The organism is Natronorubrum tibetense GA33 (genome assembly GCF_000383975.1).
GTDB classification, from domain to species: domain Archaea; phylum Halobacteriota; class Halobacteria; order Halobacteriales; family Natrialbaceae; genus Natronorubrum; species Natronorubrum tibetense.
In genome coordinates, this window is the sequence record NZ_KB913017.1 from 1,336,772 (window position 1) to 1,392,779 (window position 56,008).

Genomic DNA, 56,008 nt, shown 5'->3' on the forward strand with positions numbered 1-56,008 from the left:
GACCTCGAGACGCCGCCAGAGTTCCGCCTGCTCGATCTCGTCTCGGAGGTCGGCGAACTCGCGAAAGACGCCAACACGTCGACGGAGTACGGTACCGAACCCGAGGAACTGGCTCTCGCATCCGACGAGATCGGCGACGTGCTCTTTGCGACGCTCGCGCTCGCGGACTCGCTCGATATCGACGCCGAGGCGGCGCTCGAGGAAGCACTCGAGAAGTACGAACGGCGGATGGACGCCGACGAGACGCCCGGATCGGCCGAGTAATCAGCGGTGCGCCGTCGATACGAGCCATCGACTCGAAACGGGTCTTCGAGATCGATCACTGCTGCGTGTTCAGTCGGCTCGCGACCCAGAGCAGAACGAGGACCACCCCGAAACCGACGCCCGTGACGGCGAGCGCGAACGTCGGGTGCTCGAGTGGCAACCGTCCTGCGACCCCGACGAATCGTTCCAGCCCGACGAAGGCGACGACCAGGACGACGGCGAACGCCGTGATGAGGATGTCGTAGTCGAACCACGTTTTGAAACCGTCCAACGACGGCATACCGCCATATTGTGTCCGTACGGCTATAGCTTTTTGATCGAGTCACTGTTTCCCATTCCGGTGACAGTGTCGCTCGAGAACGACTGACTTCCGCGATCGATTTCGACGGTAGCGATCCCTGTGTTCTCCTGTTACGGTCGAGGAGAGGAGGAGCGCTCTGTCCCTGGCAACAAGGGTTCGCCACGCCCTCCCCAACCGATTCGTTCCCTCGCGCTGCTCGGTCACTCATCCCTCGCACAGTGTCGACGGCGTCCCCTCGCGTTGCTCGGGGTCGCCGTCAGCGCGCGCCACCGCAGACGATTCGATCGGACTGCAGCGACGCTCGATCGACGACCGATCCGGAACTACGGGACTACGTCGGCGTTGACCTCGAGCACGTCCGCCGCCGCCTCCCGGACCGATTCGACCGTATCCGGCCGCGCGTAGACCCCCAGTCGCCAAATTTCTCGCGCGCAGGCGTCCAGTCCGGCGACGAGCGACGAGCGCTCCTCGAGTCGCCGCAGGTCGCCGTCGACGACGATGCGAGCCCTGGATTCGGGCGAACTGGGTTCGGAAGGGCTGTCGACGACGACGGCCGCGGGGTCCACGTCCGCGACGGCGGCGATTTCGCGCTCGAGGTCGCGCGTGCGGTCGTATTCGAGGCCGACGAAACGATCAGGGACGTCGCCGCGGGGGAGCCAGACAGCCCGCTTGTAGAGTCGCCGTTCGCGCAGGCGGGTCGCGACATCGGCCGTCGGCGCGTGGCCCTCGAGCGTGGCGAGCAGTTCGGCGTCGGTCAGCCGAGCGAATCGGTCGGCGTCGACGGCACCGTCGGCGAGGATACGCTCGCTCGCCCGGTCGAGCATCGCACCCGCAATCCGCGAGACGTGGTGGCGGTAGACGGTCGCATTCATCAGGGTCCGGGCGATCAGCGCGCTCTCGGCGGTCGCGACGTCGCCAGCCTCTAAGGCGAGTTCGCCGTCGACGATCCGCAGCGAGTAGAGCAAGCGCGCGTGGTCGATCGTGCCGTAGGGGACGCCGGTGTGATGGGCGTCCCGGACGAGGTAGTCCAGTCGATCGACGTCGAGTGGACCGGAGACGAGTTCCCCGAGCGGGCCGCGACCGTCGACGGTCGCCGCGACGGCTTCGGGGTCGAGTCCCTGCGCCTCGAGCACGTCCCCGAGATCGCTGTCGGTCAGCAGCCACTCGATCTCGTCGTGGTGACGGCCGAGGTGGCGCTCGATGGCGGCTTCGGTCTGATGGCCGAAGGGACCGTGACCGACGTCGTGGACCAGCGCCGCGGCACGCAATCGGTCCGCGAGGGCCGGCTCGAGCTCAAGTTGCTCGACGGCGCGCGAGGCGAGGTGGTAGACGCCGAGACTGTGCTCGAAGCGCGTGTGGTTCGCGGAGGGGTAAACGAGCTGGACCGTACTCAGCTGGCGGACGGCCCGTAGGCGTTGCATTTCGGCGGTATCGAGCAGCGCCTCGGCCGTGGGGTCGAGTTCGATGTAATCGTGAACGCTGTCCTTGATCGTCGTCATCTGGGGATAGCTACTCTCGAGAGAACCGTCTTCAACGCCATGGTTCGGCGACCGGTGCTCGCCACTGGTGTGAGAATGCACACCGAAACAGCGGTTCCGATCAGCGCGTCCGCTGTTCGGGCCGAGCCGTCGACAGCACCTGCTCGTCCAGTTGCGCCTGCGTCTCCTCAATCGTCCCCGAATTGTCGATTTCGACGTGATCGTGTTCGATCGGGTCGAACGACTCGCGGAGCTGGAGGTGTTGGTCGAACTCGGCGTCGCTGATCGTCTCCGTCCGCTTCTCGAGGCGCTCTCTGACGACCTCGAGCGAACAGGTGACGTGGACGAAGCGGATATCGACGTCGGCCTCACGCGCGACGCTCATCGCCTGCTCGCGGCGAGTTTTCCGGCGAAACGTCGCGTCGAGGACGACGTTTGATCCGGACTCGAGGTCGGTGCGGGCGCGCTCGAGCAGTTCCGCGTAGGTCGCATCGCTCTCGGCGCGGGTGTAGGTCGGCTCCGGAAACAGCTCCTTGCGAACGGCGTCGCTGCGATGGCGGGTCGCTGGATACCGATCTGCGGTGTACGCGGAGGCCATCGACTTACCGACACCCGGCAAGCCACAGTAGACGAGCAGCGTCGGACGGGACACGATACCTGATAAAAAGGGGTGCTACTAAATCGAACCGATTTTGTCGGTGTAGCGCAATCGGAGCATTCCGATCGGTGGTCGAAACCGTCCGCGGACGGTTACTTCAGCAGCGATCGGGCCATTCGGTCTGGGAATCCGAGGATGAGCTCCCGAATGCTCTGTTTCTCCTGATCCGAACGAAGCCGGGCACGCAGTCGCTGGCTGAACAGTTCGACCAGGAAGATCAGCACGAAGATGACGAACAGCGTCGCCATCATGTTCTCGAAGACGAGCCGACTCTCCTGAGTCGCGACGACTGCTCCGAGCCCGCCCGCGCCGACGACGCCGACGGTGACGGCCGACCGGACGTTGATCTCGAAGATGTAGAGCGTCCACGCGATAAAGGACGTTTTGACCTGGCTCAACATCCCAAAGAAGACGATCTGGGGCTTGTTCGCCCCGGTCGTCTGCATCGCCTCGATCGGCCCCTCCTCGAGTTCCTCTAAGTCCTCGACGAACAGCCGGCCGAGGTTGCCGATCGTGTTCAACGCGATGGCCAGCGTCGCCGCGGCCGCGCCGAGACCGACCAGTGCGATGAAGATCAGCGCCCAGATGATCGCCGGAATCGCACGGATGAACGACATGATCCCTCGGAAGACGAAGTTGAGGGGGAACGGCGTGACGCGTTCGGAGGCGAGCACGCTGAACACCAACGCGAGCGGGAATCCGAGGATCGTCCCGACGAGTCCCATCGCTAACGTCGTACCGGCCTCCCCGAAGATGGCGAAGACGCCCATCTCCTGGAAGAAGAAGGCGTAGATGTCCGCGACGTCCGGCGGAAACTGGAGGAGTAACCCGCCGATCTCGGGGTCGTATATCAGTTCGTTGTTCCAAATGAACTCCCAGTATGTGCCGACGTCGAGGAACGGAATCCCGCCGAAGTTCGTCGTCGGGAAGTAATCGCCCATCCTGCCGGCGAAGTGACTCCACGTGAAGTTGGTCCGACTGTCGAAGAACTCCGTGGCCGCGAGCCCCTGCAACGTCACGAACGCGAGCGAGACGGCGAGGGCGATCCAGCCGACCGCTCGACGACGACGCGTCTGTCGGATATTCTCGAACTGTTCGTTTACCTTCTCGCTGGCGGACTCGAGCGGTGTCGCTCGCTCGGCGTCCGCCCGGTCGACGCCCCCATCGGCGACCGCGTCTGCGTCTTCGTCACGCTCCGTTCGGTCGTCGTTTCGTGGATCGTTCACAGTGATGCCTCCGTTCCCTCGTCTCCTGGACGCCGAGTCGATGCGTCCGCTTCGTCCATGACGAACATCCCCTCGGTATCGATGTCACCGTAAATTCTGTCGATGGCGTCGATCGTCAGCTCGTCCCGGTAGCCGTCGAAGACCTTCTCACCGTCGTGAAGTCCGATAAACCGCTGTCCGTACTTTCGCGCGATGTTGACCTGATGGAGACTGATAAACGACGTCAGATCGCGCGACGTCGCGACCCGTTCTAGGTATCCCATCACGTCCTGAGCGCTGCCGGGGTCGAGGCTCGCGACCGGTTCGTCGGCCAGCAGTACCTCCGGTTGCTGGACGAGGGCGCGGGCGATACCGACGCGCTGTTGTTGTCCGCCACTCATCCGCCGGGCCTTCTTTTCGGCCTCGTCCAAGAGTCCGACCGTATCCAGCGCCTCGAGGGCGCGTTGCTTTTCGGACGTCTCTTGCAACTGGAGTACGCTCTCGATGAGACCGGCCCGGTTGATGCCGCCCGAGAGGGCGTTCGAATAGGCAGTCATGTCGCCGACAATATTGTGCTGCTGAAAGATCATCGCCACCTCCGGTTGTGTGGTCACCATCGGCTCACCGTCGATCAGCACTCGGCCCTCGGTCGGTTTTGTGAGCGCGGACATACATCGCAAGAGCGTCGATTTCCCGGAGCCTGAGACGCCGAGGATGATGACGAACTCACCCGCCGGAACCTCGAACGAGATATCGTCGAGTGCGACGGTATCACCGTAGGTTTTTCTGAGATTGTCGACGACGATTTTGGGCATTGGTTATTCTGGGTTTTGAGTCGCGTTATTTGGGACTTACTCTATGTCTTCGAACGCGATGCCGAGGTCGTCGGCGAAGTCACGAACCGGATCGTATGCGTCGTGGTCGGCCTCGACGACGCCGCTGAACCAGAGCGTGTGGTCGTCGAAGTCCTGCCAGTCGGCTTCCTGATCCTCGTCTAAGTCGTAGTCGTCGGTGTCGAGGTCCCCCTCGTTGTAGTCTTCGAGCATGTCATCGGGCAGGTCGAGTCCGAGTTCGTCGGCCAGATCGAACGCGTCGTGCTCGAGTTCCTCGGCGTCGACGCCACGCATGAACTCCTCGATATCGTACCGAATGTCCTCCTCCCAATCGGTGTTGACGACGATCGGTGCGCGCGGAATCGCCGGCGAGACATCCAGTAACTGTAGTTCGGGATCGCGCGTCCCGGCGATATCGACCTCCGGAGAGATCTCGTAGAGATCCTCATACTCCCCTTCGATCTGGTCTAGAGGAACGTGCGGAATGGACGCGAACTCGCCGGCACCCGCAGCCATGACGGTGTCGTCCTCGATGAGTTCCGTAATGGCGTTGTCGTGTGCCACACCGCTGCGCCACGTGAAGCCCTCCGCGCCACCACCCTCGGGGGCGTTCCCGATGTCGAGGCCGTTTTCTTGGAGCATCCACAGCGGGGCCATACCGCCAGAGACCGAGCCGATGTCGGCCGACGCGATTTCCTCGCCCTCGAGGTCCGAAACCTCCTCGATGTCGCTTTCGGCCGTAGTAACGAGGGTTCCGAAGTACCGCTCGGCACCGAACGCTTCTCGCATCCCGACGACGTCAATTTCGTCGGGGCCGAGTTGTGGGACCGCGCCCGGTGACGTATCGGCGAGAATTCGGTCGCCCTCGCCGGCACGGTTGAGTTCCTCCATCGTCCCGGAGTAACTCGAGGTTGGAAGTCCAGCGATTTCGACATCGAACTCGTCTTCGATCAGTTCGAACAGCGGCTGATACTGCACTTCGATGTCGATCGTATCCTCTGCCGGGTTCATCACCCACGTGATAGAATCGTCGTCGCTGCCACCCGTACAACCAGCCAACGCGACCGCCCCCACCGCCCCGGTCGTGGTCAAAAATTTACGCCGTGTACTTGCTAACTTGCCGTGGTCGTTGGACATCTGCTAACGCATAATTAGACCATCATTAAATAATTTCTGGTAAGCGTGTGTGTTCTCGTTCTATACCCCGAGGAACGTACCGCTATATACCAATATAGAATATCGACACAGTATCGACAGTCCCGATATAACATAAATTTGATTTTTCAATATCTCAACCTTGTTTGAACGATCGTTACAGTACTGCGACCGGATCCGCGCTCGTTCTTCAACTATTGAAACAGTCTCCTCCGTCGGCCATCGAACATCTGACAGGGTCAGTAGCGACTCGAGCCAGCGTCGCCGATGTCGAGTGCTCGAGTTCGTTCCAGAAACAGGGTCTTGTCGTCTCCGTCCGTTTTCAGCGTGTCCGGATCGTACTCAAGCGTCGGTTCCTCGTGACCTCCGTTTGGAAAGTGTTTGGCCAGTTCGTACCGGCCCACATCGCTGTCGGCCGCGTCGACCAGCCGTTCGTCCGCACTCGAGAGGTCGAGATCGAACGCCTCGCGGACCACCGCGGCGAGTTCGGCTTCGGCGTGCGTGTAGCCGGGCAGACTCCGCTTGACCGGCGCGGGAACGTCGGCGATGTAGGCCTCCGTGGCGTCGTGGAGCAGTCCCCAGCGAATCGCGTCCGGACTGCCACCGCGGGCTTCCACCTCGTAGCTGACGTGGACCACGTGTCGAGCCACGCTGTAGAACTCCATCCCGTGGCCCGTAAAGCGGGTAAGATTCGAGAGTGCGTGGGCGATATCCGCGAGCGAAACGTCGTCGGGATCGGCGGCGAGCGGCGTGATCGTCCCTCCAGTCCGTGTGTTTATCACCCCATGGCCGCCGTTCGACTCGGCGAGCACGGCCTGTAGTTCGCCCGCGACGGCCTCGAACCGGGCCCGAAGTTCGGCGTCGACCTCCTCATCCGTTGCCCGGATCGTCCGTTCGAGCGTCGCAACCTCGCCCTCGAGGCGCTCGATTTGGGACTCGAGGGCCGCGTCCGCGTCGTCAAAAGATTCCATACGAGACGTTCAAATGAAGGTACCAAAAGTGGTGCGTGATGGAGCGGGCGACGCAGTACGCAGGGGTAACACACACCCGGCTTCGCGTCGTCGTCTCGACAACCGACGATCCGGCCACGCAATAACATGAACCGACGGTCCCTCATCGCAGCGGCGACGCCACTGGCGGTGCTGAGCGGCTGTCTCGACGATATCGGATCGACCGCCGGCGAAAATAGGGCGACCGACGACGAGGCGGAAGCCGACCGATCGGAGCCACCGTTCAACGTCACGACCGTCGACGGGCCCGGCAGCGACGCCGGAACGGTCAGCGTTCCCACCGACGGGCAGGTCCAACTGGTCAATTTCACGCGACTCAACTGTCCGACCAGCAAGGCGCTCCTCCCGCGCGTCGAGGAGGCCAGAGACCGCCTCGCAGAGGCAGTCGACATCGGCCCCGACGGAACGGTCCACGTGCTCTCCGTCATCGACGGGAGCATCGGCGCACAGCCCTCGGCGACGGAGCTGGCCGACTGGTGGGCCGAACAGGACGGCGACTGGACGATCGGCAACGACGAAACCGGCGCGCTCGACGACCACTACGAGATCACGCTCCGACCGACGACGATCGCCATCGACGGCACCGGCGAAATTCACTGGCGCGACGAGGGTGGAACGACAGTGAACACGATGGTCAGCGGCGTCGAGACGGCGCTGGAGGCCGCCGCGGAGCCCCGGACTCGAGACGACGACAACTGAGCTAGCCGTGTCCTCGAGTTTATATACCAACCCGCGGCCAGACCGTCCATGATCGACGACGCGATCCGCGTGCTCGCGGGCGACTGTACCGTCATCGCCGAGACCGGAGACCGCGAGGAGTACCGCGGCCGAGTGACGACCATCGTCAAACCCGACAACACCGTCCTCGTCCACGACAGCGACGGCTACCAGCCCGTGGCGTGGCTCACTCGGGCCGACAGCGTCTCGAGCGACCGCACCGGCGACTTCACGCTCGTGGCGAAGAAGGACACCCAGACGCTACGGATCGCCGCCCACGACCAGGACGGCTTCGCGCACTATCCATCCTCTGCGGCCGGAACGCCCGTCGGGCACTGTCCCGACTGCGGCGGCGCGCTCGTGCGCTCGAACGGCGTCCACTGCGTCGGCTGCGGGGATCGGTACGGAGTGCCTCGAGACGCAACGATTCGCGAGGAACAGTGTGACTGCGATTGTGGCCTCCCCAGAATGCGCGTCGAGCGCGGGCTGGCGTTCAACGTCTGTCTCGACCGCTCGTGCGAGTCCCTCGACGACGCCGTGCGGGAGGCCTTCGACCGCGAGTGGGACTGTCCGGAGTCGAACTGCGACGGCGACCTCCGAATCCTCCGCCGCGGTGGGCTTATCGCCGGCTGCGAGCACTACCCCGACTGCGACACCGGTTTCGCCGTCCCCGCGGGCGTCGTCGACGGCGAGTGCGGCTGTGGACTGCCGACGTTCGAAACCAAAAGCGGGACCCGGTGTCTCGACGCGACGTGTGAAGAGGTGTTAGAACGGTCGCTCGAGACCGAATCCACGGCCGGCGGCTGAGAACCGGTAGTCTCGAATCGCGACCATCCACCGCGCGACAGCCGTCCGATCAGCCGCCGCTGCGGTGGGTGGGACTGAAAGGGGTTGGCGTTGAGCGGACGCTTTGCGTCCGCGATGCTCGGAAGAGCTTGCTCTTCCGTTGCGGTCCGGGAAGCCGGACGACGCAAGCACCGAAGCGACCGGAGGGAGCGAGGCGCGCAGCAAGTCCTGCGACTGGACTGGGCCAAGGGCTTTCAAAATGACCGAACCAGCCGTCACTACTCGAGTACTGACGACGAAGAATAGGAACCGATCCGCAGCCCCTTAGTCACGGCCGGCCGAACCCCGCGTATGACACTCGAGGGGCGGTTCGACGAGGAGGCGGGCGTCGTCCGCGTGGGGAGCGACGCGCGACAGCGCTATCACGACGCGCGGGGCTACGGCTATCCGCTCGAGGGCAACGAGATCGCCCTCGCACCGATCGAGGCGGCCCATCTGCTCTATCGCGGGGACCTCGAGGCGGTCGTCGACGGCGCGAGCGGCGACCGCATGGACTTCCGCGCCTTCGCGGCCCGCGAACCCGGCGAGAAGTTCGGCGTCCGGTTTCTGGTCTACGCCGACCTGCGCTCGCGCGGGTTCTACCTCTCGCCGGCCGCGGAGCCGTGGGTTCCCGACCCACCCGAAGGGACGGTCGATTTCGCGGTCTTCCCCCGCGGGAAGGGGCCCCGAGACGGCGAGGTCGAGTACGCGCTGCGGGTGATCGGCGAGCGAACCGACGTGCCCGCGGGCGACCTCGAGGACGGCGTCCTCGCGGTCGTCGACGAGGAAAGCGAGATCACGTACTTCGACGTCTCGCCCCGCGATCCGTCGGGGTCGTCGACCCCCGACGCCGGGTTACCCGACGGCTGCGAGGCCGACCTGCTGGCCGATCGGGTCGTCGTCTGGGAGCCCCCGCTCTCCCTCTACGAGACCACCTTCTACGGCCAGCCACTCGAGGGCAGAGAGTACGACGAGCCGACGCTCCAGTTGTCGCTGCTCGAGGCGGCCTTCCTCGCCGAACGCGGGGCGATCGATCTCGACCCGGAGACGGTTCGCGACCGGGGCCACGAGGTCGAGGGCGAGCGGTTCGCCCGGCGGCTGGCGGTCTACACCGAACTGCGCGAGCGGGACGTCGTCCCGAAGACGGGCTACAAGTTCGGCGCGGACTTCCGGACCTACGCCGACGTGGAGTCAGTCGAGAACCTGGGCCACTCCGAGTTGCTGCTCCGGGTGCACCCCGACGACCACGTCTTCGAACCGCGAGACCTCGCACTCGACGTTCGCCTCGCCCACGGCGTCCGCAAGACGATGGTGTTTGCGCTGGTCGGCGCAGACGGCGGAATCGACTGGTGGTCGGTGGAGCGGCTGACGCCCTGATTCTGGCCTCGCGCGAGCGCAACGATAAAAACCCCGACGCGAGAGGGTAGCCGTATGCAACTCGAGGTGATCGGCGTCGGCGGCGCGGGCTGTCGGATCGCCGACTCGATCCGAGCCGCTGAGCCGGCTGGACACGCCTTTCTCACGGACGTCTTCGCGTTCGATACCGACGAGGCCGACCTGCAGCGGACGGTGCTCCCCGAGTCACACCGCTATCGCTACGGCACGGAATCGGCGTTCGACGACGGGCTCGAGGCCGCGACGGAGGCCGGCCAGGAACACGCCGCGGAACTGCTCGAGGTACTCGAGCGTGGCTCCCCCACCGAGGCCGACGCCTTTCTCGTCGCGGTCGGTCTCGGTGGCGTGACCGGCGGCGGAACGGTCCCCGCGCTCGTCGCGGCGCTCCAGCGGACCTACGACGAGTCGGTGTACGTCCTCGCGACGCTGCCGGCCGATCGGGAGTTCGACGCGGACGCCGGCGATCCGTCCGGCCTCGGCGGTCGCTCGAAGAGGGCGTCGACGACGGCCGGCGAGAATACGCCACCACGACCCGACGCGGCGACGAACGCGGTTCGAACGCTCGAGCGACTCGAGGGAGTAGCGAGCGCGATCGTTCCGTTCGACAACGAGACGTGGCTCCGGCCCGGCGAGGAACTCGCCGACGCGCGCGATCGGTCGAATCGAGCGCTGGCGACGCGAATCGCGGCCGTCTTCGCCGGCGGCGGCGAGTCGGATGGCCCCGTCGCCCAAACCGTCATCGACGCGAGCGACATCGAGCGGATCGTCGGCAACGAGTCGGCCATCGTGACGCTCGGCTACGCCGAAGAAACCGTCGAGACCACGAGTTCGAAGTTCGGGCTGGGGCTGTTGCCGACGGAGCGGGAGGTCGAAACGAGCGAGGCCGTCAGCGCTGTCGAAACGGTCGTCCGGAAGGGGATTCGTGGAAAGCTCACGCTCGAGTGCGAGCCCGATATCGCGGCGCGCGGCCTCCTGATCGTCGGCGGCCCGCCGGCGTGGCTCAACCGGCAGGCGATCGCCGAAGGGCGGTGGACGCTCGAGTCCGCTATCGGCGGTTCGGGGATTCTGGGCGGGGACGCGCCGCGACCCGACGGCGAGACCGTGTTCGCGGGTGTCGTGTTGGCCGACGTGGAGTCCGATCGACTCGAGCGGTTGCGGGACGTGGCCGCCCAGTCCGAGTGAGACAATCGTCACACGGAGGACCGTACCGGATTCGAGCGTATAGCCGTTTGATGGACTCGAGTGATCTGTACTCCTGGCAGCAGTGATTTCCACGTCCTCCTCAACCGATTTCTGCTCACGGGTGCGAAGCACCCGTTTGCATGGTTCGCGGGACCTCCGGTCCCGCGCTAACACTCGTTCCCTTCGGTCACTCGCTCATCCACAGGAAGACGCTCCGCGTCTTCCACGCAGTCGCTCGTGGCACTCGCGACGACCTCGCGCAACTTCGCGTCGCGACTCGCTGTTCGCTCGTCGAGACACAGCGCGCGCCACCACGGGTGGTCCGGATCGATCGGTGTGAGACGCGAAAGTGAGACGCGAGTTAGTCGAAATCCGACTCCGTAACCTCACCATCCGCAGTTGAGATTCTGGGTTCGGCACCGACCTCGAGCGACTCTCCGTCGTCCTCGAGTACGATCATCGTCGCGGAGCCGACCGAGGGGGCGTCGACAACGTCGTGACCGCGATTCTCGAGGTCCTCGCGGACGTCTTCGGGGTACTCGGCCTCCATCTCGAGCGTGTTCTCGGCCTCCCAGGGGACGGCCGTCGACGGAAACGCCGTGCTCACGAACCGGGGGTGGTCGATGGCGTCCTGGGCGTCGTGGCCGAACTCGTGGACGTGCAGGAACTGCTGGGTCTGGCCCTGCGGTTGGGTGTCCACACCGGTATTACCACCCAGAATGTACGGCTGGCCGTCTCGAACGGCCATGTAGGGGTTCGAGGTGTGTCGGACCTTGTACCCGGGTGTGAGTCGATTTGGATCGTCGTCCGCCACCGAGATCATCCGCATCCGGTTGTTGAGGTGGATGCCGGTGTCGCCGACGACGAGGAACTGCGCGCCCAGACTGGTCGTCACCGCGGCCGCGTTGCCGTCGCCGTCGACGACGTGGAAGGTGGTGGTGTGATCGGCGTCGCCGACGGACGAAACTGATTCCTCGTCCTCGAGTCCGGAGTCGAACGGCCACTCCATCGCACTGTCCATCTCGATTCGGTCGGCCTGCGCTTCGGCGTAGTCGTCGTCCAGCAACGTTTCGACCGGGATGTCGACCCGCTCGGGGTCGCCGACGTGGTGGTAGCGATCCGCGAAGGCGAGTTTGATCGCCTCGGCCTGCAGGTGGACAGTGTCGGCGTCGGCCGAGTCGAGGTCGTCGAAGTCGAACGCATTCAGCGTGTTCAGCGCCAGTAGCTGCGTGATTCCCTGACTGTTGGGCGGATTCTGGTAGACGTCGACATCGTCGTCGTACTCGATCGAGAGCGGGTCGACGATCTCGGCTTCGAACTCCTCGAAGTCCGACAGCGTGAGGTAGCCGTCGTGTTCGTCGCTAAATTCGACGATTGCCTCGGCGATCGGGCCGCGGTAGAAGTAGTCTCGAGCCGCCTGAATCGCGTCGCTGCGGTCCTCATCTGCGTGTTCGTCGTACGCATCGGCGAGCGCCTCGAACGTGTCCGCCAGCTCCTCCTGGTAGACCGTGTCGCCCTCCTCGAGGAGGTCGCCCGCGGGCTGGTAGATCTCGGCGGCGTCGGGTCGGTCGTCTATCTCGTCGGCCTCGTTCTCGAGCCAACTCCGCAGTTCCGGACTGGCGGGGTAGCCCTCTCGAGCGGTCTCGATAGCGGGTTCGAGCACGGTATCGAGATCCAGTTCGCCGTATTCCTCGAGCCACAGCATCCAGCCGTCCCAGGCACCGGGAACGACGGCCTGATGCACGCCGGCGGTCTCTGCACGTTCTTCGTAATCATCCGGTGAGGCCTCGGAGCCGACGGGACCCACGCCGTCCAGACTGGTGATCTCCTCGTCGTCGGCGTCGTAGTAGAGCGCCCAGGTGCCACCGCCCAGCGCGGAGGAGAACCAGGGCTCGACGACGCTCAACGCGGCGGCGACGGCGACGGCCGCGTCGGCGGCCGTGCCGCCCGCTTCGAGGACCTCGAGTCCGGCTTCGGTCGCGAGTTCGTGCTGCGAGACGACCGCGACGGATCCGTCCTGGGCCCCGCCGGACTCCTCGACCGAGAACCCGGTGCACCCGGCAACGCTTACGGCACCGATCCCGCCGGTACCCGCGAGAAACTCGCGGCGGCGGACGTTCGTGTCCATGCCGGGTAGGCGGGTGACGCGAAGTAAAGTGGCGCCGGACGTTTCGAGACGTAGTGAGAGATTATGGGTAGGGGTGTCGAAAAGGCGGAGGCGGGATTGGGATAGACGCTCGGTACAGTTGTCCGAGCGTCGCGCGTACGGCCGCAATCGAGCGCCAACCGTCCCGAACGACATCGTTCGCCGCAACGAATGGTTACGCGAACGCCTCGAGGAATCGCGAACCGAGTACGACCTCCGTGCCGGCCAGCCCGACTGAACAGAACAGCGTCACGTCGTCCGCGGCCGTCCGTCCGAGAGTCGGCTCTTCGAGCACCTCGGCGAGTTCGAGGAGCCGGCCGTCGTACTGGCCCGAAACGAGATGGGGTTGGTCGGCGGCGTCGAGCTGTGGCAACGAGTCGGTCGCGATGGCGTCGGCCCGGTCGACTACCTCGAGCGGCAGTTCGTGGGCGTCCGCGAACCGCGGCCCGATCGTCATGACATGGGTGCCGGACTCGAGCCAGTTACGAGGACTCGAGCGGGAGGGCCAGCCTCGAGGCGGACCTGTTCCATCGATGACTGAAACCGGGTTCGGTAAGTCGCCTTACTGAAATGACTTTCAGATTACAATTAAGCTGGGCGACACCCTCTATAACAGTATGTGGAGACACTACCCGCCGCACCCCGACCCCGTCACCGGCCGCTCGATCGCTGCCGGCTTCCTCGTGGCCGCCGGCTTCGTTGCCGTGCTGGTCGCGGTCGATTACCCGACAGCCGCCGTCACCAGCCTCGCGGTGGTGATGGCCGGGGGCCTGCTCGTTCGCCGACTCCGGCGCGCTCGGACCCTCGAGATTCCCGGCACTCGCGTCGGCCTGCAAGTCACCGTGTCGAGGTCCCGGGACGCTGCCCCGACCGTCGCCGAGTGCTCGATCGCGCTCGTCGACAGGGACGAATCGTCTGCAGAGGGGCGACCCGGTTGAGTCCCCGTTTCGATGATCCCCCGCTCGTGGTCATCCGGCCTACGTCGACTCGCCCGGAATCACCGCCCCCTCGTGCTCGAGCAACTCGCGTTTCAGGTCCAGCCCGCCACCGTACCCTGTGAGCGAGTCGACGCCGACGATCCGGTGACAGGGGACGATGATCGGAACTGGATTCCGGCCGCAGGCCTGTCCGACCGCGATCGGCGCGCTCTCGAGATCCCGCGCGATATCGCCGTACGTTCGCGTCTCGCCCGCCGGGATTTCCGCCATCGCCTGCATGACCTGCCCCGTGAAATCGTCCGGATACTCGATTCCGAGGTCGAAAGCAGTCCGCTCGCCGGCTTCGTACTCGCGGAGTTGTTCGCGGATCGTCTCCGGCTCCGCGTCGATCCTCGAGGCGGCTATCTCTCGGTCCCGACCGAAGATGCTGATCTGCATTCGTGGAGCTGTTCGTCGGCTGGGCGCTTTACTCTAGGTTTCGACCGAGCCGTCACGGCGAACGTCCGAAGTATGAGTATTTTTCCCCGCTGAACCGAAGGGAGTATCATGACCTCGTTCGAGTACGACGTCGCCATCGTCGGTGCGGGCACCGCCGGCTGTTACGCGGCATCGACGATTTCGAAGGCTGGATACGACGTCGTCATCGTGGAGCGAAAGGACGCCGAGGAGGCCGGACACATCGCCTGTGGCGATGCACTGAAGGGAGCCGACGAGTTCCCGGAGGCGATTCCGAAATCGGAGATTGCCGATGCGTTTACGAATACGGCCGTCGACCACGGCCGCTTCGAGATTCCACAGGAGGACGCCGTACTAGACATTCCGGTTCCGGGCGAGTTGGCGGTTATCGACCGCTGGGAGTTCGGCCGACAGCTCATCGACGCGGCCGAGCGCGCGGGCGTCGACTTCCACTACGACACCGTCGTACAGAGCGTAATTCAGGACGACGACGGCTGCGTAACGGGCTTCGAGGCGAAGCGGGCGGGTAAACGCCGAACCTACGAGGCGACCGTCACGCTGGACGGGGCCGGAGCGCTGTCGATTCTCCAGGACACGATCGACTTCGACGGAACGACGTTCGATACGAACGTGCGGTACTCGCAGTTCTCCTCGGCCTACCGCGAGATCATCGAGGTCGAGGAGCCGGTCGAGTGGGACGACGCGCTCGTGGTCAAACCGACGAAGCGCTCTGCGGGCTATCTCTGGTACTTCCCGCGGACGCCCACGGAGATCAACGTCGGCCTCGGCTTCCAGATGAACGAGGAGCCGATGCAGTTGGTCAGGGATCTCCGCGAGGACATCAGCCAGCGCCCGGAGCTACGGGGAGCAACGGTGAAAGACAAACTTGGCGCAGCACTGCCGACCCGTCGGCCGTACGACTCGGCGACGGCACCCGGCTACATGGCCATCGGGGACGCGGCCGCACACGTCAACCCGATCAGCGGCGGTGGGATCGGTGGCGCGGCCTACGCCGGCCAGTACGCGGGCGAGCAGGCGATACAGGCACTCGAGGACGATGACGTGACCGAGAAGACTCTCTGGCGATACAACGAGCGCGTGATGGACCACTACGGCGGCCGGTACGCCGCCCTCGACGTCTACAACGTCTTCGCGACGGCGTACGACCTCGACGACCTGCTGTCGTTGCTGGCGGCGCTGCCCGGCGAGCAGCTCTCGGACGCGCTGTACTCGGGCTCGTCGAACGTCGGCCTCGGGCTGAAGCTGAAGGTGCTGTACGAGACGGTCGGCCACTGGGGGACGTTGAAGAATCTCTACGAGACGAAGGGACTCGCTGATCAGCTGCTCTCCCACTACGAAACGTACCCGTCCTCACCCGACGGCTTCGACGCGTGGCAGGCCGAACGGGACTCGATCATGGACGACATCTACGCGGCGACGGGCGCGGAAACGAAGTACTAGCGCCGCCAAATACTCGTTTCGCAGCGCCATCGGTCGCTGTCGCCTCTCGTGACGGTCCAGCGCGGCGAAGCCGAAGGCTTTTGCGCGGTGGCGCGCGAAACAAACCAGTAATGACCGGAGACGACCCACTCGAGGAGTCCGAGTCAGGGGAACCGCTGACCGAAGGAGGTGAGGATGCCACAGAACCGCAGTCGGCGCTTCGAGCCGACGGCGGCGCTGCAGGCGCTGACGACGTCGCACTGGACCCCTGGGGCTCCTCTTCCGTCTCCGACTACCGGAACCTGTTCGAGGAGTTCGGCATCGAGGAGTTCGACGCGATCTTAGAGGATGTGCCAAACCCCCACTACCTGATGCGCCGGGGCGTCATCTTCGGCCACCGTGATTACCGTCCGGTCGCCGAGGCGCTGCAAAACGACGAGCCAGCGGCAGTTCTCTCAGGATTCATGCCGACAGGCGATCCCCACATCGGCCACAAACTCGTCTTCGACGAGATCATCTGGCACCAACAGCAGGGGGCCGATGCCTACGCCCTGATCGCCGACCTCGAGGCCAACTCGGCCCGCGGAATGTCGTGGGAAGAGATCGACGAGCACGCACGCGACTACCTGCTCTCCCTGCTGGCGCTCGGTTTCGACCCCGAGGAAGGAACGCTCTACCGCCAGTCGACGAACCGCGAAGTCCAGGACCTCGCGTTCGATCTGGGTGCGGAAGCCAACTTCTCGGAGTTTCAGGCGATCTACGGCTTCGACGGCGAGACCGACGTCTCCCACATGCAGTCGGTCGTCACCCAGATGGCCGACATCCTCTACCCGCAACTCGAGGAGCCCAAGCCGACCGTCATCCCCGTCGGTCCCGATCAGGATCCCCACGTCCGACTGGCCCGCGATCTGGCCGAGCGAATGCGCTTTTTCAAGGTGAGCGAGGCGTATGCGAGTTTCGAACTCGAGCCCGTAGAGCGAGCCCTCGTCGCCGAGTTCTACGAGCGACTGGATCCCGCGGAGTTCGACGACGACGACCTTCGCTGTGTCCACGTCGCCGAGGCGCTCGAGGAGACGCCGCTGTCGGATATCGATGCGGACGCCGACACGCTGAGTTCGGTGCTAACGAAGCTGAACGAGGCCGGCATGGAGCCGGTCCGGCCGCGCACCCGATTCTTCGACCGGCGGGCGACCGACGACGCCTTCGACGCGCTCATCGATGCCGTCGAGGGCGAAAAGCGGGTCTACGAGAGCCACGTCGACGCCTTCGAGATCGACCGCGCCGAGGCGGAAGAGCTCGCCCGGCAGGTCGAAGTCGACAACGGCGGCTACGGCTTCCAGCCGCCGTCGTCGATCTACCACCGGTTCATGACCGGCCTGACGGGTGGAAAGATGTCCTCCTCCGTGCCGGCGAGCCACATCTCGCTCCTCGACGACCCCGAAGACGGCTACGACAAGGTGAAATCGGCGACCACCGGCGGCCGCGGGACGGCCGAAGAACAGCGAGAGAAGGGTGGGAAGGCGGACGAGTGCCCGGTCTACGAGCTGTACGCCTATCTGCTGGCCGGCGACGACGACGAGTTCGCCAAGCGCGTCTACGACGAGTGCGTCGGCGGCGAGCGGCTCTGTGGCGACTGCAAGGAGCAGGCCGCCCAACTCATGAAGGAGTTTCTCGCGGACCACCAGGAGAAACGCGCGGAGGTCGAGGAACTGCTCGAGAACGCGGATATCGAACTCGAGTCGCCTCGGCGACGGTCGTAGCGACGGCGGGCGATCGCGTTCGTTTTTTGTCGCTGAATCCGAGGAGAACACATATCAGTAGTCACGATGTAGCCCGGGTCGATGAAGACCGGCCAAGCCGGTGGCCCGAGCCGAGACGTCGTGCGCTGTGCCGATATTCTCGGCTCGTTCGGCGTCACGCCCGCCGACGTGCGCGCCCAGCGCCGGGAGTACCACACGACGGTTCCGCCGGGCGAGGCGGGCGGCGACGCCTCGCTCGAGGCGATCATCGCGGACGTGCTCGCCGACGAACGCGATCGGACGGCGACGGTTCGACAGCTGATCTGTCACGGCAACCGCGGCGTTACGTGTTCGGCGCGTTACGCCCAGCGAGCGCTGGGACGCGAACTCGAGACCGTCTTCGAGTCGATCGGCTGGTCGCTCGAGTGGACGCGGACGGGGCCGGCCGAAACCGGACGCGATAGACTGGAACTCACCGCCACGGATCCGAAGGGACGCACTCGGGAGGCGACGGTCACCTACCCGCAGACGCCGCTGGCGGACGACAACCTGCCTGCCGTGTTGCACGCGGTCGACAAACGGCTACTCGCTGGAACCGGCGCGACGGTCGTCCCGCTGTCGGACGGCGTCGACCGCTGGCGGGCCGCACTCATCGAGACGGACGAACTCGAGAGCCTTCGAGACCGCTACGGCCGGCGGATTACGGCGTTCGATCGTCCCTTGCTGCCCGAGTACGACCTCGAAGCCTACGTCCCCGCAACCGACGATCTCGAGGCGGGTGCCAGCGACGGAGACGCCGGAATCGACGCTCCGGACGGCGCGTCAGAGTCGGACCCGTGGCCGTCGTGGGCCCTCGAGCGAGCGAGTCGACGGGCAACCCCGCTCGGACGCGGGAGCAACCACACTTCGAAGACGAGCGATACCGACACGTCGGTCGCGTCGCTTATCGAGGAAGCCGAACCTGAGAGCGGGGAAACCGCAGCGAACGAGGGAACCGCGACGAATTCGACATCGCCGACACCGGCTCAATCGACGGAAACCGACGGCTTCGAGATCCGAGGCGGCTCGCCGACGGTCTCGAGGGTGAGCGACGATAGCGACTCGAGCCCCGAGCCGTCACCGCGGGACGTGGCCGGCGCGATGCTCGAGGAGCAACGAGAGCGAACGGCCGAGCGACGCGACGGATATGAGCGATCCGATCCTGGTAGCGATACCGCCACATCCGACGACGGATTCGGCACGCTCTCGGGGACCTCGAAGACCGCCCGGGTCGGCAACGACTCCTTCGGGACCGACGACGAGTTCGAGACGGAACACGACCGCTACAGTGCGCTCGGAGTCGCGCTCGGTGCAGGTGGGGCAATCACGGTCGAAGGAATGCTCGAGGACGACGAGTTCCTCCCCGAACTGCCCGCGATAGAACCCGAGGAGACCCGCATCGAGTTCGCGGAGTCGTTCGATCCCGACGCGGTGACGACGGCCAAAGCGGCCGGCGAGCAGGAGGGGTTCGAGTGGGTCGACTCCGGTGCACTCGAGACGACGCGCGTCTCGAACGGGAAGTGACCCGTCGCTCTCAGGGCACGACTCCGTTCGACTCGTCGTTCGATTCCCCGGACGGGGACAACGCCGGAACCTCGATAGTGACGACCGATCCGGTCGGCTCGTTCGCCCCGAAGGTCACCGAGCCGCCCGCGATTTCGACACCCCACTTGGCCAACCAGAGGCCGAGGCCGCTCCCGTGGTCGAGCGGCGTCTCGGTCCCGCGTTCGACCGCCGATCGTTCGTAGGCGTCGATTCCGGGGCCGTTATCGGCGACACGGATCCGAACCCGGTCGTCGCCCGCCTCGACCCCGATTCGAACGAGCGGGTTCGGGCCGGTGTTGTGTTCGATGCCGTTTTCGACGAGGTTTGCCAACACGGGCTCGAGAACGTCGGCGACGTAGATGCCGTCCAGATTCGACTCGCATTCGATGCGAGCGTTCGGGTACTCGGCACGGACGGCCGTGCTTACGTCGCCGAGAAGCACCTCGAGTGAGATGGCCTCGACCGATTCTCGACTCTGTTCGAAGACGTCGATGATTTCACGGGCTTTGGTCGCCAGCGATTCGATACGTCTCGCACTCGACGTAATTTCGTCGGCGACGTCCTGATTCGCTCCGTCTGCGAGGAGTTCCGCGTAGCTGCTGATGACGTTCGTTTCCGTTCGGATGTTGTGCCTGAACACACGGTTCAGGACCTCGTGGCGCTGTTGCTGTCGCACGTGCTCGCTGATATCGTGAAACGTGATGACGTGGCCGATCGTTCGATCGTGGACGTCGGTGATACTCGTCGCTGTCACGTCGTACAGCCGCTCGTCGTCTCTGCTTCGAAAGGGGCGTTGAACCGAGACCGACCCGTCCGACGAGACGAATGAATCGTCGAGAACGGTCTCTCGAAGCGGGCTCCCCAGCACAGCACTGGGAACCGTTCCCAGAATCGCCGCACCGGTTTCGTTGATATCGACGACGTAGTTGTGTCCGTCGACGACGATGGCACCGTCCGGCATCCGCTCGAAGAGCAGTCGGCGTGCACGCGGGTTCGGCGACGGACTCGTCCCGAAGAGTTGAAACCGCGTGAGTGCGCCGAGGCAGGCGACCCCGGAGATCGAAAAGGCGACCGGTGTAGGGTCGAGACCCGGGATCGGAATGGCTCCCAGGAGAAAGAGGAGATTACTCGCCCACGGCGCCACGATGCCGACCAGAAGGGCGGCGCTTTGCCCTCTGAACGGCAGCGAGTCGTCCCGAATCAATCCCAGGAGTGGGACGGCTCCGAGCAGTCCGAGCAGGTACGTGTAGGCGGCGATGACCCAGAACCAGGGGCCGGGGGTCCGGCTCAACAACAGCATCCCGTCTTCGGAAACCAGTCTCGAGTCGGTATAGAGCAGGCTACTGTCGGCCAGTGCAAAGACCACGGTGAGGGCCGGAACGATCGATATGAGCGCGACGTAGCGTGGCTGGACGTACCGATCCCGGCCGGTGTACTCGAGCGAGAAGAGCAGCCAGCCGACCGGAATCGCGACGACGCCGATCCACCTGAGGTTCGCCCAGAAGACCTTCGAGCCGAGCGTCGATGCCTCCAGATCGAAAACGAGGAGGGCCGACCAGATGCACTGTCCGACGAGCATCACGACGAGTGGAACGGCGCCCGGTTCGGGTCGTTCCCTCCAGGCGAGGAGTGCCGCCGTTGCACCGACTGCCACGGTTACAAGTAATATCCCCGACAGAAGTGTAAGAGCGAACACCGATACCGGAAGGAAGGCTCCGTTAGCTATTAAACGTGCGGAAAAATCGAGCCATCGAAAGATGTCTTCGGTTTGTTAGTTGACTCAGGTCATCGGTACGACGAACGCAAGGACGACGAAGACGACGAGATACTCGCACTCGGCAGCCTTCGCCAGCAGTCGCTCGTTCTCGTACCGACCGACCAGCGACGTGACGCCCAGGGAGTAGACGATTCCGGCGAGCAGCGGAACGGCTAGCGCGGACGGGATGTATCCGGCGTAGACTGCGAACGCGACGAGTCCGGCCGTACAGCAATCGATCCCGGAGAGGATCCTGCGCGTCCAATCGACGCCGAAGACGACCGGAATCGTCCGTACACCGATCGCCCGATCGCCTTCGACGTCACGGACGTTCGAGATCTCCGTGTTCGTGAACACCCGGAGAAAGAAGTACGTGAAGACGAACAGCGCCGACATCGTGACGGCGCCGTCGACGAACGCGAGCGGAAGAAACGTCAGCGTCACGGCCCACGCGAGTGCGACCACGACCGTGTTGAGGAGGAAGACATCTTTCAACCGACGGACGTGCATGCCAGTGTCGGGAATCCAGTCCGTGGCATAACACACCCAGAGCGCCCCCGGAAGCAGCGTTATCGCGAGCGCGACCGGACCACCGAGAACGGAGAGCGCGACGGCGAGTCCGTAGGCGACCGATGCCAGCACGTAGAGGACGTCTCGATACCGTCTGACGAACCCAGCCTGTCCGGGATTCGACATCGCGTCGGTGTCGGCGTCCGCGAGGCGGTCGTTGGTATAGACGGCGAAGACGACCAGTCCGACGACGACCGCCGCCGGCGTCAGTGACAGCGAGAGGAGAACCGAGACGATGACCACCTCGGCCATCGCGATCATTGCCAGATACGTCGAACTGTACACCAGTGCGTTCCAGAACCGACCGGTACTCGAGAGAAGCCGAGCGAGCAGCGCACTGTGTCGTGCTACTGTCGTTTGACTCTCGTCTGAGAGTTGATGGTTTTTTCGTGTCATAGTTGCGTTAGTATTCGAGAGCAGCCGTTCGGTGGCGGCTCCGTACTGAATATGTCGGCAATCGCAACAGATATGCGTATGTATTGCACAACTGTTACATTAACAATCGAGAGTGGACGATTGAAGTGCAGATCATTGATTAGAATAATAATTAATAATATTCGAATGAAATGCATATATCAATTATACGAGCGGTGCGATTTGGTTCGGATATGGATCGTCGCGAACGGGCACCGGCCCGGATCGAAGCGTGAGAACCGCAGTGAACGCAAGGTTTTTCGCCCGTCGTCGAGAGACGGGACATATGGCACCCGAATCCCACATTCGTGCCGGTATCGGTGACCGACCGTTGCGTTGCAGTCAGGGATTCGGCTTCTTCTTCGCCCGGTGACGCCGGGCCGGTGGAGCCGCGAGCGCACACACCGTGCCCTCGCCGCGAAACCGACCGTTCGACGCGGCCCGACCGGGCAGGCAGTATCGGAACCGCTAACTGACCGACACGCAGCCATACGAACAAGCGAATGCAACTTCCAGCACAACAGGTCGCGGTCTTAGAGGCCGCGAGCGCAGACGAGGCGGAGTCCGTCGACGCCCTCGCTGCGGCGACCGACCTCCCTCCCGAGACCGTCACCGGCGCGGTGTTCGAACTCGAGGAGGCGGGGCTGGTCGCCGTCGCGGAACGCGTCGACGAAACGATCACGCTCACCGACGAGGGCGTCGAATACGCGGACGAGCGACTTCCCGAGGTTCGGCTCTACGAGGCCGCGCTCGAGGCCGGCGCAGACGGCGATCCCGTCCAGATGGGGCAGGTCATCGGCGCCTCGGGACTCGAGGGCCCGCAGGTCGACATCGCACTCTCGAACTACGCCCGCAAGGGGTACGGCGTCATCGACAGCGGCGAGATCACGGCCGATCCGGACGCGGATCCGAGCACGGACGCGGAGGCGAACGCGCTCGCGGCGCTTCCCGGCAAGGACGCCGTGCCGGTCGACGGCACCGACGCCGACGAGGGGACGCTCGAGCAACTCGAGCGCCGCGGACTGCTCGAGCGAACCGAGTCGACCGTCCGCGAGGTGACGCTGACCGAACGCGCCGTCACCGAACTGATGGCCGGCCTCGAGACGGCCGAGACGGTCGGACAGGTCACGCCGGAACTCCTGACCAGCGGGGAATGGGAAGACGTCGAGTTCGCCGAGTACAACGTCGAGGCCGACGCCGAGCAGTTCGAGGGCGGAAAGGTTCACATCCTCCGGCAGATGTCCGAACGCGTCAAAGACGTCCTCGTCGGCATGGGCTTCCAGGAGATGGACGGCCCGCACGCCGACGCGGACTTCTGGATCAACGACTGCCTGTTCATGCCGCAGGATCATCCCGCGCGGACCCACTGGGATCGGTTCGCCTTAGAGCAACCGACCCATATCGACGACCTTCCCGAAGACCTCGTCGAGCGCGTCGAACGGGCCCACCGAGAGGGCATCGGCGAGGACAGCGAGGGCTATCACTCCCCGTGGGACGAGGACTTCGCCCGTGCGCTCGCGCTTCGGGGCCACACGACCTCGCTGTCGACCCGATACCTTTCGGGCGAAGAGATCGGCGAGATCGAGCCGCCAGCGCGCTACTTCAGCGTCGAGAAAGCCTATCGAAACGACACCTTAGACGCGACTCACCTGCTCGAGTTCTATCAGATCGAGGGCTGGGTGATGGCCGAGGATCTCTCGGTTCGGGACCTCATGGGCACCTTCGAGGAGTTCTACGCCCAGTTCGGGATCGAGGACATTCAGTTCAAACCCCACTACAACCCCTACACGGAGCCCAGCTTCGAGCTGTTCGGCACCCACCCCACGACGGGCGAACTGATCGAGATCGGAAACTCCGGCATCTTCCGCGAGGAGATGCTCGAACCACTCGGTGTAGAGTGCGACGTGATGGCGTGGGGACTCGCCTTAGAGCGACTTGCCATGCTGACCACCGGCGCGGAGGACATCCGCGACCTGCACGGGACGCTCGCCGACCTCGAGTTCCTGCGGAACGCGGAGGTGACCTACTGATGCCCACCGTCGATATCAACCCCGACGAACTGCGAGAGCTGACCGGCCGCGAGGAAAAGAGCGACGACGAACTCAAAGACGACCTGTTCGGACTCGGCCTCGAGTTCGAGGGGCTGACCGAGGACGGCGAGTTCGAACTCGAGTTCGCGCCGGACCGACTCGATCGGCTCTCGGTCGAGGGCGTCGCGCGATCGATGCGCTACCAGTACGGCGACGCCCGCGGTGTCCACGTCCCCTCACCGAACTCGGCGGAGTGGACCATCGAGGTCGACGAGTCGGTGCCGGACGAACGGCCGTACGTCACAGGCGCGGTGATCCGCGACGTGAACCTCGACGAGGACGCCCTCGATTCGCTCATCCAGTTACAGGAGAAGCTCCACGCGACGATGGGGCGCAAGCGGGCGAAGGGCGCGATCGGAATTCACGATCTGACGATGCTCAAGGGCGGTTCCGCGACGGAGGGGGCCTCGACCATCCGGTACGTCGGCGTCGAACCCGGCGAGGATCGGTTCGTCCCGCTCGACTCCGACGAGGAGATGACGCCCGCGGCGGTCCTCGAGACCCACCAGACCGGCCAAACGTACGCCGACCTCGTCAGCGGCTACGACCGTTACCCCGCGATCTACGACGATATCGGGCTGTTCTCGTTCCCGCCGGTGATCAACGGTCGACGCACCGAGGTCTCGACGGACTCTCGAGACCTGTTCGTCGAGATGACGGGCACCGACCAGTGGACGATCGACAAGATGCTGAACATCGTCTGCTACGCGCTCTCGGCGCGCGGGGCGACGATCGAGGACGTCACGGTGGAATATCCCGATAGCGAGTCCGCGAACGCGGACTCGGACGGGAGCCGGACGCAGTCCGGCGGACACGAACTCGTCCGGCCGGATCTCTCGACGAAGACGAAGACGGTCGCACACAGCCGCATCGAAACCATTCTCGGGATCGATCTCGACCCCGACGAAGTGATCGATCTAGCCGAACGATCCGGACTCGATGCCACGAAAACCGAGGACGGAGAGACGGGCGACGGCAAGGAAAGCACCATCACGCCGCTGGAGGATCGAGATGGGCTCGAGGAACGAGACGCCGCGGACAGTTCGGGCACGTCCCAGGCAACCGACGACGCCGCGTCGTCGGGCGACCTCGTCTACGAGGTCACCATCCCACCCTACCGCGTCGACGTGCTCCACCCGCTGGACGTTATCGACGACCTCGGACGGGCCTACGGCTTCAACGAACTCGAGCCGACCTACCCCGACGTGGGGACCGTCGGCGGCCGCCACGAGCGCTCACGCCTCGAGCGCGCCGTGCGCACCCAACTCGTTGGGCTCGGCTTCGAGGATCTGCTAAACTTCCACATGACCAACGAGGCGGAAAACTACGAACGTCTCGAGATAGCGCCAGGGGCGGACGCCTACGGGGCCGGCGAGCCCGCGACAATCAAGGAGCCCTACAGCGAGGACTACACAATCCTCCGGACGTGGCTGCTCCCTTCGCTCATGATGGTCCTCGAGCGAAACACCCACCGGTCGTACCCACAACACCTCTCGGAGGTCGGCTTCCGCGCGGCGCTCGACGAGAGCGAGAACACCGGGGTCGGCGAGAGCCGTCACGTCGGAGCCGTCCTCGCAAACCACGACGCGGGCTATGAGGACGCCAAGGCGCGGCTACAAGCGCTCGCACGCAACTTCGACGTCGACCTCGAGACGCCACCGACGGAGCATCCCGCCTTCATTTCGGGTCGAACCGCGTCAGTCGTGATCGACGGCGAAGATATCGGAATCGTCGGCGAAATCCATCCGAAGGCGCTGGTCGAGTACGACCTCGAGGTACCGGTTGCGGCGTTCGAGTTCGATCTCGAGGCGCTGCGGTAGCCGCTGGCAGGTTTTTGTTCTCGAGTTTAGAGACGATCCGCGGCCGCGGTCCAGCACGTTGTACCGCGAGCGAAGCCGTAGGCTGAGCGAGCGGCTCTTTTTGGTCCAGATTTTTGCGCTGAGTGGTTCGCTCGCGAAGCGAGCGAATCCCGAGGCGTAAAAAAGGTGGTTCTTAGAATTCGTGTTCGACGTCCTCTTCGTCCGCTTTCTGGATGATGATCTTCCCGCCCCGGACCCGGACGAAGACTTCGTCACCGATATCCATGCCCGCGACCTCAAGTTCGTCCTCGTGGAGGTTGAGGTGGACGTTGTGATAGTTACCGTCTTCGTCTTTCGCACCGCTTGGACTCAGCTTCTTTTTCCGTACCATCGCGGGATTCTATGACGAACTTCGCCGTAGGATATACTTAAGTGTTTTCGACGACACAACGGGTGACCGTGTCACGCATGGGGCGGGGCGAATTTGATTCCCGCCGCTGTCGTGACGACAGCTGCAGATATTGCGGGAAAATGGCGTAGGCCATACACTTAAAGATACCGGCGCAGTCGGTCGGTTTTCGGGGATATCTTTATGTCGGATCGTGTGCTGAAGTAGCATGGAGTCGAAAACCATGGTACGTGAAGACGGTAAACGAAACTTTGCACTGCGCGAGTCGGGCGGCGACGAGTCGAGCGTCTTCTCGGGGAACACTCCCCGTCAGGCGGCCCTCAAGGCGGCCCGACGACTCGAGCCGGGCTCGAGTGAAGACGACGCGGAACGCGTAGAGCTGAGACTACGAGAGAAAGGGACGAGCAAAGTACACATCTACGACGGCTGGGCGTGGGAGGAGACGGCCCCCGACGACAAGCCCGACTGGATGCCCAACGAGATCACGGAGGCGAACGTCTCGAAGGAAGGGATCGAACACCTCGAAGAGTAACGTGCCGACGATCGTGTTTTCTCGTTCGCCGCCCCTCGAGTGTCGACTGTTCAATTTCTAAGCCTGTAGAAAATACGGTTATTGCTCCCGTCAGTAGCTGCATCTGTCACGTTCTGAAGGGTCAACAGAAGGGGTAATGTAATTCCCATTGCGTATTATTGTTAGGTCCGAGTAAGAAACACGTTTATATGGATTCGAGCAGCCAGAGTCGGTCGTAATATGGGGCCACTCGGTCACAGAATCAAGAGAGGAGAGGGTGTTTGCGGACCCCCTTTGGGAAGTATCTCTACGGGTGAACAGTCCGGGGATAACGACCGGACCGTCAGTACAACGCGAGAGACGGTGACCGGCGGTACGTCCGTTCGATCGATCGGCCGCCCGAGTGAGGGGCCAGGGAGCGAGAGACACGCATGATCGACCGCAAGTGGGTCAATCTGCTGCTCGCGACGGCGATGTTCAACCTCGGGTTCGTGATCTGGTTCTCGTTCGCCCCGTTCACGGGCGAGATCGCGAACGAGTACGGACTCTCGGTGGCCCAACTGGGACTCGTCTCGAGTGCGGCCGTCATCGCCGTCCCCCTCGGCCGAATTATTATCGGACCGCTCACCGACAGATTCGGCGCGCCGGTCACCGCCGGTTTCACGCTGGTGATCGTCGGCATCTTCTCGATCGTCAGCGCGTTCGCACCGAACTACGAGATCTTCACGGTCTCTCGAGTGATCGCCTCGCTGGCGGGGATCACCTTCGTCATCGGCATCCAGCACGTCGCCCAGTGGTTCGAAGCGGAGAACCTCGGCCTCGCTGAAGGGATCTTCGCCGGCGTCGGGAACGCCGGTGCGGGTCTGGGCGCGTACTTCACGCTCCCACGGATCTTCGGCGACGGCTACTCCGACGCGCTGTTCGCGTCGAACTGGCGCGCCGCGTTCTGTTATACTGGCGTCCTCGCCATCGTCCTCGGGATCGTCTACTTCGTCGTCGGTGACGCCGCGAAGACCGAGGAGCGACGCCAGGCGGCCAAACAGGGCGTCAGCCTCCAGCAGTGGCTCTACATCGCCACCCGCCACGGCGCGGTCGTGCTCTCGGCGGCGTACATCATGACCTTCGGTCTCGAGGTCGCGATGAACGGCTGGCTTGGAACCTACTACCGCGAAGGGTTCGGACAGGGCGACCTCGTCATCGCGGCGACGTTCGCGGCGACGTTCTCGATCGCGGCCGGGTTGCTCCGCCCGCTTGGCGGGTACATCAGCGACGTGATGGCCCGCAACGAGAAAGACATCCTCCCCTGGTTCGAGGGACGCTACCGCGAGCAGTGGACGTTCGCAACGATGGCGTTCGTCGTCCTCGCGCTGTTCGGGATGACCGCAGCCGGACTGACCGGCAACATCTACATCGCCGTCTTCGCCGGCTTCCTCGTCGGCGTGGGCTGTGCGTTCTCCGAGGGAGCAATCTTCGCGCAGGTGCCCGCGATGTTCCCGGACAACTCGGGCACCGTCGCCGGCATCGTCGGCGGTATCGGAACCGTCGGCGGCTCGGTCTACCCGCTGCTGTTCGCCGCGCCGTTCCTCCCGAACCTGCACATGGGCTATGCCGTCGTCGCGCTCACCATGATCCAGATCCTGGCGCTGACCGCCTGGGTGTTCCAGCCGGGGATCGCCGAGAACGCGACTGAAGACGGCTGGTTCGTCTCCGAGAACCCGGCCGCAACCTCGAGCACCGTGAACGCACCGAGCGACGACTGAGACTATCTGCTGTAAGTCAGTTCCGGTGGGGCCGTGACCCGTCTGACGGTCCCACCGGCAAATTGGTACAGCAAACCGTATGAGACCGGTGGCCGCCGCCTCAAGTGGATCTTCCGTCGCTGACTGATTTTCACGAGCTTTGGACAGTCTCCGTTCGGAGGATTACGCCCTTTAGCGCCCGCACTGTCGGCCACAGTATGCCGATTCGACCGCCGACGAAAGACGACCTCCGCGCATTCGGTGACTCGCTGTTTCTCGACCTCACCGACGAGGAACTCGAGTTCTTCGCCGAGATGGCCGAGCACCGAGCCGAGGCCTACGAGACGGTTCGCTCGTACGACCCCGTCTCGCGCCTCGGCGGGAGCGAGCGCCGCGAGCGCAGCGCCGGCGTTCGCGTCCCGGACGAGGAGAACCCGCACAACGCCTGGGTGAACCGCTGTTACGTGGCCGGTGATGACGGCGGCGAACTGGACGGGATGGACGTTGCGATCAAGGACAACGTCTGCGTCGCCGGCGTCGAACTGACCTGCGGCTCGCAGGTCGTCGAAGGCTACGTCCCCGACGTCGACGCGACGATCGTTACCCGACTGCTCGAGGCCGGCGCGGACATCACCGGCAAGGCGAACATGGACGATTTCGCCATGACGACGACGGGCCATAGCGCGTTCGGCACGATCACGAACCCCCACGACGACGACCACCTCGCGGGGGGCTCGAGCGGCGGGAGCGCCGTCGTCGTCGCGACCGGCGAGGCCGACGCAGCCATCGGCACGGACCAGGGTGGCAGCGTCCGGATTCCGGCCGCGCTCTGTGGCGTGGTGGGCCACAAGCCGACCTACGGACTGGTTCCCTATACCGGCTGCATCGGCCTCGCACACGCGATCGACCATCCGGGACCGATGGCGTCGGACGTCGAGACCGTCGCGCGAATTCTCTCGGTGATCGCGGGCAGCAACGAACGCGACCTGCGAGCCGCGAGCCCCGTTCCGGTCGAGCCCTACCACGAAAACCTGGACGGCGATGCGTCCGATCTCTCGATCGGCCTGCTCCAGGAAGGGTTCGACCAGCCGGACGCCGACGAGCGCGTGCTCGAGTGCGTTTACGGCGGCCTCGAGACACTCGAGGAACGCGGCGCAAGCCTCGAGGACGTCTCCGAGCCGATGCACCGCGACGCGGAGGACATCCACACCGTCTGTACGGCGGAGGGCCTGCTCGACGCGATGATCGGGGAGGGGCTCGGCCACGGCTGGAAGGCCTGGTACAACACCTCCTGGATCGAGTTCTTCGGCTCGGCGCGGCGGGTACAGGCCGACGACTTCCCCGCACCACTCAAACTCTCCCTGCTCGTTGGTGCCTACGCGAACGAAACGTACCATTCGCGGTACTACGCCGACGGGATGAACCTCGTCGTCGAATTGACCGAGCGCTACGACGCGTTACTCGAGGAACGCGACCTGCTGGCGATGCCGACGACGGTGCGGACCGCGCCCGAACACGAGTCCGAGTTGGATCAGTACGATCGGCTGCAAGAAGAGAAGGTCCCCGCCAACACGACCGCGTTCAACCGGACCGGCCATCCCGCGATCAGCGTTCCAGTCGGCGAGGTCGACGGACTACCAGTCGGGCTGATGCTGGTCGGGTCGCGGTTCGACGACGCGACGGTGCTCGACGCGGCGGAGAGCCTCGAGTCGGCGCTCGCGGGTAGATGATCGGACTCGTAGGGGCGTACTCGAGTCGGCGTTCGACCCCGTAGGGACGTGCTCGAGTCGGCGGAGACGCCCCGGAAAGGTCGGGTCGGCTACTCGCTCGAATCCGCGACCATCGACGCGAAGTTCTCGACGACGCGAGTCGCGTTCACATCCTCGAACCCGTGATCGTCGTCCGCCCAGTCGAAATCCGCCACGAGTCGGTCGCGCAGGTCGGCGGTGAACTCGGGGTGGAATTGGATCGTCCACAGCGGGGCCGTTCGGTGGCGCGTCGCGAACGCGTGGTAGTAGTCGGCCGAGGCGACGACCGCCATATCGTCGCCGACCTCGGTGACCACATCGCCGTGCGTGACGGGGACGACGGACGAGACGTCGTCGAAGAGCGGGTCGTCGGCGAGGTCAGCGTCGACGGGCCGCGCGGTCGTCCCGACGTGTTCGACGGTTCCACCGAGCGCCGCGTTGGCGATCTGGTGGCCGAAACAGACCCCGAGCGTTGGGAGCTCCCGGTCGATCAGTTCGCGGACGAGTCGCTGCTGGTCGGCGATCCACGGCCGCTCGTCGACCTCGTAGACCCCGGCCGTGCTCCCCGTGAGGACGACGCCGTCCGCACGCTCGAGGTCGGGGCGCTCGCCGGCGGGATAGTCGATCTCTCGGGTGCCAGGGGCGGCGCTCGAGACGAATCCCGCGAGCGCGTCGCAGTGGTACTCGGCGTCGGGATCGACCTCGTTGCGAACGACGACGATCGTCGGCGAATCCATTAACGAGCGTTGGATCCATCCGAAAATAGCAGTGTCGGTCGATCGGTGTCTCCGGGAATCCGTCCGAGACGAGAACCGGTCCGTCGAGTTGCTCGTTCGAGACCGGACACGCTTTAGAACCGGCTCACTCCTCGGGTTCCTCGATGAGCCGTGCGATATTCATGAACGTATCGAACTTCGGAGGCGCGCCCTGAATCTGGACGGTCCCCTGCTCTCGATCGTACTGGACGAAGTCGACCTCGGCTGCTCGCGGAAGGTGCGTGTGCGTCAGCTCGATCGCGATATCTTCGAACGCATCCGCCGACGGATCCGTCGGAGTCGGCTCGTCCTCCCACTCGTCGATCCGTTCGACGAGTTCGCTGATAGCCACTGGGCCGTCTCGCTGATCGAGATAGTACAACGCGTACCGTCGGCGCTTGTCCTCGAGTAAGTCGAACACGGTACCTAAGTTCACCATGCCCGAGAGTAGCACGGCGCGGATTTAGGTTCGCACGACCGTTTTTCACGGAGTTGCCACGTCAGAGACCGATTACGGCAGCGACATAGGATGTTACCGGAGTGAGGCGGGGGAGCAACATCGGCGGAGACGGACAGAGAGTCGACGCTCGAGACACCGGTTACGGATCGGTTTCGCTGAACGGAGCCCGGCCAGCGATTGCTCCCATCCAACCGATCGGCCGGTCGATCACACAGCCGTTCGACCGATTACGCCGGACTCGAGCCCGAGCGCCCGCCACCGATCAGTTTGAGCAGCCCCTGGGCGGCCAGACCGACGACCATCCACTTCCAGGCGAGGACGGCGACGCCGAGCAGCAAGATCGCCCGAAGTCGCTTCCCGTTACTGAACGACTTCTTCGCCTCCGAGAGCACCGAAACGACCGTCAGTGACCGCGTCGCGGTCGAGCCGAGGAGTTTCTTGAGTACCATACCTGTCCTTGGGGATCCGACTGGATAACGAGCGCCCCGGAGCGCGCAAGCGTCGAGCGGTCGAATCGAGAACAGCCGGAGAGCGGCTTATTCCGGATCGAAGCCACCGACGAGGTACTCGAGTGCGAACAGTGCGATCGCACCGAGAGCCGCCCAGCCGAAGGTCAGCGCGATCGTCTCGGTCGTCCACGCGTGCGTCTCGCCGATGTTGTGCAAGGGAGCCGGAACTGACCCGGCGATGAGACTCACCAGGAAGACGAGCGTCAGGTCCCGCTGGCGGGCCAGCGCGGCGCGGACGACGCGAGCAATCGTAACGAGTCCGACGAGGCCGCCGGCGACGAACAGTGCGACGGTCGCTCCGGGATCGACGACGGCCGCGAGCGATCCGCCACCGGCGAGATCAGCGAGCGCACCGACGAACGCGCTCAGTTCCGAGGAGAGGAAGACGTACTGCCCGAGCAGGATCAGGATCAGCGAGCCGGAGATTCCCGGCAGGATCATCGCGCTAATGGCGATTGCGCCGGCGACGAAGATCACGGTTCGGCCGCCGCCGGGAAGCTGGACGATATCGGCCGAGACCAACAGCGCGAGCGTCGCCCCTGCTACCGCCGTGACGACGTGTCTCGACGAGGCGAACTCGAGGCTCCGGCCGAGCGCGATCGCCGAGGCGGCGATCAGCCCGGTAAAGAACCCGAAGAGAGCGACCGGGTGGGAGTCCGCGAGCGACGAGACGGCCCCGGCGATGAGCACGACCGCAGTGACCATCCCGATACCCAGCGGGATCAGGAACTGAAGATCCATCTCGACGAGAGCTTCCCGCGCTCGAGGCCGCCGGTCGGACCGATATCCACCGAGGACAGCGACGGCTCGGCGGGGCGTGAGCGCAGTGACGGCGGCTATCAGCCGGCCGTAGAAGCCGAGCAGGAGCGCGACGGTGCCGCCGGAAACACCCGGTAACGCGTCCGCTGTCCCCATACAAAGCCCGTAGCCGTAGATCCGGAGCAGTTCGAGGCGGTCGAGGGAGAGATCGGTTCGGTCGTATTCCATAGATTCACTCGTGGCGTCCCGGACTCAAGTTCAGTGACGACTTCGCTGGTGGCCACCGATCCGAGCCTGTTCGACCGGGCCGCCGGTTCGTCTGCATACGTAGTCGGTCGCCACCCGCCCGTATAAAAGTGCAACGACACCATCAGCCGCTGTGATGGCTACGAGAAATCGTTTCAGTTGTTCCTCTCGGTAGCGACTCCCACAGACGACGTCGAGTGCCAGAGATCGTGCGCCAAGCAATAGTAGCCACTGCAAGTCAGTGCACACCTGCTCGCCAGACGGTTCGGCGATCAGTGTGTGAATCGTTGCAGTTGTTACTATACCATGTCGAGTCTCGACCACCGGGCGGGAACTTTTTCTCGCTTCGGTTTGATACGCTGCTCACGAAGCTATGGACCTCGAGTCGATCCCGGGCGTAGGCGAAAAGACGGCTCGGGCGCTGGACGCGCTCGAGGAACCCGAGCGCGCGCTACGGAGCGGCGACGTCGCGACAATCGCGACCGCGCCGGGGATCACCCAGGGTCGGGCCGCACGCATCGCGCGCGGCGCGATCCGGCAGGAACACGACGATCCCGGCGGTTTCCTCGCGACCGATCGCGCGCGTGAGGTCTACCGGGACGTTCTCGCCCTGTTACAGGCACGAACCGTCACCGACTACGCCGCCCAGCGACTCGAGACGATCTATCCCAGTCCGCGCTGGTCCCGTATCGAGGAGGTACAGGCGTTTGCAAGCGACGCTATCGAGCGCGACTACGACGACGACGTGCTCGAGGCTCTCGACGGCGTCGAACCGCTCCGACAATCCGGCGATGTTCGGGTCCGCGAGCGCTGTCTGGCGACGACCGACGCCGAGCGTTACTCAGAGGCGCGAGAGGCGATTCCGGAGCTCTCCGTCGAGATCGTCGAGGACGCACAGGGGCTGGCCGAACTCGCGCGGGGCTACTCGACGGTATTCGCGCTCGACGAGTCCTTCGCCGGCGTCACCGTCGAGGGCGACGTACAGGTTCGGCCGGACGCCCTCGAGAATCCCGCGGAGGTCGTCCCCGAGCGGCCGCTGTCCTTCTTCGCGCGCAACCGGGATCGACTGCAGGCCGCCGTCGAGGTCCATCAGGCGGCCGGCCTCGAGCCGGCCTGTGACCTCGAAGCCCTCGAGGACGGCCTAGCGCGACTCGACGAGGACGGCACCGTCGCGGGCGACGACGAACTCGATCGGCTGACGACCGCGGTCGACGACCTCGACACGGCAGCGAGCGCGGCCGAGAGCGTGGCCAACGACCACCTCAGACAGGCGATCCGCGAACAGGACATCACGATCGAGGGGGCCGATCTGCTCTCGCTGGTCGAACGTGGCGCCGGCGTCGACTCGCTGCTCTCGCGGGAGCTGGCGGACGAGTACGCCGCGGCCGTCGAGGCGGCTCGGGACCACCTCGTCGATGCGATCGATCTCGATCAGGGCGAGGCCGAGATCGCCCGTCGGGCGTACAGCGACGAACCGACGTTTCCGGTCGAGCGCGACGAGGCCGTCGTCTCGAGACTTCGCGAGGAGCTGACGGCCGCGAAGGAACGGCGCGCGGGTCGACTCAAGCGCGACCTCGCGGCCGATCTCGCCGACCAGCGCGAGGACGCCCGACAGCTGGTTCGGGACGCCCTCGAACTCGACGTCGAACTGGCGATCGCCCGATTCGCTCGGGAGTTCGAGTGTACGATGCCCGAGTTCGTTTCCGATGACACGCCCCACAGCGATTCCAACGACGCGGTCGGCTTCGCCATCGAGGGCGGCCGCTCGCCGCTGCTCGACGAACCGCTCGAGGCCATCGATCCCGTCGACTACGAGGTGTCGGGCGTGGCACTCCTTTCGGGCGTCAACAGCGGCGGGAAGACGTCGACGCTGGATCTGGTCGCGAGCGTCGTCGTGCTGGCGCACATGGGCCTGCCCGTTCCCGCCGAGCGGGTGCGACTACGGCGGTTCGACGACCTGCACTACCACGCGAAGACCCAGGGAACGCTCGACGCGGGCGCGTTCGAGTCGACAGTGCGAGAGTTCGCCGACCTCGCACAGGGCGGCGAGGGCTCGCTCGTGCTGGTCGACGAACTCGAGAGCATCACCGAACCCGGGGCGTCCGCGAAGATCATCGCGGGCATTCTCGAGGCGCTCTCCGACAACGGCGCGACCGCCGTGTTCGTCTCCCACCTGGCCGGCGAGATCCGCGAGATGGCCGACTTCGCGGTGACGATCGACGGGATCGAAGCCGTAGGACTCGTGGACGGCGAACTCGAAGTGAACCGATCCCCGGTCAAAGACCACCTCGCGCGGTCGACGCCGGAGCTGATCGTCGAGAAGCTGGCGAACGAAGCCGGCGAGCCGGTGGCGGCCAACGGCGGGGAGCCGCCGGCCGGCGAAGCCGAGCCCGTCTTCTACGATCGGCTGCTCGAGAAGTTCGACTGAGTCGGAGGAGCCGGCGAGCGGCGACCGAGGCCGGTCGACGATTGCCGACTCGAGATCCCTTTTGAAACCTGCGCTCGTGGACCGAGCTATGGATCTCGCGATCACGAACACGCTCGCGTTCACGTTGGCGGACGATCGGCTCGGCATCCTCGAGGACGCGACGATCGCCGTCGACAGCGGCGAGATCGCCTTCGTCGGCCCCTCGAGCGAGTTCGACGGTAACGCCGACCGAACGATCGACGGCTCGGGTCGGGTGACGATGCCCGGGCTGGTGAACTGCCACGCACACACCGACCTCACCCTCCTCCGCGGCGGCGCCCAAGACGTCCCCGAAATCGAGTGGATGAACCGCTCTCTCGGGCCGCTCGCGGAAGCGATGACCGCCGAGGACCGGGTTGCCGGCGCTCGTTTGGGGGTCCTCGAGGCCCTCCGATCGGGGGTGACGACCGTCGGCGAGTACGCGACGGATGTCGTCGAACTCGTCGAGAACGTCTACGAGCCGATGGGCGTCCGCGTCGTCGCCGCCGAGACGATCAACGCGGTGGACGACGACGCGACTGATCTCGGCCCCGACGAGCCGTATCCGCTCGAGGAGGAACGGGGGCGGGCCGCGCTCGAGCGAACCGAGGAACTGTTCGACCGGTACGCGGACCACGAGCAGGTTTCGTGTCTGTACGGTCCGCAGGCGCTGGATATGGTTCCACCGGCGCTCCTCGAGGAGATCCGCGACCGGGCCGCGAAACGGGATCGCGGAATCCACATGCACGTCGCACAGGGCGAGCGCGAACGACGCCAGATCGAGGCGCGCTACGGCGCCGGCGAGACGACCGTGAGCGTCCTCGAGGATCTCGGACTCGTTTCCGAGCGGTTGCTGGCAGCCCACCTCCACGGCGCGACGCCCGGCGAGCGCGAGCGACTCGCCGCGGCGGGGGTCAGGATGGTCGCGAACCCGAGTTCGATCGCGGCCATCGACGGCGTCACGCCGCCAATCGTCGAGTACCGCGAACACGACGGCGTCGCCGGTGTCGGCACCGATCAGGCCCCGGGGCCGGGCGGCCACGACTTCCTCCGGGAGCTTCGGACGACGGCGCTGCTCGCGAAGACCGAGCGCGGAGATCCGACGGGGTTTCCGGCCTGGGCAGCCCTTCGCGTCGCGACGATCGAGGGAGCCCGCGCGCTCGGCGTCGACGACCGAGTCGGTTCGCTCGAGGCGGGCAAACGAGCCGATCTCGTCGTCTGCGATCTCGACCACCCCTCGACGGCGCCGACCGTCTCGCGGCCGCTGCACACCGCGGTGCCGAACCTCGTCTACGGCGCGAACGCCGGCATCGTCGAGTCGGTCGTCGTGGACGGCGACCTCGTCCTCGAGGATGGTGAGGTCGTTACTGTCGACGAGGACACGATTCTCGAGGCCGCGAACGACCGCGCGGCAGCCGTCTTCGATCGAGCAGCGGACGCGTGGCGAGACGCCGATTCGGCGCTCGTCGATCGTGTCGAGACAGGCTGGCTCTGAGGGGAACGCACTCGCAGTCGCGGACCGCAAATCGCTCGAGGCGGTCTGTACTATGCAAGTGTAATAGCTACCCACGTCCACGGTTGATGCTATGGTATGCCCTATCAATTCGTCTGTTCGGAGGGGAGCTGTCAGTTCATGATTCGTTCGAGCAGCGGCGACGAGGTAGAACGGCTCGTCCGGGCGCACGTGCGGATGACCCACGGCGGCCGAATCGATTCGGCGGACCTCGAGCGCGGCATGGAACGGATCGAACTGGCCTGAGTCGGATCGATCTGTACGAGGACTGTGGTATCGCCGATCGAAATCGAGGACGACGAGCGAAGCGACGGTGGCCGGATCGAACCGGCCGGAGCGACAGGCTACGAAGTTCGAGTGTACCGGTTTGGTTGTAGACAAGCGTCCTTCGGATTTGTGGCGTGATAGCTCGGAACGAGCGAGTACTCCGGCAGTACGCCACACGCGTCCAGCACACCCTAACGCGGCGCTTTCGGTTCGCTGCGAAGAACTAAGTAGCTACGAGAGCGTGGTGAAAGTGATGGTGGATGACCCCGACGGGGGGATGTTGTCGTGGGACGAGTCCGTGTTCAAGAACGAACACGTCTTCGAAATCGACTACGTTCCCGAGACGTTCAAGCACCGCGAGGGCCAGACCCAGAGCCTGACGTACGCGTTACGTCCGGCAGTGCGAGGGTCGCGACCGCTGAACGTCGTGGTCCGCGGACCGCCCGGAACTGGCAAGACCACGTCCATTCAGAAACTGTTCGACGAGGTCGGCGCTCAGACCAGCGACGTCCGGACGATTCGCGTCAACTGCCAGGTCAACGCGACGCGCTACTCGGTGTTCTCGAGGCTGTTCGAGGGTACCTTCGACTACGAACCGCCCTCCTCGGGAATCTCCTTCAAGAAGCTGTTCGGCCAAATCGCCGAGAAACTCGTCGAGGAGGACAAGGTACTCGTCGTCGCCTTAGACGATATCAACTACCTTTTCTACGAGAACGAGGCCTCGGACACGCTGTACTCGCTGCTCCGTGCTCACGAGGAGTACCCCGGTGCAAAGATCGGCGTCGTCGTCGTCTCTTCCGACCCCGCACTGAACGTCATCGACGAACTCGACTCGAGAGTCCAGAGCGTTTTCCGACCCGAGGACGTCTACTTCCCGGTCTACGACCAGCCCGAGATCGTCGATATCCTCTCCGAACGCGTCACACGCGGCTTCCACGACGGCGTCATCTCGAGAGAGACGCTGGAACACGTCGCCGACCTCACCGCCGATAGCGGCGATCTCCGGGTCGGCATCGACCTGCTCCGACGGGCCGGCCTGAACGCCGAAATGCGCGCCAGTCGCACCGTCGAGATGGAAGACGTCGAGAACGCCTACGAGAAGTCCAAGTATATCAACCTCTCCCGGAGCCTCTCGGGGCTCACCGACACCGAACGGGCCTTGCTCGAGGTGATCGCCCACAACGACGGCGATCAGGCCGGCGACGTCTACGAGGCGTTCCGCGACCGAACCGATCTCGGCTACACGCGCTACTCGGAGATCGTCAACAAACTCGACCAGCTCGGGCTGATCGACGCCGACTACGCGGAGGTCGACGGCCGCGGTCGCTCGCGATCGCTCTCGTTGTCCTACGAGAAAGACGCGGTGCTCGACCGACTCGAGTGAGCCGCCGTTTCTAGACGCCCCAGATGAGAACGATACCGATCGTCGTCACGACCGCCAGCAGGAGCTGTAGCGGTCCGCCGACTTTGACAAAGTCGGTGAATTTGTACCCGCCCGGTCCGTAGACCATCAGATTCGTCTGATAGCCGACCGGCGTCATGAACGAGGTCGCGGAGGCGAACATCACCACCAGGAGAAACGAGAACGGCGTTGCGCCCAGGCTCCCGGCCGCGTCGACCGCCACGGGGAGCATCAACACGACCGTCGCGACGGGGGTGATGACGTTCGCGAGGAGTCCCGTCACGATGGAGAACAGTAACAGGACTGCGACGAGCGGAAGGAATGCGGCGGTCGAAACCAGCGCGGTAGCGATGATCTGGGAGCCGCCGGTCGCTTCGAGGGCGGCACCGAGGGGAATCACCCCCGCGAGCAAGAACACGATGTTCCACGAGACGGCGTCGTACGCGTCGGTGGTCGACAGACACCCGGTGACGATCATGAGGAAGACGCCGGCGAACGCCGCGATGGCGATGGAAACGAGACCGAGCGCGGCGGTGGCGACCACGCCGGCCATGATCCCGAGCGCGAGCGGCGTCTTCGGCGACAACGGCGCGACGTCGTCGGCCCCCTCCTCGAGCAGTCGGTCGACGGCGTCCTCGTCGACGACGACGAGATCGCCGGTTTCGGTCGTGTGTTCGATCGTTCCGGGAACCGTCTGGACCAGGAGAAGGTCGCCGGCCCGAAGTCGGACCTCGCCGAGATCGGTCCGGAGCAACTCGCCCTCGCGACGGATCGCCAGCACGGTCGTCCGGTAGAACTCGCGGAGACGCGTCTCGGAGAGTCTCTTCCCGACGAACGACGACTTCGGTGGAACGATCGCTTTGGCGAGCACTCCCTCACCTCCGGACTCGTCGAACGTCTCCTCGGTGACCGGCTTCCGGGGGAGTTGGTGGACGCCCTGGTTCCCGGCGAAACGGTTGACCGCCTGCAGCGTGCCATGGACCGCGAGCACGTCGCCCTCCCGGATTCGCCGGTCCGTTTCGATCGCGACGAACGCCTCGTCGCTCCGGTGAGGTCGCTCGACGGAAGCGTCGGTTTCGGCTCGCACTTCGACGCTTCCGTCATGAGCGTGTTGCTGGTCGCGCGCCGTTTCACCGAGGGGCGCGGTGTCGTCCCTCGGCACCGCGCCGTCACCGTCGTACTGGAGCACGCGCTCGCCTGCTTCGGGCCCCGCGTCGCGGTCGCCGTTTCGACGGACCTGTAGAATGCGAACGTCCGCTTCGGTTCGCTCCTCGAGTTCGTCGACCCTGAGCCCGACCGGTTCCGAATCCGCACCGACGCGGACGTGAGCGAGGTGGTCCTCGAGGTCGAACTCTTCGACGAGATCCGCGTCGACGGGGATCCGTGCGGGCGTCAGCCACCGGCCGACAGTCATGAGGTAGCCGAGGCCGACGGCCAGAATCACGATGCCGAGGAGGGTGAATTCGAACATGCCGATGGGACCTCGTCCGAGCAGGTCGACGGCGAACTCGCTGGCGAGCAGGTTCGTCGACGTGCCGACGAGCGTCAGGGTGCCGCCGAGAATCGCCGCGTACGAGAGTGGCAACAGCAGCTTCGACGGAGAGACGCCGGTCTTCTCGGCGAGATCCGAGATCATCGGGATGAAAATCGCGACCACCGGCGTGTTGTTGATGAACCCCGCGATCGGCCCCGTCGTCGCGATCGTCGCCGCCAGCGCGCGCGTTTCGTCCCCGTTCGTAAACGCCGCGAGCGAGAGTCCGAGCCGCTGGACGACCCCCGTCCGCTGGATGCCCGCACTGAGCATATACATCGCGACAATCGTGACCGTCGCCGTGTTAGCAAAGCCCGAGATCGCCTCCCGGTGGCCGACGCCGGTCAACGGCTCGAGGACCGCCAGCGCGACGATGATCCCGATTGCCGTCACGTCGTTCGGGATGAGTTCCGACACGAACAGTACGAGCGCGACGGCGATGAGTCCGAATACCACCAGTGCACCTGCGGGGACGTCCGCACCGATCATCGTCCGCGCTCCGGCCGACGTCCGTCAGTCATCGCTCGTGTATGTCTGCTGGCGGTAAATCTATGTTTGGGTGTACAGGTGCTCGATTCGTAGGACTCCCGAGAGCAATGCTCAGATGCTCGCGGTGCCTTCGGTTCCGAGTTCGTCCTCAAATTCGAGGGCGTCGAGGGCTTCTTCGACGAGTCGACGCCGGAGGAAACGTCGCCAGTGAATCCGCTGTTGCAGTAGCATCGAGGAGAGGAACGGGCGTAGCGAACGCGACGGACTCGAGGCGAGACTCGAGCACATCGACGACGAGGACGAACGCAATGATCTGCGAGAGCGGCTCGAGGAACTCGATCTCGAGGCGGCGATTCCGGAGACGGGACCGGGCGCGCGGAGCTGATGCTGCCGCTCCCGTCGATTCAGTTGTGAAAAAGGAGACGAGGGTGTGTAGTCGAACGAGAGCGGGTCACTGATCCCGGATCAGCGCTGGGAACTTCTGAGGATCAGCGGCCCGATCGCGAGCGTCCGCTTCGCGGCGGTCGCGATCCGCAACACGTACGCGGTGAGGAGGAAAAACGGGATGAGCGTAATCGTAAAGCCGACCGCGACGATCCACAGCACGTTCTCGACACCAGCAGTCGTGCCGGGGGCCGTCGACGCGTCGACGAACGTGAACACCGATCCGGCGACCAGCAGCGCTGGCATCGCCACGTAGAGGATGAGCCGCGAAAGATCGATGAGTTCCCACTGGAAGTACAGCGTCTTGACGTGCTCGCGGGCCGGTCCGAACATGACGAGCGCCGTCCGGAGCTCGTCGATAGCGTCCCGGTGGTCGTCGTCCAGTGCGTCTTCGTAGTCGTCCTCTAAGCGCTCGAGTTGAAAGATCTTCCAGGAGTAGTTGTAGTCGAGGGCCGCGTTCAGCACCTCGAAGGTGCCGAACTGCGCGCCGTCGAGCTTTTCGCGAACGGTGTCGGCGTTGCCGGTTAGGCTCTCGGTGAATTCCTCGACCTCGTCGGCCAACTCTTGATCATCGACGCCATCGACCGATGCCTGAAACTGCTCCGCTCGCGAGTCGGTAGCGTTGATGAGATTTCGTAACAGAGCCGAGGGATCCGCCGGCGACGGCTTCCCGACGAGATCAGTGACGTGATCCCGGAAATCCATCGTCTCGCTCATTCGACGGTGTTGCTCCCCGAGGGGGCCGTTCTCCTCGGAGATGATGAGCTGGCTGATCGTGACGACCAGCGTGACGCCGGTGATGAGCGCCCCGATCATCGCCGAGAACAGCGTCTCGATGACGCCGCGCTCCTCGAGCAGTACCGAAAGCGGGGGCTCGAGCTGCGAGCCGACGCCGACGAAGAGGGCGAAGAAGACGACCGAGAGCACGACGGTCACGATCGTCCGGTTCGCACTGAGCAACAACCAGAGCTTGAGCCGACTCTCGTCGGCCCGCTCGCGCATAGTGTCCTGCGTACTGACCTTGTCACTCATCGGTAGCGCTCCCGGGTCGCTTGAAAACGAGGTACTTCGTCCCGCCGCCAGTGTACTCGATAGTCGACACCAGTTCCCAACCGTCGGCGCCCAACTCGTTCAACTCCTTCGAGGGGTCGACGGCCTCCTCCATCGTCGGCCCGCGCGGCGGTTCGATGACCATGTACTCCCACGACGAACCGGCTGCGTGACTCATGGGCGGATCCTCTACGGAGCGACGCAAAAGGGTCGTGCGGTGATACGCCGGGTCGAGGGGGCTTGGCGCCTCGAGCCGTCCGGCATCGAACGCGCTCGAGTCAGCTGCCGGCGGGTCGTCGACGACCGGTCAGGCCTGATCGATCGTCTCGCGGTAGTCTTCGGTCGTCTCGATGGCCGAGTCGACCTTGTCCTTCGTGTTCCCATCGGCTTGCTGGCTAACCTGTCGAAGCGTGTTGAGCCGCTCGTCGAGGATCGCATGATCGGGTGCCGTATCGCTCATCGTGTAGTCGGCGAAGGCCTCGGCCGTTTCGCGAATGTCGTCACGGACGTCGTCGTCTGCGGATTTGGCCGCTTCCTCGAGATCGTCGCGCGCCTGCTGGAGTTGTGCTGTCATATCCGGAGTCAGTACGAGACGACGCATAACGATTGGGCGAGCAATGGCCACGTCCGGCCGACGACAGCAAGAGGAATCGGCACCGTCGGTCGTGTCGAGGCGCTCGAGCACGGCAGACGGCGAGCAGTACGGTCTGCCTTCCACAGGAAAGGGTATCGTACGCTGTGACTGTCGGCGAGAAACCGCGCGAGTACCAGCCTTACTGACTGACGCCTTCTTTATCTCACCACACCACTCCTATATTGTCATGCGAGTATCACGAAGAACGGCACTGAAATCGATAGGCATTGCGGGGGGACTCGCGGCAGTTCCAACCACGGTGTACGCACGCGGCGAACACTCCGACGACGAACGGAAGCCAATGAACGACGAACCCGAAGAAAAGCCGCCGGCTCCCGGAGCTGCGGTCCGCGTCGCCCACTTCTCACCGGACGCACCAGCCGTCGACGTGCTCGTAGACGGGGATCAGGTGCTCTCGAATTTCGATTACGGCGAGGTGTCGCCGTACCTCGAGATCGAACCCGGAACCTACCAGGTCACGATCACCGCGGCCGGCGATCCGGGCACGGTGGTATTCGACGACCAAGTCGACGTCGGAGAGGCGTTCTACACCGTCGCAGCGATCGGCGAACTCGGCGCCGAGACGTTCCGGCCGGAGATCCTCGTCGACGCCGAGCCGCTGCCGGAGGACGCGGAGGCCGGCTCGGCGTTCGTCCGCGTCGCACACTTCTCGCCCGACGCGCCTGCGGTCGACATCTACGCCGACGACGCACCCCTCGTCGAGAACGTATCCTTCGGCGACGTCTCCGACTACCTCGCCGTCCCCGCCGGCGAGTACACCCTCTCGATTCGACCGGCGGGCGACCCCGAGACCGAAGTGGCGTCGTTCGACGTCGCGCTCGAGGCGGACAGGCCCTACACCGGCTACGCCATCGGCTACTTCGAGCCGCCGGCGGACGTGACGGACCGGGACTTTACCGTGGAACCGGCGATCGACGGGCCGATGGCTGCCGAAGAAGACGAACACTCGGCCGGCGAAGACGACTATGCGATGGACGACAAAGAGAAGCCGGCGGCCGACGAGAAAGCGAAGTCAACAGCCGACTAGACGTGTTAGCGACGGCTGACGAGTGGTGAGGTTCCGCGGCTCCCGCCGTGGACGTTCACGCTCCTGTTGCGACAGAGTCACGGATCGGTCGGCGTTCCGGCTCGGAGACGGTCGCGACCTGTTCCCGCGACGCATGCGAGCGCGTAAAGTGCCTCGAACCCCTGATGCCGACAATGAGTGAGACTCGAGGCCCCCTCCAGCCGGACCGTCCCGACGTGGACCGACCGTTCGAGGTCGACGCGCCCTTCGACCCCGCGGGCGACCAGCCCGAGGCGATCGAGCAGTTAGCCGCGGGCTATCAGTCGGGGATGGACAAACAGACCTTACTCGGGGTGACCGGCTCGGGGAAGACGAACACCGTCTCCTGGGTGATGGAGGAGGTCCAGAAGCCGACGCTCGTCATCGCCCACAACAAGACGTTGGCGGCCCAGCTGTACGAGGAGTTCCGGAACCTCTTCCCGGAGAACGCCGTCGAGTACTTCGTCTCCTACTACGACTACTACCAGCCCGAGGCCTACGTCGAGGCCAGCGACACCTACATCGACAAGGACGCCTCGATCAACGACGAGATCGACCGCCTGCGCCACTCCGCGACGCGCTCGCTCCTGACGCGCGAGGACGTGATCGTCGTCGCCTCGGTCTCCGCGATCTACGGCCTCGGTGACCCCCGGAACTACATCGACATGTCCCTGCGACTCGAGGTCGGCGAGGAAGTCGGCCGCGACGAGTTGCTCAAACGGCTGGTCGACCTGAACTACGAGCGCAACGACGTCGACTTCACGCAAGGCACCTTCCGCGTTCGGGGCGACACCGTCGAGATCTACCCGATGTACGGCCGCTACGCCGTTCGCGTCGAACTCTGGGGCGACGAGATCGATCGCATGGTCAAGGTCGACCCCCTCGAGGGCAAGACCCAGGGCGACCAGCAGGCCGTCCTGATCCACCCGGCGGAGCACTACTCGATTCCGGAGACGAAACTCGAGAACGCGATGGACGAGATTCGGGACGATCTGAACTCACGGATTTCGTACTTCGAGCGCAAGGGCGACATGATCTCGGCCCAACGCATCGACGAGCGGACGACGTTCGACCTCGAGATGATGCAGGAGACGGGCTACTGCTCGGGGATCGAGAACTACTCGCTGTACCTCTCGGATCGGGAATCGGGCGAGGCCCCCTACACCCTGCTCGACTACTTCCCGGACGACTTCCTGACCGTGGTCGATGAGTCCCACGTTACGCTGCCACAGGTCCGCGGCCAGTACGCCGGCGACAAGTCCCGAAAGGATTCGTTGGTCGAGAACGGCTTTCGCCTTCCCACGGCCTACGACAACCGGCCGCTCACCTTCGAGGAGTTCCAGAAGAAAACCGACCAGACGCTGTACGTCTCTGCCACGCCGGGCGACTACGAGCGCGAGGAGAGCGAGCAGATCGTCGAACAGATCGTTCGACCGACCCACCTCGTCGATCCGGCGATCGAAATCGCAGACGCCACCGGACAGGTCGACGACCTCATGGACCGCATCGACGGCCGCATCGAACGCGACGAGCGAACGCTCGTGACGACGCTCACGAAACGAATGGCCGAGGATCTGACCGAGTATCTCGAGGAGTCCGGCGTCGACGTCGCCTACATGCACGACGAGACGGACACCTTAGAGCGCCATGAGATCATCCGATCGCTCCGACTGGGCGAGATCGACGTGCTCGTCGGGATCAACCTCCTTCGGGAAGGCCTGGACATCCCCGAGGTGAGCCTCGTGGCGATCCTCGACGCCGACCAGGAGGGGTTCCTCCGGAGCGAAACCACGCTCGTCCAGACGATGGGTCGTGCGGCCCGGAACGTCAACGGCGAGGTCGTCCTCTACGCCGACGAGCCCTCGAACGCGATGGAGTCCGCCATCGAGGAGACCCAACGCCGCCGCGAGATTCAGCGCGAGTACAATGAGGAACACGGCCTCGAGCCGACGACCATCGAGAAGGACGTCGGCGAGGCAAACTTACCCGGGAGCAAGACGGACACCTCGAGCGTCTCCGGCAAGGACCTCGCGGACGAAAACGAAGCCGCCCGTTACATCGAGGAACTCGAGGACCGGATGGAGGAGGCCGCGGGCAACCTCGAGTTCGAACTGGCGGCCGACATTCGAGATCGAATTCGAGAGGTCCGCGAGGAGTTCGAACTCGAGGGCGGCGACGAGGGAATCGCACCGCCGTCCGAGGAGTTCTGAGCGCGGAACCGAGCGATCGTCGCGTCCCGTCAGTTGTCGATCACATTCACCGTACTTATTATTCATTGCTGAGCTGTAGGGATCATGAACCACTCGAGACGTCGAGTTCTCCTGACGGGTGCTGCGGCGACGGTGACCGCCAGCGCCGGCTGTACGAGTCTGCTGGACGGCGAGAACGGGGGAACGGCGGACGATGGAAACGGTGGCGAGGGTGACAGTGACGAGGACGAAACGAGCGCCGGTGAAGACGATCCGGAAATCGCGGCCGGCGATTGGCCGTCCTTCCAGCGAACGGCGGCAAACGACGGCTACACGCCGTCGACAGCACCGACAGCGGAGCCGTCCGAACGGTGGTCGACGACGCTGTCGGGGAGCATCAGCGAGCAGGTCGCGGTCGTCGACGGCACCGTCTACGTCGCGACCGACGCCGGAACCGTCCACGCGCTCGATGCGGCCGACGGCGACGAGCGGTGGTCCGAGTCGCTCGAGGGCGGCCGGTCGCAGTCTCCGTGCGTAGTCGACGGCCTGATCGTCGTCGGCACCGAGGAGGACGAACTCGTCGCGCTGGACGCAGCCGACGGCGAGCGCGAGTGGACGACTGAACTGGCCGGTCCGGTCGCGGGGCCAACCGCGGCCGATGGAACCGTCTACGTCGGCACGAGCGACGAGCCGGTCGCCTACGCCATCGACGCCGCCGACGGCGACGAGCAGTGGTCGGCGGAGTTGTCTCTGGACGCCGTCGACTATCCTGCCGTCGCCGACGACGCCGTCTACGTCGGCGTCGAGGAAGGACTGGACGGGCGGCTCCACGCGCTCGATCGGATCGACGGTTCGGAGGCCTGGCTCCACGAAGGCGCCCGCATGCAGTCGCCGACGCTGGTCAAGGATGATATCGTCGCACCCTCGCTCACGGTGGAGCTTCTCACCCCCGACGGCGTCTCGCACGGAGGGTTCGGGTTCGCGGGCCACGTCATCTGGTCGCCGGCGGCGACGAGCAAAGCGGTGTTCGCGGGCTCGACCGGCGGTCGATTCGCGGCCTTCGAACGGGCCGACACCGGAACGGACTGGAACGTCGAAGTCGGTCGGCGGCCGATATCGGCCCCCGCGGTCACCGACGATGCAGTCTACCTGACCGCCGGCGAGCCGAAACTGGTGGCGCTCGCCGTCGGAACCGGCGATCGGCTGTGGGCTCGGTCGCTCGAGGGCGAGTTCGCGACCGGGCCGGCGGTAGCCGACGAGGCGGTCTTCGTCGGGACGGACGAGGGACGCCTCGTCGCGTTCGAGTGACTCGCAGCCGACGCGGGACTCACAGAGACAGCGTGTAGACCGCTTCGTCGTACTGTTCGCCCTCGATCGTGACCTCGCCGGTGTCGGTCCGTTCGAAGCCCAGCCCCTCGTAGAACCGGCGACTGGCGTCGTTGAACGCGAAGTCGAACGAGCGGACGCGGTCGACGTCGTACATCTCGAGTCGCTCGAGCAGGGATTCGTGTAGTTTAGTCCCAACCCCCTCACCCTGCGCGTCGGGCGAGACGTACATTCGGAGGATATCAGCCGTCTCGCCCTGGGCGACCGCGTGGGTGAAGCCGATAATCTCGCCGTCGCCGGACTGCGTCCGGCTCTCATCCGCGGACCTCTGCTCCGCGCTCTCATTCACGGACCGTTGCTCCGCGCGCTCGACGACGAAGACGACCGTCCCGGGAGCCTCGAGGGGCATCGAGTCGGTGGTGTACCAGTTGTCGACGACTCGGTCGATCAGCTCGGCCTCGAGTTCGTCGTACGTATCGTGCCACGTTTTGCGGGCGACGGCTTTGATATCCTCGAAATCCTCCGAGTTCGCTGGACGAATGTTCATGGTCTTCCTTGACAATACTGGCATAAAGTGACTTCGGCTGGCGATGCAGCCGAAAGTCGGCGTCCCGACCGCAAAATCAGAGACTGGCCGGGGCGATACCGGTCCCCACAATCGGCTACTCGCGAACGTCGAACCCGCGATCGCGAAGCAGATCGGGAACACGGTCTCGGTGGTCACCCTGCAGTTCGATTCGTCCGTCGTCGACCGTCCCGCCCGTCCCCATCGAACTCTTCAGATCCGAGGCGATCGATTTGATCTCGTCCGACTCGAGATCGAACCCCTCGACGATCGTCACCGGTTTGTCGTACCGACGGCTTTCCGTCCGGATCGAGAGCATCTGCTGGGAGGTCTCGAGATCGCCCTGACTGTCGAGTTCGTCAAGCAGGTCGTCGAGGTCGTCGTTTGCCATAGAATGTCATAGGACGCTACGAGGGATAGCCCTGTCCCTGCTGTCGCAACGGATTGGGTCGAGGTGGCGACGCGAGCAGCGGACGTCCCGTTTATAGCCTCGTTTTGAGCGTCTCGGCCGTCTTCTCGCCGACGCCGGAGACGCTCTCTAAATCCTCGAGGCTCGCCTCCCGGACGTTCTCGACGCTCCCGAACCGACCCAGCAACCGCTTTCTGGTTTCGGGGCCGATGCCCGGCACGTCGTCTAACACCGTCTTCACCTCGTCGCGAACGGTCTGGTGGTACTGCACCGCAAAGCGGTGGGACTCGTCGCGCACCCGCTGGAGGAGATGCAAGTGCGGGGCGTCGCTGGGCCAGGCGAACTCCCGTTTCGGGGTAACCACACGCTCTTCGGCCTTCGCCAGCGCGATAGCGGGCACATCCCAGCCGACCTCGCTCAGCGCGTCGCGTGCGGCCTCGAGTTGGCCCTCGCCCCCGTCGATCACCAGCAGATCGGGGTCCGGCCGATCGTCCCGGCCCTCGACGGCGCGGCTGGCGCGCCACTCGAGCAAGGCCCGCATGTTGTCGTAATCGTCGTTCTGATCGGTCAGCTTCTTCCGGCGGTAGTCCGCTTTTTCGGCGCTGCCGTCGACGAACGTGACGTTGCTCCCGACCGCCGCCTTCCCCTGGGCGTGGCTCACGTCGAAACCCTCGATCCGCCGGGCTGAGTCGATCTCGAGGGCGTCCGCGAGCATCCCGCACTCGTCGCGACCGCCGACGTTCCGTCGGGCGTTCTTCAACGCGAGTTCGACCAGTTTGGCCTCCCGCCCGGCCCCCGGTACGCGGACGGAGACGCCTTCGGTCTCGAGCCAGGCGGCGACCTCGTCGTCCCCGTGGCGTTCGGGCAGGAGCAGGGCGTCGGGCAGGTCGCGCTCGGCGTAGTACTGGACGATAAAGGCGGCGAGGACGGCGGGGACGCCGCCCGCGTCGGTATCGCTCGCCCCGACATCTGCACCCGGGGCCTCGAGCGTGTGCCGATCGCGGTCGACCAGTTTGCCGGTCTCGGCGCGCAGGCGGGCGACGGTCGCGTCCTCGCCCTCGATGGCGACCCCGAGCACGTCGACGGCACGTTCGTCGCTCCGTGCCTGGACCGCCTCGCCGCCCTCGCCGTGGAAGGCTTCGACGGTCTCGAGGCGATCTCGCATGTTGGCCGCGCGCTCGAAGTTCTGGTTCTGAGCAGCGTCTTCCATCTCCCGGCGCAGCGGATCCGCGAGGATGCCGGTCTCGCCCTCGAGGAAGCGCTCGACCGCGGTCACGTCCTCGGCGTAGCTCTCGAGGTCGATCTCGCGGGTGCAGGGCGCGGTACAGAGCCCCATTTCGTAGTCCAGACACGGCCGGTCGCGACCCGCGTACTTATGATCCGAACACCCGCGGATGCCGTAGGTCTCCCGCAGCGCTTTGACGACAGTCTCGACCTGCCCCTTGTTCGTGTACGGGCCGAACACCGTCGCGGACTCGTCGGGGTCGCGCGTGATCTCGATCCCGGGGGCCTCGTGGCGCGTCAGCTGCACCATCGGGTACGACTTGTCGTCCTTGAGCCGAACGTTGTACCGCGGCTGGTGGCGCTTGATCAGGTTAGCCTCGAGGAGCAGCGCCTGCGTCTCGGTGTCGATGACGGCGATCTCGATCTCGTCGGCGCGGTCGACCATCCGGCGAATCCGTGCGCTTCGCGGATCCGCGTAGGATCGGACGCGACTTCGGAGATCGACCGCCTTCCCGACGTAGAGCGTGGTTCCCTCGAGCCGAAACTGGTAGACGCCGGGCTCTCGCGGTAACGATCCCGCTCGGTCGCGAACCCCCTCGGCGTTCATCGGCGGCCCTAGAACCTCGGTGGCTTTCAGCCTGACTCCTCGAGGTTGTTCGTCGGGTCACCAGCCGTCCGGTCTGCGGGCGCGTCCGTATCCCTCGTATCGACATCCGCCCCATCGGCCGGTTCGTTCGCACCCTCCGTATCGGCATCCGTTTGTCCCGCGGACACGTCCGCGTCTTCGGTGTCGATATCAGTCTCGTCGGCTGGTGCGGTCGCTCCCTCCTGCTCTCCAGCCGTCTCACCCGCCGCGTCCGCGTCGGCCTCCACGACGGCGTCGCTATCCACGGGCCCCGGACCTGGCGCGATCGCCTCCTGTAGAACGATCTCTCGATCGGCCTCGAGGTCGTCGTCGCTGACCGGAACCGAGATATCGTCGTCGCCGCTCACCCGGAGGATGAGCCGGCGCGAGCGCGACCGAACGTACTGGACGAAGAACGCAACCGCGATCAGCAACAGCAAGAGTCCGATCGCGAGAACGGTTAGATCGAACACCGTGAGGAGGGTTTCGACGGTCTCGAGCGCGCTGCCGCCGATCCCCGTCGCGTCTTCGACGTCGAAACCGTCGGCGAGACTGGCGAGGTCGTAGGTCATCGCCAGGAGCAACACGCCCAGCGCGAGAAACAGGACGATCGTTCCCCAGACGAGCGGGACCAGCGAATCCTCGGTCTCGACGGAGACCCGGGCGACGTTCGGCCGCTCGACGGTCCAGTAGTTCGGTCCGTCGCCGCCCTCCGTGAACACGAGGACACGGTCGTTCGTGACTACGAACGTCGCCCCCTCGAGGTCGACGCGTCGCTTCACGCGTTCGCCGTCGTACAGCAACTCGTCGACGTGCTCGCTCCAAACTCCGAGCATTCCGGTTCGTGGTTTCACACCGTCCGGCAAGTAGCTCGCGGCGTCTCGCGCGAATCGAGAACTCGACGTGGTACCATTCAACACAGTACATTCTCGAATCTCGGCCCCCAAAACCGGCGTATGAGTGACTCGACGGTCCAGTGCTGGCTGGTCGAACGGACGTTCGACGACCGCAACCTCGTAACCATCGTCTACGCGACGCCCGACGGCTCGCGCTACCAGCAGCGCGAGCGCTCCGCGACGTCGCTACGGAACGGCGGCGAGGTCACCGCGGCGACGGAGATCGCCGAAACCGAGCTCGAGTCGGTTTCCGACGAGGAGACCCGAAAACGGTACGCCGAGGAGGCCGAGCGGACCGCCGAGCAGTACGATCCCGGAGATCCCATATAGGACCGATCCGACTGACCGCTAGAGAGACAGTTTGTTCCTCCGGACGGATCGGAATATCAATACAACGAAGTAACAACTCTTATCGGCGAACGGTGAGACCACACAGCCATGCCAGCTATCACAGTCGATAATCTGACCAAATCATACGGTCAGGAACTCGCGCTCCGAGACCTCTCGTTCCAGGTCGAAGAGGGCGAGGTCTTCGGCTTTCTCGGTCCGAACGGAGCCGGCAAATCGACGACGATCAACGTCATTCTGGACTTCATCCGGCCGACCGACGGCCGGGTGGAGGTGCTGGGGATGAACGCCCAAGCACACAGCCGCGAGATCCGTTCGCGGACCGGCGTCCTCCCCGAGGGCGTCGAAACCTACGACCGGCTGACCGCCCGCCAACACCTCGAGTTCGCTATCGACTCGAAGGAGACCGACGACGATCCGCGGGAATTGCTCGAGCGCGTCGGTCTCGTCGACGCCATCGACAAAAAGGCCGGCGGCTACTCGAAGGGGATGTCCCAGCGACTCATGCTCGCGATGGCCCTCGTCGGCGAACCGGATCTGCTGATTCTGGACGAGCCCTCGACGGGACTCGACCCAAACGGGGCTCGCGAGATGCGCGAAATCGTCCGCGAGGAGAACGCTCGCGGCGCGACGGTGTTCTTCTCGAGTCACATCATGGAGCAGGTCGAGGCAGTCTGTGACCGCGTCGGCATCCTTCGGGACGGCGAGATGGTCGCCGTCGACACCGTCGAAGGGCTCCGCGACTCCGTCGAGGGCGGGACGAGTCTGCGGGTCACCATCGATCGGATCGACGACGACGCCCTGCAGGCCGTTCGGTCGCTGCCAGACGTCAGCGACGCGGTCGTGGAGGGCGAGAGTCCGCCGACACTGATCGTACAGGTCAGCGGCTCGAAGACCGCCGTGCTGGGTGAACTCGAGGACCGCGGCGTCGAGGTCAGGGACTTCACGACGCGTGAAGCCTCGCTCGAAGACGTCTTCCAGTCGTACACCACGGGACCGGAGGTGGAAGCCCGATGAGCACCGAGTCAAAAACGGGATCGAGGTCGGAGTCGACCGCGAGTTCGATCAACCTCACGAGCGTCCGGGCGATCGCGAGGAAGGACTTCCAGGACGCCGTTCGATCCTGGATGTTCTGGGGCCTGAGCGTCTTCTTCTTCGTGCTACTCGTCGCCGTCACGGGAACGATCTCGTACTTCGGCGAGGATATCGCGGCTGAGGGGGCGACGACGGAGGCGCTCGTTCTCTTCGTCAGCCAGATCACGCGGCTCGTGATCCCGCTGATCGCGCTGATCTTAGGCTGGAAAGCCATCGCGGGCGAGCGCGAGACGGGCAGCATCAAGATCCTGCTTTCGTTGCCCCACTCCCGAAAGGACGTACTGCTCGGGAAACTCATCGGCCGATCGGCAGTCCTCTCGCTGTCGCTCGTCGTCGGGTTCGTGCTCGCCGCGGTCGTCGTCGCCGTGATGCTCGGCGGCTTCGACATCGTCGACTACTTCAGCCTGCTCCTGATGGCGATCATCTACGGTATCGCCTACACGAGCATCGCCGTCTCGCTGTCGTCGCTGACCCGGTCGACGACTATCGCCGGCGCGGCGATGTTCGGCATCTTCATCCTGTTCTACGTCGTCTGGAACGCGATCCAGACCGTCTTCCAGCTCCTGATGAATCGCGGAACAATCGAGGGAGTCAGCTACACGACCGAGGGTATGGGGCCGGACGGAACCACCGAACAATTCACGTTCGAACGACTCCCAGACTGGGCGCTGTTCATCGACATGATCGATCCCGGAAACGCGTTCCAGAACACGATCACGTTCCTCGGTTCCTTCGGCGGCGAGGACATGGGCACGACCTACCCATCGGAGTGGTTCGCAAACGGCGTCCCGTTCTACCTCGAGAACTGGTTCTCGTTTGTCATCCTGCTCCTGTGGATCGTCGTCCCGATCGCGATCGCGCTCTACCGATTCGATCGCGTCGATCTCTGAGGCCGGGTCCGTTCCTATTGTGATTTTTGCGTTTCGATTCGTCTCCCTCGCGAGTTTAACTGTCGGTGGAGACACGTCTCAGTCGCTGGCACTCGGTTTAGGTAGTTGCCACGCGTACGTGAGTCCGTGACCGACTGCATCTTCTACGGCGGGAAAGGCGGGGTCGGGAAGACGACCTGTGCGGCGGCGACCGGTCTCGAGTTGGCCGACGAGGGCCGCCGGACGCTGATCGTCTCGACCGACCCGGCACACTCGCTGTCCGACTCGCTCGAGGCCGACCTCGGGCCCGAACCGAGCGAGGTCGACCTGGGGGTCGGCTCCAGTCTCGAGACGACCGACGAGGGAACCCTCGAACTCGATTCGGGCGGCAGCCTCTGGGCCGTCGAGATCGACGCCAAAACCCAGCAGGAACGCTACGAGAAGCTAGCGACGGCGCTCGCCGCAGATCTCCGTAGCGCCGGCATCCGACTCTCGGACGACGAGGTCGAACGGATCTTCGCGTCTGGCGCACCGGCCGGCGGGGACGAAATCGCGGCGCTTGATCTGCTCGTCGAGTACGTCGACTCGGGCGAGTGGGACGTCGTCGTCTTCGACACCGCACCGACGGGCCACACGCTCCGGTTGTTCGACACACCCGAGGTGCTGGGACCTGCCCTCGAGACCCTCCAGTCGCTTCGCGGGCAGGCCAGCCGAATCGGCACCGCCGCGAAGTCTGCGGTGTTCGGCCCGATGTCGATGATGACCGGCAGCAATACCGAGGGCGAGGAGAGCCTCGAGGAGTTTCAGGACCGACTCAGGCGCGCTCGAGACCTGCTGGCCGACCCCGAGCGCACGGAGTTTCGCGTCGTCCTCATTCCGGAGGGGATGGCCATCGCCGAATCAGAGCGACTGGTAGAGAAACTCCGCGACGCCGAGGTACGGGTCGATCGACTCGTCGTGAACCGCGTCTTCGAGGACCCCGACGAGGGCTGTTCGCGCTGTCGGTCCCGGTACGAGCGACACGCGAAGCGGGTTTCGGAGGTTCGAGAGACGTTTCCCGACCTCGAGGTCGTGACGCTGCCTGAACGCGAAGGGGAGGTGCAGGGACTCGAGGCGGTGTGGTCGATCGCCGATCGACTGCCGGCCGCCGCGTAGCCGAACTCGGCCGAAGCGCCGCGGCCGTCGCCCTCTCGAACAATGTGATGGCCCACAGCGTGAGTGCCGCCGGGATCAGTCGCCGATAACCCACAGCAACGCGAACGAGCCGGCCAACACGACGCTCACCGTGGCGATCGCGGGAAACGCCGCCACGATGCCCCAGCGAGTCGAGAGGACGCCGAACACCGCCGGCCCGCTCGCGCTGCCGATGGCCGACCCGGTCTGGATGACGCCGAAGAGGCTCCCGCTCGAGCCCGTCTCGGCCTGCTGGGAGACCATCGCGTTCTTGACCGGGTAGCTGGTGTACATACCGGCGCCGATGACGGCGAACCACACCGCCAGAATCACCGTCAGGACGCCGATTGGTAGCTCGCCGAACACGGCTGCCAGCGCCAGCGTGGCGGCGACCAGCACGGCTGTGAGAAGCGAGGCCCCGATTCCCAGCGCGACCCGGTCGAACCGATCGGCGAGGTCACCCGCGTACAGGGAGGCGAGACTGCCGCCGACCAGGAGTGCGAAAAACGCGACGTTTCCGACCGACGCCGACGTTCCGGTCTCCGCGGCGACGTAGGCCGTCGTGTAGGTCTGTATCGCGCGGTGTTGCATCGACAGCACGAGCGTGACAAAAAAGAGGACGACGACGCTCTTCGTAATAGTGAGATCGAACGAGAGATCCGTCGAGCGGATCGCTTGCCGAATCGTCTTTCGGGGCTCGCCACCGTCGGTCCGTGGGTCGTCGATCCGCGAGTCGTCGGTGCCATCCGACTTCGCGTCGTCCGGGGCCTCGGCCGTGAGAAAGAGGTAGACGACCAGACAGCTCACGGCGAGTCCGATCGCGACGCCAGTGGCGAGAGCGAGTCGCCAGCCCGCGACCGCGGCGACGCCGCCGACGATCACCGGCGCGGACATCGTCCCGAGCGCGCCGCCGAACCCGAAGACGCCCATCGCCTTCCCTTCGGTCGCCTCGGTCTCGTAATCGCTGACGAGGGCCATCCCCGTCGGGTGGAACGCGCTGCCGCTGATCCCGGCGATGGTCTGGGCGACGAGCAACGTCTCGTAGTTCGGCGCGGTGCTCGCCAGAAAGATCCCCGCGGCCATCCCAAACAGGCCGCCGACGAGGAGGCGCTCCTTCCCGATCACGTCGGCGAGCATGCCGGCGGGAAGCTGGAAGAGGACGTACATGAGAAAGAAGACGGTGACGAGAAAACCCGCCTGTCCGTAGGTGATCCCGAGGTCCGCGACGAGCAGCGGAATAATCGGCGGGATCACGATCGCGAAGAACTCGTTGACCCCGTGGCCGACGGTAATCGAGCCGACCGCTCTCGGCCGGGAGACGTCTCGCAGCCGCCTGAGCAGAGTCAACACGGTGCG

The 56,008-nt window shown here is 64.8% G+C and carries 53 protein-coding genes (1 of these 53 only partly in view); 26 read left to right on the forward strand and 27 right to left on the reverse strand.

The genetic code is table 11. The features are described from left to right. Window positions 1–264, forward strand: partial view of a MazG nucleotide pyrophosphohydrolase domain-containing protein gene (locus tag NATTI_RS0106975; protein WP_006088675.1) — the 3' portion only. It extends 45 nt beyond the left edge of the window; 264 of the gene's 309 nt are visible here — the last part of the coding sequence; its start codon lies beyond the left edge, outside the window; it ends in the stop codon at window positions 262–264. A gap of 55 nt (window positions 265–319) precedes the next feature. Here NATTI_RS0106975 and NATTI_RS0106980 read toward each other — a convergent pair whose 3' ends face one another. The 7 genes from NATTI_RS0106980 to NATTI_RS0107010 form a co-directional block, all read right to left on the reverse strand. Next, window positions 320–544, reverse strand: coding sequence for a hypothetical protein (locus tag NATTI_RS0106980; RefSeq protein ID WP_006088676.1), 225 nt, complete (start codon window positions 542–544; stop codon window positions 320–322). A 344-nt stretch (window positions 545–888) separates the two neighbouring features. After that, on the reverse strand, window positions 889–2,064 hold the full coding sequence (locus tag NATTI_RS0106985; RefSeq protein WP_019991702.1) for an HD domain-containing protein: 1,176 nt from the start codon (window positions 2,062–2,064) through the stop codon (window positions 889–891). A 100-nt stretch (window positions 2,065–2,164) separates the two neighbouring features. Beyond that, window positions 2,165–2,695: an AAA family ATPase gene (locus tag NATTI_RS0106990; protein WP_019991703.1), complete on the reverse strand. Its 531-nt coding sequence runs from the start codon at window positions 2,693–2,695 to the stop codon at window positions 2,165–2,167. Between the two features lie 98 nt (window positions 2,696–2,793). Beyond that, entirely contained in the window at window positions 2,794–3,927 is a 1,134-nt protein-coding gene (phnE, locus tag NATTI_RS0106995; RefSeq protein ID WP_006088680.1) for a phosphonate ABC transporter, permease protein PhnE, read from the reverse strand. Further along, window positions 3,924–4,721, reverse strand: coding sequence for a phosphonate ABC transporter ATP-binding protein (locus NATTI_RS0107000; protein WP_006088681.1), 798 nt, complete (start codon window positions 4,719–4,721; stop codon window positions 3,924–3,926). Before NATTI_RS0107000 ends, phnE begins: the two co-directional genes overlap by 4 nt. Before the next feature lie 36 nt (window positions 4,722–4,757). Further along, a complete protein-coding gene (locus tag NATTI_RS0107005) occupies window positions 4,758–5,750 on the reverse strand; it encodes a phosphate/phosphite/phosphonate ABC transporter substrate-binding protein (protein WP_019991704.1) in 993 nt (330 codons plus the stop codon). Between the two features lie 383 nt (window positions 5,751–6,133). After that, complete coding sequence (locus tag NATTI_RS0107010; protein WP_006088683.1) at window positions 6,134–6,865, reverse strand: hypothetical protein; 732 nt, start codon at window positions 6,863–6,865, stop codon at window positions 6,134–6,136. A 126-nt stretch (window positions 6,866–6,991) separates the two neighbouring features. Between NATTI_RS0107010 and NATTI_RS0107020 the strand changes: the two genes are divergently transcribed. The 5 genes from NATTI_RS0107020 to NATTI_RS0107040 all read left to right on the forward strand — a co-directional run bounded on the left by NATTI_RS0107020 (window position 6,992) and on the right by NATTI_RS0107040 (window position 11,376). Then, the gene (locus tag NATTI_RS0107020) at window positions 6,992–7,603 is read left to right on the forward strand and encodes a TlpA family protein disulfide reductase (RefSeq protein WP_006088684.1); all 612 of its coding nucleotides are present in this window, start codon (window positions 6,992–6,994) and stop codon (window positions 7,601–7,603) included. Window positions 7,604–7,651: 48 nt separating this feature from the next. Next, on the forward strand, window positions 7,652–8,428 hold the full coding sequence (locus NATTI_RS0107025) for a hypothetical protein (RefSeq protein WP_006088685.1): 777 nt from the start codon (window positions 7,652–7,654) through the stop codon (window positions 8,426–8,428). Between the two features lie 330 nt (window positions 8,429–8,758). Then, window positions 8,759–9,823 carry a tRNA-intron lyase gene (gene endA, locus NATTI_RS0107030; protein ID WP_006088686.1) on the forward strand — a complete coding sequence of 355 codons (1,065 nt, stop codon included), beginning with the start codon at window positions 8,759–8,761 and terminating at the stop codon, window positions 9,821–9,823. Window positions 9,824–9,877: 54 nt separating this feature from the next. Further along, complete coding sequence (locus NATTI_RS0107035; protein ID WP_006088687.1) at window positions 9,878–11,023, forward strand: FtsZ/tubulin family protein; 1,146 nt, start codon at window positions 9,878–9,880, stop codon at window positions 11,021–11,023. A 140-nt stretch (window positions 11,024–11,163) separates the two neighbouring features. Further along, window positions 11,164–11,376 carry a hypothetical protein gene (locus tag NATTI_RS0107040; RefSeq protein WP_006088688.1) on the forward strand — a complete coding sequence of 71 codons (213 nt, stop codon included), beginning with the start codon at window positions 11,164–11,166 and terminating at the stop codon, window positions 11,374–11,376. An 8-nt stretch (window positions 11,377–11,384) separates the two neighbouring features. Here the strand turns inward: NATTI_RS0107040 and NATTI_RS0107045 are convergent, their stop codons facing one another. Further along, complete coding sequence (locus NATTI_RS0107045; protein WP_006088689.1) at window positions 11,385–13,151, reverse strand: gamma-glutamyltransferase family protein; 1,767 nt, start codon at window positions 13,149–13,151, stop codon at window positions 11,385–11,387. 193 nt (window positions 13,152–13,344) lie between these two features. Then, complete coding sequence (locus NATTI_RS0107050) at window positions 13,345–13,704, reverse strand: ornithine cyclodeaminase (protein WP_275040235.1); 360 nt, start codon at window positions 13,702–13,704, stop codon at window positions 13,345–13,347. An 82-nt stretch (window positions 13,705–13,786) separates the two neighbouring features. Here NATTI_RS0107050 and NATTI_RS0107055 point away from each other — a divergent pair, with 82 nt between their 5' ends. After that, window positions 13,787–14,107: a hypothetical protein gene (locus NATTI_RS0107055; RefSeq protein ID WP_006088691.1), complete on the forward strand. Its 321-nt coding sequence runs from the start codon at window positions 13,787–13,789 to the stop codon at window positions 14,105–14,107. 39 nt (window positions 14,108–14,146) lie between these two features. On the opposite strand, the gene NATTI_RS0107060 is transcribed toward NATTI_RS0107055, so the two are convergent. Continuing rightward, a complete protein-coding gene (locus NATTI_RS0107060; RefSeq protein ID WP_006088692.1) occupies window positions 14,147–14,545 on the reverse strand; it encodes a methylated-DNA--[protein]-cysteine S-methyltransferase in 399 nt (132 codons plus the stop codon). 108 nt (window positions 14,546–14,653) lie between these two features. Here NATTI_RS0107060 and NATTI_RS0107065 point away from each other — a divergent pair, with 108 nt between their 5' ends. From NATTI_RS0107065 to NATTI_RS0107075, 3 genes are all read left to right on the forward strand, one after another. Continuing rightward, window positions 14,654–16,024 carry a geranylgeranyl reductase family protein gene (locus NATTI_RS0107065; RefSeq protein ID WP_006088693.1) on the forward strand — a complete coding sequence of 457 codons (1,371 nt, stop codon included), beginning with the start codon at window positions 14,654–14,656 and terminating at the stop codon, window positions 16,022–16,024. 110 nt (window positions 16,025–16,134) lie between these two features. Further along, window positions 16,135–17,763 (forward strand): tryptophan--tRNA ligase, encoded by a 1,629-nt coding sequence (locus NATTI_RS0107070; RefSeq protein ID WP_006088694.1) that lies wholly within the window; start codon window positions 16,135–16,137, stop codon window positions 17,761–17,763. Window positions 17,764–17,844: 81 nt separating this feature from the next. Further along, window positions 17,845–19,305 (forward strand): hypothetical protein, encoded by a 1,461-nt coding sequence (locus tag NATTI_RS0107075; RefSeq protein WP_006088695.1) that lies wholly within the window; start codon window positions 17,845–17,847, stop codon window positions 19,303–19,305. Between the two features lie 10 nt (window positions 19,306–19,315). Here NATTI_RS0107075 and NATTI_RS0107080 read toward each other — a convergent pair whose 3' ends face one another. Then, entirely contained in the window at window positions 19,316–21,004 is a 1,689-nt protein-coding gene (locus NATTI_RS0107080) for a histidine kinase N-terminal 7TM domain-containing protein (protein ID WP_394296403.1), read from the reverse strand. 102 nt (window positions 21,005–21,106) lie between these two features. Beyond that, window positions 21,107–22,048 (reverse strand): UbiA family prenyltransferase, encoded by a 942-nt coding sequence (locus NATTI_RS0107085; protein ID WP_006088697.1) that lies wholly within the window; start codon window positions 22,046–22,048, stop codon window positions 21,107–21,109. Between the two features lie 521 nt (window positions 22,049–22,569). On the opposite strand from NATTI_RS0107085, the gene pheS reads away from it, so the two are divergent. Next, window positions 22,570–24,096: a phenylalanine--tRNA ligase subunit alpha gene (gene pheS / locus NATTI_RS0107090; RefSeq protein WP_006088698.1), complete on the forward strand. Its 1,527-nt coding sequence runs from the start codon at window positions 22,570–22,572 to the stop codon at window positions 24,094–24,096. Further along, the gene (locus NATTI_RS0107095) at window positions 24,096–25,976 is read left to right on the forward strand and encodes a phenylalanine--tRNA ligase beta subunit-related protein (RefSeq protein WP_006088699.1); all 1,881 of its coding nucleotides are present in this window, start codon (window positions 24,096–24,098) and stop codon (window positions 25,974–25,976) included. The genes pheS and NATTI_RS0107095 overlap by 1 nt, the downstream gene beginning before the upstream one ends. A 172-nt stretch (window positions 25,977–26,148) precedes the next feature. Here NATTI_RS0107095 and NATTI_RS0107100 read toward each other — a convergent pair whose 3' ends face one another. Then, a complete protein-coding gene (locus NATTI_RS0107100) occupies window positions 26,149–26,346 on the reverse strand; it encodes a SymE family type I addiction module toxin (protein ID WP_006088700.1) in 198 nt (65 codons plus the stop codon). A gap of 241 nt (window positions 26,347–26,587) precedes the next feature. On the opposite strand from NATTI_RS0107100, the gene NATTI_RS0107105 reads away from it, so the two are divergent. The 3 genes from NATTI_RS0107105 to NATTI_RS0107115 all read left to right on the forward strand — a co-directional run bounded on the left by NATTI_RS0107105 (window position 26,588) and on the right by NATTI_RS0107115 (window position 30,344). Next, the gene (locus tag NATTI_RS0107105) at window positions 26,588–26,896 is read left to right on the forward strand and encodes a non-histone chromosomal MC1 family protein (protein WP_006088701.1); all 309 of its coding nucleotides are present in this window, start codon (window positions 26,588–26,590) and stop codon (window positions 26,894–26,896) included. A gap of 410 nt (window positions 26,897–27,306) precedes the next feature. After that, complete coding sequence (locus tag NATTI_RS0107110) at window positions 27,307–28,635, forward strand: MFS transporter (protein WP_006088702.1); 1,329 nt, start codon at window positions 27,307–27,309, stop codon at window positions 28,633–28,635. 197 nt (window positions 28,636–28,832) lie between these two features. Further along, on the forward strand, window positions 28,833–30,344 hold the full coding sequence (locus NATTI_RS0107115; protein ID WP_006088703.1) for an amidase family protein: 1,512 nt from the start codon (window positions 28,833–28,835) through the stop codon (window positions 30,342–30,344). A gap of 89 nt (window positions 30,345–30,433) precedes the next feature. Here the strand turns inward: NATTI_RS0107115 and NATTI_RS0107120 are convergent, their stop codons facing one another. The 4 genes from NATTI_RS0107120 to NATTI_RS0107135 all read right to left on the reverse strand — a co-directional run bounded on the left by NATTI_RS0107120 (window position 30,434) and on the right by NATTI_RS0107135 (window position 33,073). Further along, the gene (locus NATTI_RS0107120) at window positions 30,434–31,099 is read right to left on the reverse strand and encodes a type 1 glutamine amidotransferase (protein ID WP_006088704.1); all 666 of its coding nucleotides are present in this window, start codon (window positions 31,097–31,099) and stop codon (window positions 30,434–30,436) included. A gap of 124 nt (window positions 31,100–31,223) precedes the next feature. Then, a complete protein-coding gene (locus NATTI_RS0107125) occupies window positions 31,224–31,556 on the reverse strand; it encodes a DUF7344 domain-containing protein (RefSeq protein WP_019991706.1) in 333 nt (110 codons plus the stop codon). Between the two features lie 248 nt (window positions 31,557–31,804). Next, a complete protein-coding gene (locus NATTI_RS0107130) occupies window positions 31,805–32,026 on the reverse strand; it encodes a hypothetical protein (protein WP_006088706.1) in 222 nt (73 codons plus the stop codon). A gap of 87 nt (window positions 32,027–32,113) precedes the next feature. Continuing rightward, window positions 32,114–33,073: a DUF368 domain-containing protein gene (locus tag NATTI_RS0107135; protein WP_006088707.1), complete on the reverse strand. Its 960-nt coding sequence runs from the start codon at window positions 33,071–33,073 to the stop codon at window positions 32,114–32,116. A 391-nt stretch (window positions 33,074–33,464) separates the two neighbouring features. Here NATTI_RS0107135 and NATTI_RS0107140 point away from each other — a divergent pair, with 391 nt between their 5' ends. From NATTI_RS0107140 to NATTI_RS0107160, 4 genes are all read left to right on the forward strand, one after another. Beyond that, the gene (locus NATTI_RS0107140) at window positions 33,465–35,519 is read left to right on the forward strand and encodes a MutS-related protein (protein WP_019991707.1); all 2,055 of its coding nucleotides are present in this window, start codon (window positions 33,465–33,467) and stop codon (window positions 35,517–35,519) included. 88 nt (window positions 35,520–35,607) lie between these two features. Beyond that, window positions 35,608–37,032: an amidohydrolase family protein gene (locus NATTI_RS0107145; RefSeq protein ID WP_019991708.1), complete on the forward strand. Its 1,425-nt coding sequence runs from the start codon at window positions 35,608–35,610 to the stop codon at window positions 37,030–37,032. Between the two features lie 96 nt (window positions 37,033–37,128). Next, entirely contained in the window at window positions 37,129–37,296 is a 168-nt protein-coding gene (locus NATTI_RS25260) for a DUF1059 domain-containing protein (RefSeq protein WP_006088711.1), read from the forward strand. Between the two features lie 274 nt (window positions 37,297–37,570). Further along, window positions 37,571–38,701, forward strand: a complete 1,131-nt coding sequence (locus tag NATTI_RS0107160) for an ORC1-type DNA replication protein (RefSeq protein ID WP_006088712.1) — start codon at window positions 37,571–37,573, stop codon at window positions 38,699–38,701. A 10-nt stretch (window positions 38,702–38,711) separates the two neighbouring features. Here the strand turns inward: NATTI_RS0107160 and NATTI_RS0107165 are convergent, their stop codons facing one another. From NATTI_RS0107165 to NATTI_RS0107185, 5 genes are all read right to left on the reverse strand, one after another. Further along, entirely contained in the window at window positions 38,712–40,739 is a 2,028-nt protein-coding gene (locus tag NATTI_RS0107165) for an SLC13 family permease (RefSeq protein ID WP_006088713.1), read from the reverse strand. Window positions 40,740–40,850: 111 nt separating this feature from the next. Beyond that, window positions 40,851–41,027 carry a hypothetical protein gene (locus tag NATTI_RS26035; RefSeq protein WP_154658240.1) on the reverse strand — a complete coding sequence of 59 codons (177 nt, stop codon included), beginning with the start codon at window positions 41,025–41,027 and terminating at the stop codon, window positions 40,851–40,853. A gap of 177 nt (window positions 41,028–41,204) precedes the next feature. Next, entirely contained in the window at window positions 41,205–42,215 is a 1,011-nt protein-coding gene (locus tag NATTI_RS0107175; RefSeq protein ID WP_006088714.1) for a hypothetical protein, read from the reverse strand. Continuing rightward, a complete protein-coding gene (locus tag NATTI_RS0107180; protein ID WP_006088715.1) occupies window positions 42,208–42,411 on the reverse strand; it encodes a DUF4177 domain-containing protein in 204 nt (67 codons plus the stop codon). The genes NATTI_RS0107175 and NATTI_RS0107180 overlap by 8 nt, the downstream gene beginning before the upstream one ends. A 129-nt stretch (window positions 42,412–42,540) precedes the next feature. Beyond that, window positions 42,541–42,807, reverse strand: a complete 267-nt coding sequence (locus tag NATTI_RS0107185) for a DUF7553 family protein (protein WP_006088716.1) — start codon at window positions 42,805–42,807, stop codon at window positions 42,541–42,543. A gap of 247 nt (window positions 42,808–43,054) precedes the next feature. On the opposite strand from NATTI_RS0107185, the gene NATTI_RS0107190 reads away from it, so the two are divergent. The 3 genes from NATTI_RS0107190 (at window position 43,055) to NATTI_RS0107200 (ending at window position 47,430) form a co-directional block, all read left to right on the forward strand. Beyond that, entirely contained in the window at window positions 43,055–43,915 is an 861-nt protein-coding gene (locus NATTI_RS0107190; RefSeq protein WP_027119088.1) for a DUF4397 domain-containing protein, read from the forward strand. Window positions 43,916–44,088: 173 nt separating this feature from the next. Then, entirely contained in the window at window positions 44,089–46,143 is a 2,055-nt protein-coding gene (uvrB, locus tag NATTI_RS0107195; protein WP_006088718.1) for an excinuclease ABC subunit UvrB, read from the forward strand. An 84-nt stretch (window positions 46,144–46,227) separates the two neighbouring features. After that, window positions 46,228–47,430 carry an outer membrane protein assembly factor BamB family protein gene (locus tag NATTI_RS0107200; RefSeq protein WP_006088719.1) on the forward strand — a complete coding sequence of 401 codons (1,203 nt, stop codon included), beginning with the start codon at window positions 46,228–46,230 and terminating at the stop codon, window positions 47,428–47,430. Window positions 47,431–47,449: 19 nt separating this feature from the next. On the opposite strand, the gene NATTI_RS0107205 is transcribed toward NATTI_RS0107200, so the two are convergent. The 4 genes from NATTI_RS0107205 to NATTI_RS0107220 form a co-directional block, all read right to left on the reverse strand. Then, window positions 47,450–47,995 carry a GNAT family N-acetyltransferase gene (locus NATTI_RS0107205; protein WP_006088720.1) on the reverse strand — a complete coding sequence of 182 codons (546 nt, stop codon included), beginning with the start codon at window positions 47,993–47,995 and terminating at the stop codon, window positions 47,450–47,452. Window positions 47,996–48,110: 115 nt separating this feature from the next. After that, window positions 48,111–48,404, reverse strand: a complete 294-nt coding sequence (locus tag NATTI_RS0107210; RefSeq protein ID WP_006088721.1) for an SUI1 family translation initiation factor — start codon at window positions 48,402–48,404, stop codon at window positions 48,111–48,113. A gap of 91 nt (window positions 48,405–48,495) precedes the next feature. Then, window positions 48,496–50,253: an excinuclease ABC subunit C gene (locus NATTI_RS0107215; protein WP_006088722.1), complete on the reverse strand. Its 1,758-nt coding sequence runs from the start codon at window positions 50,251–50,253 to the stop codon at window positions 48,496–48,498. Between the two features lie 26 nt (window positions 50,254–50,279). Further along, the gene (locus NATTI_RS0107220) at window positions 50,280–51,125 is read right to left on the reverse strand and encodes a hypothetical protein (RefSeq protein WP_244879977.1); all 846 of its coding nucleotides are present in this window, start codon (window positions 51,123–51,125) and stop codon (window positions 50,280–50,282) included. A 102-nt stretch (window positions 51,126–51,227) separates the two neighbouring features. On the opposite strand from NATTI_RS0107220, the gene NATTI_RS0107225 reads away from it, so the two are divergent. From NATTI_RS0107225 to NATTI_RS0107240, 4 genes are all read left to right on the forward strand, one after another. After that, a complete protein-coding gene (locus NATTI_RS0107225) occupies window positions 51,228–51,497 on the forward strand; it encodes a hypothetical protein (protein WP_006088724.1) in 270 nt (89 codons plus the stop codon). Window positions 51,498–51,605: 108 nt separating this feature from the next. After that, window positions 51,606–52,532 carry an ABC transporter ATP-binding protein gene (locus NATTI_RS0107230; protein WP_006088725.1) on the forward strand — a complete coding sequence of 309 codons (927 nt, stop codon included), beginning with the start codon at window positions 51,606–51,608 and terminating at the stop codon, window positions 52,530–52,532. Then, complete coding sequence (locus tag NATTI_RS0107235) at window positions 52,529–53,500, forward strand: ABC transporter permease (RefSeq protein WP_006088726.1); 972 nt, start codon at window positions 52,529–52,531, stop codon at window positions 53,498–53,500. Before NATTI_RS0107230 ends, NATTI_RS0107235 begins: the two co-directional genes overlap by 4 nt. A 126-nt stretch (window positions 53,501–53,626) precedes the next feature. Continuing rightward, window positions 53,627–54,634: an ArsA family ATPase gene (locus NATTI_RS0107240; RefSeq protein ID WP_006088727.1), complete on the forward strand. Its 1,008-nt coding sequence runs from the start codon at window positions 53,627–53,629 to the stop codon at window positions 54,632–54,634. 75 nt (window positions 54,635–54,709) lie between these two features. Here the strand turns inward: NATTI_RS0107240 and NATTI_RS0107245 are convergent, their stop codons facing one another. After that, entirely contained in the window at window positions 54,710–56,002 is a 1,293-nt protein-coding gene (locus tag NATTI_RS0107245) for an MFS transporter (RefSeq protein ID WP_006088728.1), read from the reverse strand. Between the last annotated feature and the right edge of the window lie 6 nt (window positions 56,003–56,008).

Excerpts from the sequence above, each read along its gene's own strand:
- NATTI_RS0106980 (WP_006088676.1), bottom strand. The coding sequence starts at position 544 with ATGCCGTCGTTGGACGGTTTCAAAACGTGGTTCGACTACGACATCCTC.
- NATTI_RS0106985 (WP_019991702.1), bottom strand. The coding sequence starts at position 2,064 with ATGACGACGATCAAGGACAGCGTTCACGATTACATCGAACTCGACCCC.
- NATTI_RS0107000 (WP_006088681.1), bottom strand. The coding sequence starts at position 4,721 with ATGCCCAAAATCGTCGTCGACAATCTCAGAAAAACCTACGGTGATACC.
- NATTI_RS0107005 (WP_019991704.1), bottom strand. The coding sequence starts at position 5,750 with ATGAACCCGGCAGAGGATACGATCGACATCGAAGTGCAGTATCAGCCG.
- NATTI_RS0107010 (WP_006088683.1), bottom strand. The coding sequence starts at position 6,865 with ATGGAATCTTTTGACGACGCGGACGCGGCCCTCGAGTCCCAAATCGAG.
- NATTI_RS0107020 (WP_006088684.1), top strand. The coding sequence starts at position 6,992 with ATGAACCGACGGTCCCTCATCGCAGCGGCGACGCCACTGGCGGTGCTG.
- NATTI_RS0107025 (WP_006088685.1), top strand. The coding sequence starts at position 7,652 with ATGATCGACGACGCGATCCGCGTGCTCGCGGGCGACTGTACCGTCATC.
- endA (WP_006088686.1), top strand. The coding sequence starts at position 8,759 with ATGACACTCGAGGGGCGGTTCGACGAGGAGGCGGGCGTCGTCCGCGTG.
- NATTI_RS0107035 (WP_006088687.1), top strand. The coding sequence starts at position 9,878 with ATGCAACTCGAGGTGATCGGCGTCGGCGGCGCGGGCTGTCGGATCGCC.
- NATTI_RS0107040 (WP_006088688.1), top strand. The coding sequence starts at position 11,164 with ATGGTTCGCGGGACCTCCGGTCCCGCGCTAACACTCGTTCCCTTCGGT.
- NATTI_RS0107045 (WP_006088689.1), bottom strand. The coding sequence starts at position 13,151 with ATGGACACGAACGTCCGCCGCCGCGAGTTTCTCGCGGGTACCGGCGGG.
- NATTI_RS0107055 (WP_006088691.1), top strand. The coding sequence starts at position 13,787 with ATGTGGAGACACTACCCGCCGCACCCCGACCCCGTCACCGGCCGCTCG.
- NATTI_RS0107060 (WP_006088692.1), bottom strand. The coding sequence starts at position 14,545 with ATGCAGATCAGCATCTTCGGTCGGGACCGAGAGATAGCCGCCTCGAGG.
- NATTI_RS0107065 (WP_006088693.1), top strand. The coding sequence starts at position 14,654 with ATGACCTCGTTCGAGTACGACGTCGCCATCGTCGGTGCGGGCACCGCC.
- NATTI_RS0107070 (WP_006088694.1), top strand. The coding sequence starts at position 16,135 with ATGACCGGAGACGACCCACTCGAGGAGTCCGAGTCAGGGGAACCGCTG.
- NATTI_RS0107075 (WP_006088695.1), top strand. The coding sequence starts at position 17,845 with ATGAAGACCGGCCAAGCCGGTGGCCCGAGCCGAGACGTCGTGCGCTGT.
- NATTI_RS0107085 (WP_006088697.1), bottom strand. The coding sequence starts at position 22,048 with ATGACACGAAAAAACCATCAACTCTCAGACGAGAGTCAAACGACAGTA.
- pheS (WP_006088698.1), top strand. The coding sequence starts at position 22,570 with ATGCAACTTCCAGCACAACAGGTCGCGGTCTTAGAGGCCGCGAGCGCA.
- NATTI_RS0107095 (WP_006088699.1), top strand. The coding sequence starts at position 24,096 with ATGCCCACCGTCGATATCAACCCCGACGAACTGCGAGAGCTGACCGGC.
- NATTI_RS0107100 (WP_006088700.1), bottom strand. The coding sequence starts at position 26,346 with ATGGTACGGAAAAAGAAGCTGAGTCCAAGCGGTGCGAAAGACGAAGAC.
- NATTI_RS0107105 (WP_006088701.1), top strand. The coding sequence starts at position 26,588 with ATGGTACGTGAAGACGGTAAACGAAACTTTGCACTGCGCGAGTCGGGC.
- NATTI_RS0107110 (WP_006088702.1), top strand. The coding sequence starts at position 27,307 with ATGATCGACCGCAAGTGGGTCAATCTGCTGCTCGCGACGGCGATGTTC.
- NATTI_RS0107115 (WP_006088703.1), top strand. The coding sequence starts at position 28,833 with ATGCCGATTCGACCGCCGACGAAAGACGACCTCCGCGCATTCGGTGAC.
- NATTI_RS0107120 (WP_006088704.1), bottom strand. The coding sequence starts at position 31,099 with ATGGATTCGCCGACGATCGTCGTCGTTCGCAACGAGGTCGATCCCGAC.
- NATTI_RS0107125 (WP_019991706.1), bottom strand. The coding sequence starts at position 31,556 with ATGGTGAACTTAGGTACCGTGTTCGACTTACTCGAGGACAAGCGCCGA.
- NATTI_RS0107130 (WP_006088706.1), bottom strand. The coding sequence starts at position 32,026 with ATGGTACTCAAGAAACTCCTCGGCTCGACCGCGACGCGGTCACTGACG.
- NATTI_RS0107135 (WP_006088707.1), bottom strand. The coding sequence starts at position 33,073 with ATGGAATACGACCGAACCGATCTCTCCCTCGACCGCCTCGAACTGCTC.
- NATTI_RS0107140 (WP_019991707.1), top strand. The coding sequence starts at position 33,465 with ATGGACCTCGAGTCGATCCCGGGCGTAGGCGAAAAGACGGCTCGGGCG.
- NATTI_RS0107145 (WP_019991708.1), top strand. The coding sequence starts at position 35,608 with ATGGATCTCGCGATCACGAACACGCTCGCGTTCACGTTGGCGGACGAT.
- NATTI_RS25260 (WP_006088711.1), top strand. The coding sequence starts at position 37,129 with ATGCCCTATCAATTCGTCTGTTCGGAGGGGAGCTGTCAGTTCATGATT.
- NATTI_RS0107160 (WP_006088712.1), top strand. The coding sequence starts at position 37,571 with ATGGTGGATGACCCCGACGGGGGGATGTTGTCGTGGGACGAGTCCGTG.
- NATTI_RS0107165 (WP_006088713.1), bottom strand. The coding sequence starts at position 40,739 with ATGATCGGTGCGGACGTCCCCGCAGGTGCACTGGTGGTATTCGGACTC.
- NATTI_RS26035 (WP_154658240.1), bottom strand. The coding sequence starts at position 41,027 with ATGTGCTCGAGTCTCGCCTCGAGTCCGTCGCGTTCGCTACGCCCGTTC.
- NATTI_RS0107175 (WP_006088714.1), bottom strand. The coding sequence starts at position 42,215 with ATGAGTGACAAGGTCAGTACGCAGGACACTATGCGCGAGCGGGCCGAC.
- NATTI_RS0107180 (WP_006088715.1), bottom strand. The coding sequence starts at position 42,411 with ATGAGTCACGCAGCCGGTTCGTCGTGGGAGTACATGGTCATCGAACCG.
- NATTI_RS0107185 (WP_006088716.1), bottom strand. The coding sequence starts at position 42,807 with ATGACAGCACAACTCCAGCAGGCGCGCGACGATCTCGAGGAAGCGGCC.
- NATTI_RS0107190 (WP_027119088.1), top strand. The coding sequence starts at position 43,055 with ATGCGAGTATCACGAAGAACGGCACTGAAATCGATAGGCATTGCGGGG.
- uvrB (WP_006088718.1), top strand. The coding sequence starts at position 44,089 with ATGAGTGAGACTCGAGGCCCCCTCCAGCCGGACCGTCCCGACGTGGAC.
- NATTI_RS0107200 (WP_006088719.1), top strand. The coding sequence starts at position 46,228 with ATGAACCACTCGAGACGTCGAGTTCTCCTGACGGGTGCTGCGGCGACG.
- NATTI_RS0107205 (WP_006088720.1), bottom strand. The coding sequence starts at position 47,995 with ATGAACATTCGTCCAGCGAACTCGGAGGATTTCGAGGATATCAAAGCC.
- NATTI_RS0107210 (WP_006088721.1), bottom strand. The coding sequence starts at position 48,404 with ATGGCAAACGACGACCTCGACGACCTGCTTGACGAACTCGACAGTCAG.
- NATTI_RS0107215 (WP_006088722.1), bottom strand. The coding sequence starts at position 50,253 with ATGAACGCCGAGGGGGTTCGCGACCGAGCGGGATCGTTACCGCGAGAG.
- NATTI_RS0107225 (WP_006088724.1), top strand. The coding sequence starts at position 51,228 with ATGAGTGACTCGACGGTCCAGTGCTGGCTGGTCGAACGGACGTTCGAC.
- NATTI_RS0107230 (WP_006088725.1), top strand. The coding sequence starts at position 51,606 with ATGCCAGCTATCACAGTCGATAATCTGACCAAATCATACGGTCAGGAA.
- NATTI_RS0107235 (WP_006088726.1), top strand. The coding sequence starts at position 52,529 with ATGAGCACCGAGTCAAAAACGGGATCGAGGTCGGAGTCGACCGCGAGT.